Source organism: Flavobacterium ichthyis (assembly GCF_009915155.1).
GTDB lineage: Bacteria > Bacteroidota > Bacteroidia > Flavobacteriales > Flavobacteriaceae > Flavobacterium > Flavobacterium ichthyis.
Genome location: NZ_JAABLM010000010.1, coordinates 1 through 57,671 on the forward strand (window position 1 = coordinate 1; position 57,671 = coordinate 57,671).

59 protein-coding genes and 1 pseudogene (1 of these 60 running past the window's edge) are annotated in these 57,671 nt (G+C 35.9%); 34 read left to right on the forward strand and 26 right to left on the reverse strand.

The window, feature by feature from the left end; genetic code table 11:
* The 17 genes and pseudogenes from GV828_RS09165 to GV828_RS09245 form a co-directional block, all read left to right on the forward strand.
* Positions 1-1,334 (forward strand): annotated as a pseudogene (locus GV828_RS09165) (hypothetical protein); the annotation flags it as partial.
* 7 nt (positions 1,335-1,341) lie between these two features.
* On the forward strand, positions 1,342-1,740 hold the full coding sequence (locus GV828_RS09170; protein ID WP_166537192.1) for a hypothetical protein: 399 nt from the start codon (positions 1,342-1,344) through the stop codon (positions 1,738-1,740).
* Positions 1,741-1,768: 28 nt separating this feature from the next.
* Positions 1,769-2,617 (forward strand): hypothetical protein, encoded by an 849-nt coding sequence (locus GV828_RS09175; RefSeq protein WP_166537193.1) that lies wholly within the window; start codon positions 1,769-1,771, stop codon positions 2,615-2,617.
* 542 nt (positions 2,618-3,159) lie between these two features.
* The gene (gene porW, locus GV828_RS09180) at positions 3,160-5,835 is read left to right on the forward strand and encodes a type IX secretion system periplasmic lipoprotein PorW/SprE (protein ID WP_166537194.1); all 2,676 of its coding nucleotides are present in this window, start codon (positions 3,160-3,162) and stop codon (positions 5,833-5,835) included.
* Positions 5,836-5,839: 4 nt separating this feature from the next.
* Entirely contained in the window at positions 5,840-6,061 is a 222-nt protein-coding gene (locus tag GV828_RS09185; protein WP_317163821.1) for an AtpZ/AtpI family protein, read from the forward strand.
* A gap of 514 nt (positions 6,062-6,575) precedes the next feature.
* Positions 6,576-7,721, forward strand: a complete 1,146-nt coding sequence (gene atpB / locus GV828_RS09190; RefSeq protein WP_166537195.1) for a F0F1 ATP synthase subunit A — start codon at positions 6,576-6,578, stop codon at positions 7,719-7,721.
* 41 nt (positions 7,722-7,762) lie between these two features.
* On the forward strand, positions 7,763-7,963 hold the full coding sequence (atpE, locus tag GV828_RS09195; protein WP_166537196.1) for an ATP synthase F0 subunit C: 201 nt from the start codon (positions 7,763-7,765) through the stop codon (positions 7,961-7,963).
* An 80-nt stretch (positions 7,964-8,043) separates the two neighbouring features.
* On the forward strand, positions 8,044-8,535 hold the full coding sequence (locus GV828_RS09200; protein WP_166537197.1) for a F0F1 ATP synthase subunit B: 492 nt from the start codon (positions 8,044-8,046) through the stop codon (positions 8,533-8,535).
* Positions 8,536-8,539: 4 nt separating this feature from the next.
* Positions 8,540-9,076: an ATP synthase F1 subunit delta gene (atpH, locus tag GV828_RS09205; protein ID WP_166537198.1), complete on the forward strand. Its 537-nt coding sequence runs from the start codon at positions 8,540-8,542 to the stop codon at positions 9,074-9,076.
* A gap of 39 nt (positions 9,077-9,115) precedes the next feature.
* Positions 9,116-10,693, forward strand: a complete 1,578-nt coding sequence (atpA, locus tag GV828_RS09210; RefSeq protein ID WP_166537199.1) for a F0F1 ATP synthase subunit alpha — start codon at positions 9,116-9,118, stop codon at positions 10,691-10,693.
* Positions 10,694-10,768: 75 nt separating this feature from the next.
* Complete coding sequence (gene atpG, locus GV828_RS09215) at positions 10,769-11,626, forward strand: ATP synthase F1 subunit gamma (protein WP_166537200.1); 858 nt, start codon at positions 10,769-10,771, stop codon at positions 11,624-11,626.
* Between the two features lie 135 nt (positions 11,627-11,761).
* On the forward strand, positions 11,762-13,243 hold the full coding sequence (locus GV828_RS09220) for a lipopolysaccharide biosynthesis protein (protein WP_166537201.1): 1,482 nt from the start codon (positions 11,762-11,764) through the stop codon (positions 13,241-13,243).
* Positions 13,244-13,246: 3 nt separating this feature from the next.
* Positions 13,247-13,681, forward strand: coding sequence for a dUTP diphosphatase (gene dut, locus GV828_RS09225; protein ID WP_166537202.1), 435 nt, complete (start codon positions 13,247-13,249; stop codon positions 13,679-13,681).
* A gap of 116 nt (positions 13,682-13,797) precedes the next feature.
* The gene (locus tag GV828_RS09230; RefSeq protein WP_166537203.1) at positions 13,798-14,808 is read left to right on the forward strand and encodes a sugar nucleotidyltransferase; all 1,011 of its coding nucleotides are present in this window, start codon (positions 13,798-13,800) and stop codon (positions 14,806-14,808) included.
* A gap of 22 nt (positions 14,809-14,830) precedes the next feature.
* Positions 14,831-16,183: a tetratricopeptide repeat protein gene (locus GV828_RS09235; RefSeq protein ID WP_166537204.1), complete on the forward strand. Its 1,353-nt coding sequence runs from the start codon at positions 14,831-14,833 to the stop codon at positions 16,181-16,183.
* A complete protein-coding gene (locus GV828_RS09240) occupies positions 16,183-16,953 on the forward strand; it encodes a DUF4292 domain-containing protein (RefSeq protein ID WP_166537205.1) in 771 nt (256 codons plus the stop codon). The genes GV828_RS09235 and GV828_RS09240 overlap by 1 nt, the downstream gene beginning before the upstream one ends.
* A 22-nt stretch (positions 16,954-16,975) precedes the next feature.
* Positions 16,976-18,226, forward strand: a complete 1,251-nt coding sequence (locus GV828_RS09245; RefSeq protein ID WP_166537206.1) for a murein hydrolase activator EnvC family protein — start codon at positions 16,976-16,978, stop codon at positions 18,224-18,226.
* A 29-nt stretch (positions 18,227-18,255) separates the two neighbouring features.
* On the opposite strand, the gene GV828_RS09250 is transcribed toward GV828_RS09245, so the two are convergent.
* The 3 genes from GV828_RS09250 to GV828_RS09260 all read right to left on the reverse strand — a co-directional run bounded on the left by GV828_RS09250 (position 18,256) and on the right by GV828_RS09260 (position 20,583).
* Positions 18,256-18,765, reverse strand: coding sequence for an acyl-CoA thioesterase (locus GV828_RS09250; protein ID WP_166537294.1), 510 nt, complete (start codon positions 18,763-18,765; stop codon positions 18,256-18,258).
* A 552-nt stretch (positions 18,766-19,317) separates the two neighbouring features.
* Positions 19,318-19,803 (reverse strand): DUF6646 family protein, encoded by a 486-nt coding sequence (locus GV828_RS09255; protein WP_166537207.1) that lies wholly within the window; start codon positions 19,801-19,803, stop codon positions 19,318-19,320.
* A 51-nt stretch (positions 19,804-19,854) separates the two neighbouring features.
* On the reverse strand, positions 19,855-20,583 hold the full coding sequence (locus GV828_RS09260; RefSeq protein ID WP_166537208.1) for a metallophosphoesterase: 729 nt from the start codon (positions 20,581-20,583) through the stop codon (positions 19,855-19,857).
* Between the two features lie 433 nt (positions 20,584-21,016).
* Between GV828_RS09260 and GV828_RS09265 the strand changes: the two genes are divergently transcribed.
* Positions 21,017-21,277 (forward strand): hypothetical protein, encoded by a 261-nt coding sequence (locus tag GV828_RS09265; RefSeq protein ID WP_166537209.1) that lies wholly within the window; start codon positions 21,017-21,019, stop codon positions 21,275-21,277.
* Positions 21,278-21,288: 11 nt separating this feature from the next.
* On the opposite strand, the gene GV828_RS09270 is transcribed toward GV828_RS09265, so the two are convergent.
* From GV828_RS09270 to GV828_RS09280, 3 genes are read right to left on the reverse strand one after another with little or no spacing between them, the layout of a single operon-like run.
* Entirely contained in the window at positions 21,289-21,936 is a 648-nt protein-coding gene (locus GV828_RS09270) for an HD domain-containing protein (RefSeq protein ID WP_166537210.1), read from the reverse strand.
* Positions 21,937-21,993: 57 nt separating this feature from the next.
* Positions 21,994-22,989 (reverse strand): acyl-ACP desaturase, encoded by a 996-nt coding sequence (locus GV828_RS09275; protein WP_166537211.1) that lies wholly within the window; start codon positions 22,987-22,989, stop codon positions 21,994-21,996.
* Between the two features lie 5 nt (positions 22,990-22,994).
* Positions 22,995-23,729: a lysophospholipid acyltransferase family protein gene (locus GV828_RS09280; protein WP_166537212.1), complete on the reverse strand. Its 735-nt coding sequence runs from the start codon at positions 23,727-23,729 to the stop codon at positions 22,995-22,997.
* Between the two features lie 149 nt (positions 23,730-23,878).
* On the opposite strand from GV828_RS09280, the gene recA reads away from it, so the two are divergent.
* The 4 genes from recA (at position 23,879) to GV828_RS09300 (ending at position 27,483) form a co-directional block, all read left to right on the forward strand.
* Entirely contained in the window at positions 23,879-24,880 is a 1,002-nt protein-coding gene (gene recA / locus GV828_RS09285) for a recombinase RecA (RefSeq protein WP_166537213.1), read from the forward strand.
* Between the two features lie 96 nt (positions 24,881-24,976).
* Entirely contained in the window at positions 24,977-25,405 is a 429-nt protein-coding gene (locus GV828_RS09290) for a hypothetical protein (RefSeq protein ID WP_166537214.1), read from the forward strand.
* A 12-nt stretch (positions 25,406-25,417) separates the two neighbouring features.
* Positions 25,418-25,963 carry an RNA polymerase sigma factor gene (locus tag GV828_RS09295; RefSeq protein ID WP_166537215.1) on the forward strand — a complete coding sequence of 182 codons (546 nt, stop codon included), beginning with the start codon at positions 25,418-25,420 and terminating at the stop codon, positions 25,961-25,963.
* A complete protein-coding gene (locus tag GV828_RS09300) occupies positions 25,960-27,483 on the forward strand; it encodes a porin family protein (protein WP_166537216.1) in 1,524 nt (507 codons plus the stop codon). Before GV828_RS09295 ends, GV828_RS09300 begins: the two co-directional genes overlap by 4 nt.
* A gap of 64 nt (positions 27,484-27,547) precedes the next feature.
* Here the strand turns inward: GV828_RS09300 and GV828_RS09305 are convergent, their stop codons facing one another.
* Positions 27,548-28,309, reverse strand: coding sequence for a lysophospholipid acyltransferase family protein (locus GV828_RS09305; RefSeq protein WP_166537217.1), 762 nt, complete (start codon positions 28,307-28,309; stop codon positions 27,548-27,550).
* Between the two features lie 252 nt (positions 28,310-28,561).
* Between GV828_RS09305 and trpS the strand changes: the two genes are divergently transcribed.
* On the forward strand, positions 28,562-29,536 hold the full coding sequence (trpS, locus tag GV828_RS09310) for a tryptophan--tRNA ligase (RefSeq protein ID WP_166537218.1): 975 nt from the start codon (positions 28,562-28,564) through the stop codon (positions 29,534-29,536).
* A 585-nt stretch (positions 29,537-30,121) separates the two neighbouring features.
* Here trpS and GV828_RS09315 read toward each other — a convergent pair.
* From GV828_RS09315 to dprA, 7 genes are all read right to left on the reverse strand, one after another.
* Entirely contained in the window at positions 30,122-30,751 is a 630-nt protein-coding gene (locus GV828_RS09315) for a hypothetical protein (protein WP_166537219.1), read from the reverse strand.
* Between the two features lie 430 nt (positions 30,752-31,181).
* Entirely contained in the window at positions 31,182-31,685 is a 504-nt protein-coding gene (locus tag GV828_RS09320; protein WP_166537220.1) for a hypothetical protein, read from the reverse strand.
* Positions 31,686-31,782: 97 nt separating this feature from the next.
* Positions 31,783-32,094, reverse strand: coding sequence for a hypothetical protein (locus GV828_RS09325; RefSeq protein WP_166537221.1), 312 nt, complete (start codon positions 32,092-32,094; stop codon positions 31,783-31,785).
* Between the two features lie 118 nt (positions 32,095-32,212).
* Positions 32,213-32,506: a hypothetical protein gene (locus GV828_RS09330; RefSeq protein ID WP_166537222.1), complete on the reverse strand. Its 294-nt coding sequence runs from the start codon at positions 32,504-32,506 to the stop codon at positions 32,213-32,215.
* Positions 32,507-32,942: 436 nt separating this feature from the next.
* A complete protein-coding gene (locus tag GV828_RS09335) occupies positions 32,943-33,542 on the reverse strand; it encodes an REP-associated tyrosine transposase (RefSeq protein WP_166537223.1) in 600 nt (199 codons plus the stop codon).
* Between the two features lie 209 nt (positions 33,543-33,751).
* Positions 33,752-34,456, reverse strand: coding sequence for a hypothetical protein (locus GV828_RS09340; RefSeq protein WP_166537224.1), 705 nt, complete (start codon positions 34,454-34,456; stop codon positions 33,752-33,754).
* Positions 34,457-34,742: 286 nt separating this feature from the next.
* The gene (gene dprA, locus GV828_RS09345) at positions 34,743-35,846 is read right to left on the reverse strand and encodes a DNA-processing protein DprA (protein WP_166537225.1); all 1,104 of its coding nucleotides are present in this window, start codon (positions 35,844-35,846) and stop codon (positions 34,743-34,745) included.
* Positions 35,847-35,948: 102 nt separating this feature from the next.
* Between dprA and GV828_RS09350 the strand changes: the two genes are divergently transcribed.
* The gene (locus tag GV828_RS09350) at positions 35,949-36,890 is read left to right on the forward strand and encodes an HU domain-containing protein (protein WP_166537226.1); all 942 of its coding nucleotides are present in this window, start codon (positions 35,949-35,951) and stop codon (positions 36,888-36,890) included.
* 302 nt (positions 36,891-37,192) lie between these two features.
* On the opposite strand, the gene GV828_RS09355 is transcribed toward GV828_RS09350, so the two are convergent.
* Positions 37,193-38,338 (reverse strand): cystathionine gamma-synthase, encoded by a 1,146-nt coding sequence (locus GV828_RS09355; RefSeq protein WP_166537227.1) that lies wholly within the window; start codon positions 38,336-38,338, stop codon positions 37,193-37,195.
* Positions 38,339-38,434: 96 nt separating this feature from the next.
* Here GV828_RS09355 and GV828_RS09360 point away from each other — a divergent pair, with 96 nt between their 5' ends.
* The 8 genes from GV828_RS09360 to GV828_RS09395 all read left to right on the forward strand — a co-directional run bounded on the left by GV828_RS09360 (position 38,435) and on the right by GV828_RS09395 (position 45,606).
* Complete coding sequence (locus GV828_RS09360; protein WP_166537228.1) at positions 38,435-39,211, forward strand: DUF3298 and DUF4163 domain-containing protein; 777 nt, start codon at positions 38,435-38,437, stop codon at positions 39,209-39,211.
* Positions 39,212-39,244: 33 nt separating this feature from the next.
* Entirely contained in the window at positions 39,245-39,595 is a 351-nt protein-coding gene (locus GV828_RS09365; protein WP_166537229.1) for an arsenate reductase family protein, read from the forward strand.
* 74 nt (positions 39,596-39,669) lie between these two features.
* Positions 39,670-40,527 (forward strand): YicC/YloC family endoribonuclease, encoded by an 858-nt coding sequence (locus tag GV828_RS09370; protein ID WP_166537230.1) that lies wholly within the window; start codon positions 39,670-39,672, stop codon positions 40,525-40,527.
* Positions 40,528-40,601: 74 nt separating this feature from the next.
* The gene (gene gmk / locus GV828_RS09375) at positions 40,602-41,177 is read left to right on the forward strand and encodes a guanylate kinase (RefSeq protein ID WP_166537231.1); all 576 of its coding nucleotides are present in this window, start codon (positions 40,602-40,604) and stop codon (positions 41,175-41,177) included.
* Positions 41,178-41,285: 108 nt separating this feature from the next.
* The gene (nadD, locus tag GV828_RS09380) at positions 41,286-41,867 is read left to right on the forward strand and encodes a nicotinate (nicotinamide) nucleotide adenylyltransferase (RefSeq protein WP_166537232.1); all 582 of its coding nucleotides are present in this window, start codon (positions 41,286-41,288) and stop codon (positions 41,865-41,867) included.
* A gap of 64 nt (positions 41,868-41,931) precedes the next feature.
* On the forward strand, positions 41,932-43,098 hold the full coding sequence (locus GV828_RS09385) for an iron-containing alcohol dehydrogenase (RefSeq protein ID WP_166537233.1): 1,167 nt from the start codon (positions 41,932-41,934) through the stop codon (positions 43,096-43,098).
* Between the two features lie 498 nt (positions 43,099-43,596).
* Positions 43,597-44,592, forward strand: a complete 996-nt coding sequence (locus tag GV828_RS09390; protein ID WP_166537234.1) for an NAD(P)H-dependent glycerol-3-phosphate dehydrogenase — start codon at positions 43,597-43,599, stop codon at positions 44,590-44,592.
* A 21-nt stretch (positions 44,593-44,613) separates the two neighbouring features.
* Positions 44,614-45,606: a TerC/Alx family metal homeostasis membrane protein gene (locus GV828_RS09395; RefSeq protein ID WP_166537235.1), complete on the forward strand. Its 993-nt coding sequence runs from the start codon at positions 44,614-44,616 to the stop codon at positions 45,604-45,606.
* 104 nt (positions 45,607-45,710) lie between these two features.
* On the opposite strand, the gene GV828_RS09400 is transcribed toward GV828_RS09395, so the two are convergent.
* The 3 genes from GV828_RS09400 to GV828_RS09410 all read right to left on the reverse strand — a co-directional run bounded on the left by GV828_RS09400 (position 45,711) and on the right by GV828_RS09410 (position 47,872).
* The gene (locus GV828_RS09400) at positions 45,711-46,118 is read right to left on the reverse strand and encodes a hypothetical protein (RefSeq protein WP_166537236.1); all 408 of its coding nucleotides are present in this window, start codon (positions 46,116-46,118) and stop codon (positions 45,711-45,713) included.
* Positions 46,119-46,436: 318 nt separating this feature from the next.
* The gene (gene pheS / locus GV828_RS09405; RefSeq protein ID WP_166537237.1) at positions 46,437-47,456 is read right to left on the reverse strand and encodes a phenylalanine--tRNA ligase subunit alpha; all 1,020 of its coding nucleotides are present in this window, start codon (positions 47,454-47,456) and stop codon (positions 46,437-46,439) included.
* A gap of 59 nt (positions 47,457-47,515) precedes the next feature.
* Positions 47,516-47,872 (reverse strand): hypothetical protein, encoded by a 357-nt coding sequence (locus tag GV828_RS09410; RefSeq protein WP_166537238.1) that lies wholly within the window; start codon positions 47,870-47,872, stop codon positions 47,516-47,518.
* 95 nt (positions 47,873-47,967) lie between these two features.
* Here GV828_RS09410 and GV828_RS09415 point away from each other — a divergent pair, with 95 nt between their 5' ends.
* A complete protein-coding gene (locus GV828_RS09415) occupies positions 47,968-48,483 on the forward strand; it encodes a CvpA family protein (RefSeq protein ID WP_166537239.1) in 516 nt (171 codons plus the stop codon).
* On the opposite strand, the gene GV828_RS09420 is transcribed toward GV828_RS09415, so the two are convergent.
* The 8 genes from GV828_RS09420 to GV828_RS09455 all read right to left on the reverse strand — a co-directional run bounded on the left by GV828_RS09420 (position 48,476) and on the right by GV828_RS09455 (position 57,482).
* Positions 48,476-49,222, reverse strand: coding sequence for a tetratricopeptide repeat protein (locus GV828_RS09420; protein ID WP_235935443.1), 747 nt, complete (start codon positions 49,220-49,222; stop codon positions 48,476-48,478). The two genes, GV828_RS09415 and GV828_RS09420, sit on opposite strands and share 8 nt — an antisense overlap.
* A 13-nt stretch (positions 49,223-49,235) precedes the next feature.
* A complete protein-coding gene (locus tag GV828_RS09425) occupies positions 49,236-51,053 on the reverse strand; it encodes a BatD family protein (RefSeq protein ID WP_394350653.1) in 1,818 nt (605 codons plus the stop codon).
* 7 nt (positions 51,054-51,060) lie between these two features.
* Positions 51,061-51,858 (reverse strand): tetratricopeptide repeat protein, encoded by a 798-nt coding sequence (locus GV828_RS09430; protein ID WP_235935444.1) that lies wholly within the window; start codon positions 51,856-51,858, stop codon positions 51,061-51,063.
* Positions 51,845-52,885, reverse strand: a complete 1,041-nt coding sequence (locus GV828_RS09435) for a VWA domain-containing protein (protein ID WP_166537241.1) — start codon at positions 52,883-52,885, stop codon at positions 51,845-51,847. Before GV828_RS09435 ends, GV828_RS09430 begins: the two co-directional genes overlap by 14 nt.
* A 6-nt stretch (positions 52,886-52,891) precedes the next feature.
* Positions 52,892-53,890 carry a vWA domain-containing protein gene (locus tag GV828_RS09440; protein ID WP_166537242.1) on the reverse strand — a complete coding sequence of 333 codons (999 nt, stop codon included), beginning with the start codon at positions 53,888-53,890 and terminating at the stop codon, positions 52,892-52,894.
* 1 nt (position 53,891) lies between these two features.
* Positions 53,892-55,502, reverse strand: coding sequence for a cbb3-type cytochrome c oxidase N-terminal domain-containing protein (locus GV828_RS09445; RefSeq protein ID WP_166537243.1), 1,611 nt, complete (start codon positions 55,500-55,502; stop codon positions 53,892-53,894).
* Positions 55,503-55,526: 24 nt separating this feature from the next.
* Entirely contained in the window at positions 55,527-56,396 is an 870-nt protein-coding gene (locus GV828_RS09450) for a DUF58 domain-containing protein (protein WP_166537244.1), read from the reverse strand.
* Between the two features lie 81 nt (positions 56,397-56,477).
* Positions 56,478-57,482, reverse strand: coding sequence for an AAA family ATPase (locus GV828_RS09455; RefSeq protein ID WP_166537245.1), 1,005 nt, complete (start codon positions 57,480-57,482; stop codon positions 56,478-56,480).
* Between the two features lie 170 nt (positions 57,483-57,652).
* Between GV828_RS09455 and GV828_RS09460 the strand changes: the two genes are divergently transcribed.
* Positions 57,653-57,671: the 5' end (the start) of an aldo/keto reductase gene (locus GV828_RS09460; RefSeq protein WP_166537246.1), read on the forward strand. The gene runs 851 nt beyond the window's last position; the window shows 19 of its 870 coding nt (coding positions 1-19); its start codon is at positions 57,653-57,655; its stop codon lies off the right edge, out of view.

Below are 57,671 nucleotides of genomic sequence, written 5' to 3' on the forward strand. Positions count from 1 at the left end.
CGAATTTAGAAAACGACCAAGCCATAACTAATATTGTTTATTTTTCGCAAAATGGTAACGATTTTGATTACAAAGTAATCCGATATTTTCCTTCGGATAATTGGTTAGAAAGTTACCGTAATAATCCTAACACCTTATTTTCAGGAACTATTGAAGGATTTAATTCTACACAAGTGGAATTATCAGGTGTCACTTACGCTAAAGGCGGAAGTATGCAATGTCCGATTGCTCAAATTCCGGTTTGGATATGTGCCGCAAACAATGCTCATAGCTTTGACGATTACGTAAGTGGAGTATGTAGAGTTGGAGAAAATAGAATAGTCGCCTATAACACAGTTTGGGGTGATTGTCCTAACAGTGGTGGTGGCGAAGGTTCAGGTGGTGGAAACCCGGGCAACAATGGAAATCCAGGACAAGAGATTATAGAAATCCCTACAAAACCGGTTGTTTTTCAAAGCTTTTTTCAAACGTTTTATAATAACTCTTTAAATTTTGCTCAACAACAATACCTGAACGATTATCCTGATGTGAAAGCTGACATTGAAAATTACATTGATGCCCAAGGTACGATAAATGGAGTGGTTAGTAATGAGGCTATGGGGTTTACAAAAAGCGCTATCGATGCCTTGATAGAAGGCGGTGCGGTGGATTTTGCATTACAAGTTATTATCGATCCAAGTTTTTCAAACAATTCAATTTTAATGAATGTTTATAATTTGTTTGGTGGAATGCCAACATTTAAAAATTATTTACAAAATTTTGAAGGATCATTTTCCGTAGCGCATCTTAAATTAGCAGCAGCTTCTGATTTGCCTGATAATGCAAACGCTCAAACAAGCCTCCCGGAAAATTATGTCGTTACTATTACGTTTAATACTGACAATTTAAACAGACCTAACTTGTCGATCGCCCGAACTATGATACACGAGATCATTCATGCTGAAATTTTTAGAAAGCTACTTTCAAATTATAATCAACCCAGTCTTGACGGGCTGACATATAGTGATATAATTGCGATGAAAGATAATTTTCCTGGTATTTACGATTATTACATTCGCTGGCGCCAAAATATCCCAGCAGGAATGAATATAAATTCTGCGCAACATCAAATGATGGCACAACATTACAGAAATATTATAGTTCAGGCGATGAAAGAATTTGACAATTCGTATTCTGAAGAATTGTACCAAGCATTAGCTTGGGTGGGGTTAATGGGTAGTGGAACGATGGACGAAACTACAGGACTACCTGCGCAACCTACTTTGTCTTGGCAAAATGTACCTCAACAAGAAAGACTTCAAATTCGCCAAATAATTAGAGACTTTGAAAATTAACGTAATTATGAAAATAACTACCTTGTATATATTATTATTATTATTATTATTCTCTACCTGTTGTTTTTCACAACAGCGTAAAATATACATATTACATAGTAGGGAATCAAAACTTACTGAAAATGATAGAATTATTAATTTCTATTTTGACAATCAGAAATTGCTTTTTGGGTATATAAAGAAACAATATAGAAGCCAAAGAGTGAATTATAGGGATGTTCAAACACACATTGTAAATATCGATAAACTGAAAAAACTAATAGCTTTAAAAATTAAAGAGATAGGAGTTGAAAAATATTATACAGAAACATACTTTGACATAAAGGTTTTTGTACCTAATTCAGACTGTAAAAATTTAGGAACTTTATATGATGTAAATGAATTCGTATATATTCGACCAGAATAAAAGCTAAAAAAACTGTCTCATAAAATTTATGCAAATATCTAAAATACTATTTCTATTATTTTGCTGTTCAGTATTTGGACAGCAAAGTAATAATTTTGAAATTTCAAGATTCGAAAAGGAAAATGAACAAGTTGAAATTCTGAGAAATCAATTTAATTTTAAAGCCGATGATACATTGATTTGTTTGAATAATTCCAAATGTGTATTAATTGGAAAAGATTCAATCGTCTTATACAAAGTTAAATCTGGAAAAGTGGAATTTAAAGAAAGGATTTTAAAAGAAAAAATTCATTCAACAATGGATATCACTCCTATTTTTAGTTTAAATCCTTCAGAATTAAATGTGGATGAAATGGATGGGAAAAAAATTTCAATTAGTGACGGAGCAGAATATGTAATCGATATTTATAAAAAAGACAAACACTTAAAGTTGGTAAGCCATTCGCCTGAAACTTACATTGCAAATAAATACCCGTTTTATCAAGAACGAAAGGAATTTTTAAATTATTACAAAAGTCTTGAAAACTTATTTATTGATGAAAGGTTTTTGGAGCTGCAATCAGCAAAAGAAATTTACATTAAATATGATAAAAACAATAATTCTTCTAAAACATTAATTAACAGAAAAGATATTGTTGACGAAAGCGAAATTTTTTTCATTAACGAACTGATGTTTTACAATATTGGGAAAACGCATAAAGAGATCAAATTACAAAATATTAATCCAAAGCTAATTGTGGATTATAATTATCTGAACCAATATTTCACTGAAGAATTGAAAAAACTACTAAAAGAAAACCCAAAAAGAATATTTCTTATTGAAGAATCTTCGAAAGCAAAAAAAGTGATTATTCAACAAGTCAGACTTGTGAATTGATTTATCCCCACTCAAAAAAGAGGCTCCCGGTGAAGCTTCTTTTTCAAAACCCAAACCCGATTCCGCCGGAAAATCGCAAGCCGTCACTGGAATGAAAAAGTGAGATTTGTCCCGTGATTAAGTTAATGCCTTTGAACATCATGTTGCAGTGGTGTAAACCAGTTTTAATTTTGCCTAATTTCCAACCCCCGCTACCGCACAAATCCTTTCCCGTGGTTCAAAAAAAAATTATAATATGCAGGGGTTTGCGTTAGGGATGGAAGCGACATCCTTTTATCAATTACCCGGATTTTAATTCCGGGGTAATTGATAAAAGATACAGCGAACAGCCCGACCCGCAGGGGAACGCCCAAAAAAATAATTGTCCGTTCGCACTTTTGGAAAGTTTATTTATAAAAAATTCATTTCAATCTTTAGGTGGAAAACTGCAAATTCCCCAAAAAACCACCGAAATTTTTCTACATATTAAAAAGAAACGTATTTTTACCAGTTGATATACTAAAATGCACTTTTAGCAGTTAAAGGATTAAAACGTTTTTACTTTGAAAACCAATACATTAAAATACGCCATTTCCGGAGGAATTATTGTGGCTCTTGCCGCATGTTCTACCAAAAAAGATAATTTCGTTTCCCGAAGCTGGCATGCCGTAAATACTGAATATAACACGCTTTACAATGGTGGAATTGCACTGGAAACCGGAATTAACGAGCTGAAATCGCAATATGTAGATAATTTTTGGGAAACACTTCCGGTGGAACGTATGCAATCTTCTGAAGAAACGATGCTTCCGGGTGAACAAAAAAATCCAAACTTTGAACGGGCCGAAACTAAAGCGATCAAAGCGATTCAAAAACATTCCATGAACATTGATGGTTCTGAAAGAAATCCTCAGATGGACGAAGCGCACTTAATGCTTGGAATGTCAAGATATTATGAGAGAAGATACGTTCCGGCTTTGGAGGCTTTTAACTACGTTTTGTACAAATATCCTAAAAGCGATAAAATTCATTTGGCTAAAATTTGGCGTGAAAAAACCAATATGCGAATGGAAAATGATTTCCTTGCTGCCAAAAATTTGACCGAATTATTAAAACACATTGAGTTAAAAGACCAGGTTTATGCGGATGCCAATGCAACATTGGCGCAAGCTTTTTTGAATTTAAAAGAACAAGATAGTGCGATTGCCAAACTAAAATTGGCTGCCGAATTTACCAAAAGCAATGAAGAAAAAGCCCGTTACCATTTTATTTTAGGTCAATTGTACGATGCTGAAAAACACCAAGATAGCGCAAATTTGGAGTACCAAAAGGTAATCGACATGAAGCGTAAAAGTCCGAGACGATACGTGATTCAAGCTCATGCCCAACAGGCCAAATATTTTGATTTTGGCAAAAATGATACTTTAGCATTTTTAGAAAAATTCAACGATTTGTTGGAAGACCGCGAAAACCGTCCATACCTAGATGTGTTGAACCACCAAATGGCGCTTTTTTACGACAAGCAAGAAAAAGACAGCATGGCAACGGTGTATTACAACCGTTCGCTTCGCACCAATTCGCGCGATAATTATTTGGTGGCTTCAAACTACCGCAACATTGCCGAAATCAATTTTAACAAAGCAAAATATGCCGATGCCGGAAAATATTTCGACAGTACGTTGGTTCGATTAGACCAGCGAACCCGGGAATATCGTGCGGTTAAGAAAAAACGTGAAAATCTCGAAGACGTAATTAAATACGAAGCGATTGCGCAAACTAATGACAGTATTTTACACGTGGTGTCGCTTTCAGAGCCGAATCGGGTGGCGTTTTTCGAAAATGTAATTGAAAAATTAAAAAAAGCTGAAGAAGCCAGAAAAAAACGAGAAGAAATCGCAGCGCAACAAGCAGCAAATATTTCTAATTCTATCAATACTGCGAATGATAATGCTGAAGTGGCTAATGAAAGAGCAGCAGCTAAAATGGCGATGAGATCGTCAAAAGGAGAAGAATCAGCTGTTGAAACACTTGAAAAACCTGCGGGACCAAGACCTCCGGGAGGCAATTCTTCAGTGCAAACTAATTTTTATTTTTACAATCCGTCAACGGTGGCTTATGGTAAAAATGAATTTAGAAAACGTTGGGGAAATCGTACGTTGAAGGACAATTGGCGACTTTCGGAAATGAAAACAAAAATTGGTTTTGGCGATGATTTTGACGGAGAAGTAGCTTCAACCGAAGATGAAAAAGAGGAAGTAGAAGAAAAAATCAATCCGCGTTTTACAGTGGATTATTATTTGACCCAAATTCCTTCGGATAAAAAAGTGATTGACAGTTTGGCGAAAGACCGCAATTTTGCTTATTATCAATTAGGTTTGATTTACAAGGAAAAATTCAAAGAATACGAATTAGCGGCCCAACGTTTGGAAAAATTATTAGAAAACAATCCGGAAGAAAGATTGGTTTTACCAGCAAAATATAATTTGTTTAAAATTTACGAAATTTTACAAAACGGAAAAGCCGAAACCATCAAGCAAAATATTATTTCGCAATATCCCGATTCTCGTTATGCAACGATTTTAAAAGCAGGTTCAGGAGCTGATGCCGAAAGTTTGGACACGCCAGAAAATGCTTATAATAAATTGTTCCGATTGTATGAAGCTGAAAAATTTACGCAGGTTTTAATTGATGCCGATGAATTAATCGAATTGTATTCTGGCGAAGAAATTGTGCCAAAAATTGAATTGTTGAAAGCCAACACCATTGGGAAACTAAAAGGAATTGAGCAATACAAAGGCGCTTTAAATTATGTAGCCTTAAATTATCCGAACAATCCCGAAGGCAAACAAGCGGAAGAATTATTGCAAAAAAATGTACCGCAGTTAGAGCAAGTTCAGTTTGACAAGGAAATTCCGGTGAGTTACAAAATGTTGTTTAAAACCAATGCCGATGTAAATAATCCTGCTACGGTAAAACTTCAGGAAAAACTCAAAAAATTCATATCCGAAAGAGCTTCAACAAAACTTTCACAATCCTTTGATGTTTACACAATGGAAGAAAATTTTGTGGTAGTTCACGGCTTTGCAACCGAACAAGCAGCGAAAGATGCCGCAAGTATTTTAAAAGATTTTAAAGAATATAAAATTACCGAAACACCTGTAATTATTTCGAACGAAAATTACAAAGTGGTGCAAATCAAGAAAAATTACAGCGAATATTTATCGGTTAAAAAACCATAACATCGTGGGCAATTCGTCAGAAAATAATAACAGAAAATGGATGGCCTTGCTCGGGATTCCGCTACAAATGGGATTCATCATTTTTATTTTCACCTATGCTGGAATTTGGCTTGACGAAAAATATCCTAATGATCATTCTGTTTGGACAATTATATTGTCTATTTTCTCGGTTTTTGTGGCATTGTACAACGTGATCAGGCAGGTAAAAGAACTCAACAAAAAATAATTAATGAAATCATTTTTTCTATCGCTCGTTATCTTCACACTTTTGCTTTTTGGCTTGCATTTATTGTTGTTAGAAACGGTTTTAAGCAATCAGAAATTTTTCTATTCAATATATAGTATTTACATTTTTAATTTTTTGGCCTCGGTTTTTGTATTTGGCTTCTTATTTTTTGTACACAAAAGTTTCGCCGAAAAAACCGGTTTCGCTTTTATGGCGATTAGTTTGCTTAAAATGTTTGCCGCGGTTATATTTTTAATACCGTTTATAAAATCCGAAAGTTTAACACCCGTTGCCGACGTTGCGGCGTTTTTTATCCCTTATTTTTTGTATCTTACATTCGAAACGATTTTTGCTGTTCGGCTAATAAATAAGGCTTAAAACAACTGAATTTTAAAGAATTATCTTTATTTGATGCCAATGTTTAAAAATTCTATATAGAAATTTTAAAGAACGAATTAAATATGTACCTTTGCAAAAATTTTGGAACCTATTAATTAGCTACACTAATTTAACGATGATATTTTCAAAGAAACCACTTCAAACCTTAACCCTTGCCCTTGCAATGATTTTTTCATACGGATCATTTGCAAACACAACTATTGATAGTCTTTATGTAAAGGCAGAAGCGGTAGATCCGGTTCATGGAAATCATGTGGAAACCCATGGGGAAGTTGAGGAAGAATTTAATGCTTCGGATTTAATTAATTCTCATATTGGAGATTCTCACGAATTTCACATTGCAGATTGGAACGGACATCCCATTTCCTTCTACCTTCCAGTGATTTTGTGGACCAATGATGGTTTGAAAATATTTTCTTCAGAGAAATTTCATCACGACAATACCGGTCATCACCTTGTGGATGTTGACGGGCAAAAGTTTGTTCGTTACAACGAAGTGATTTTTTATGCTGATGCTTTCGAAAAACTTTCAGAAGAAGACAAAAGTGCTTTTAATTTTGAAGCGCGTCCGTTAGATTTTTCAATCACTAAAAACGTGTTTTCGATGTTAATGTCGGCAGTATTGCTGTTTGTACTTTTCTTTTTTGCAGCCAGAAGTTACAAAAAGAACGACAAAGCACCGAAAGGTTTGGCTGGATTTTTAGAGCCATTGGTAGTATTTGTTAGAGATGACATTGCTATTCCAAACATAGGACACAAAAAATATGCAAAGTACATGCCGTATTTGTTAACCATCTTTTTCTTCATTTGGATTAACAACTTAATCGGTTTGATTCCGTTTTTCCCATTCAGTTCAAACTTAACCGGAAATATTTACTTTACATTCGTAATGGCATTCATTACATTTTTAGTAACATCTTTCAGCGGAAACAAATATTATTGGAGTCACATTTTAACACCTCCAGTACCAAAAGCATTATATCCTATTATGGTTCCTGTGGAAATTATTGGGATGTTGACAAAACCGTTCGCATTGATGATTCGTCTTTTTGCTAACATTACAGCGGGACACATTATCATTTTGAGTTTAATTTCATTAATATTTATTTTCAAAACCGTTGCAGTCGGACCCGTTTCTGGAGCATTTGTTTTGTTCATGAGTGTTTTAGAAATGTTAGTTGCAGCGTTGCAAGCCTATGTATTTACATTGCTTTCAGCATTATTTATTGGTCAAGCTGTAGAAGAGCACGACCATCACTAAAATTGAGTTTTATTAATTATTAACTATATAAATTTATTATTATGGTATTAGCTGGAATCGGAGCTGGATTAGCTGTAATCGGTGCAGGTCTTGGAATTGGAAAAATTGGTGGTTCTGCAATGGACGCTATGGCTCGTCAACCAGAAGCTGCTGGAAAAATCCAAACTGCTATGATTATCGCTGCTGCACTTATCGAGGGTGTTGCTCTTTTCGCGGTAGTAGTTGCGTTAATCGCAAAATAATTAAAACTAAAACTTCCTGTTGCGGTTGGCTTCAGGAAGTTTTTTTAAAAATAAAAAATTAAAATTAATATACAAGGTTTATGAATTTTACTTCACCGGAAAGTTTAGTTTTTTGGACAACATTGATCTTCATCGTGTTTTTTATTCTTTTGGCAAAATTTGCATGGAAACCCATTTTGGGAGCTGTAAAAAGCCGTGAAGAATCAATCAACAACGCGTTGGCTTCTGCTGAAGCAGCCAGAAGAGAAATGCAAAACCTAACCGCAGATAATGAAAGAATTTTGCAAGAAGCCAGAATGGAACGTGATTCACTATTAAAAGAAGCACGTGAAATGAAAGAGAAAATGATTGCAGATTCTCGTCAAGAAGCACAAGCAGAAGGACAAAGAATGATTGAGCAAGCTAAAACGGCTATCGAAGCGGAGAAAAACGCAGCCATGGCAGAAATGAAATCTCAAGTTTCGGCACTTTCACTAGAAATCGCAGAAAAGTTATTGAAACAAGAACTTTCTTCAAAAGAATCTCAAACTGCTTTGGTTGAAAATATGTTGAACGACGTAAAATTAAACTAATCACATGTCAGGAAACAGAGCAGCATCAAGATACGCAAAAGCAATATTAGATTTGGCACTAAGCAAAGGTGTCGCTCAAGAAGTTTATAACGATATGACTCTTGTGGCACAAACCGTATCTGAAAACCAAGAATTGAGCAATTTTATTCAAAGTCCGAGCATTGCCGGAAACGTGAAAGAATCTGCACTTTTAGAAATTTTTGCAGGAACAGATACTGTAACAAAAGGACTTTTTCATTTGTTGAAAGAAAACAAACGTTTCGAAATTTTGGGTTTTATTGCTTCAAATTTCACGACTTTGTTTGATGAAATGAATGGTTTTGAAATTGCAAAAGTAACCACGGCAATCCCAATGGATGCTGATTTAGAAGCTAAAGTGGCTGCTAAAATCAGAGAGTTTTCTAACAAAAAAATTACCATCCAAAACATTGTTGATCCCTCAATAATTGGTGGATTTATCTTGAGAATCGGCGACAAGCAATACAATGCTTCCATCGCCAACAGATTGCAAGTTTTAAAAAGAGAATTTAGTAATAATTAAAATTTACCACACTTTTAAGTGTATAAACTATAAAACAAAATGGCGGAAATTAAAGCTGCTGAAATTTCAGCAATATTAAAAAAGCAATTGTCAGATTTCGAATCTGGTGCAACGCTGGAAGAAGTTGGAACGGTTTTAAATGTGGGTGACGGTATTGCTCGTGTTTACGGTCTTTCAAACGTTCAATACGGTGAATTAGTTGAGTTTGAAAATGGAATGGAAGGAATGGTTTTGAACCTTGAAGAAGACAACGTTGGGGTTGTACTTTTCGGTTCATCAACAGGAATCAAAGAAGGCTCAACTGCAAAAAGAACACAACGTATCGCTTCACTTAAAGTTGGAGAAGAAATGGTAGGTCGTGTTGTAAATACTTTAGGACAACCAATTGATGGTAAAGGACCAATCGGTGGAACTTTATACGAAATGCCGTTAGAAAGAAAAGCGCCTGGAGTTATTTTCCGTCAGCCGGTAACCGAACCATTACAAACAGGTATCAAAGCGGTTGATGCGATGATTCCAGTTGGTAGAGGTCAACGTGAGCTTGTAATTGGTGACCGTCAAACTGGTAAATCAACAGTTTGTATCGATACCATTATCAACCAAAAAGAATTTTATGATGCTGGTAAACCAGTATTTTGTATCTATGTTGCCATCGGGCAAAAAGCTTCAACTGTTGCTGGAATCGCTAAAACTTTAGAAGAAAAAGGAGCAATGGCTTACACAGTAATTGTGGCGGCAAATGCTTCTGATCCAGCTCCAATGCAAGTTTATGCGCCATTTGCTGGTGCTGCAATTGGAGAATATTTCCGTGATACAGGTCGTCCGGCTTTAATTGTTTATGATGATTTATCTAAACAAGCAGTAGCTTACCGTGAAGTTTCTCTGTTGTTGAGAAGACCACCAGGACGTGAGGCATACCCTGGAGACGTTTTCTACCTTCACTCAAGATTGTTAGAAAGAGCGGCAAAAGTAATCAACAACGATGAAATTGCTAGAACTATGAATGATCTTCCGGAATCTTTGAAACCAATTGTAAAGGGTGGTGGATCATTAACAGCTTTACCAATTATTGAAACACAAGCAGGAGACGTTTCAGCATATATCCCAACTAACGTAATTTCAATTACTGATGGACAAATTTTCTTGGAGTCGGACTTGTTCAACTCAGGGGTTCGTCCGGCAATTAACGTAGGTATTTCGGTATCACGTGTTGGTGGAAATGCTCAGATTAAGTCAATGAAAAAAGTTTCTGGTACTTTGAAATTAGATCAAGCTCAATTCCGTGAGTTAGAAGCTTTCGCAAAATTTGGATCTGATTTGGACGCTGTTACTTTAAACGTAATTGAAAAAGGAAAAAGAAACGTGGAAATCTTAAAGCAAGGTTTGAACGATCCTTATACCGTAGAAGACCAAGTAGCGATTATTTACGCAGGTTCTAAAAACTTGTTGAGAAACGTGCCGGTAAACAAAGTAAAAGAGTTTGAAAAAGATTTCTTAGAATTCTTGAACAACAAGCATAGAGATACCCTTGACGCTTTAAAAGCTGGTAAATTAGATGACAGCATCACTGATGTGATCGAAAATGTAGCGAAAGAAGTTTCAGCGAAATATAACTAATAAAAGTATTAAGTATTAAGTACAAAGTATCAAGATGAACTTTGTACTTAATACTAAAGTCTTAATACAAAATAGATGGCAAACTTAAAAGAAATCCGTAACAGAATTACCTCAGTTTCCTCGACGATGCAAATCACTTCGGCGATGAAAATGGTTTCTGCTGCCAAACTCAAAAAAGCGCAAGATGCTATTACAGCCATGCGTCCGTATGCCGAAAAATTAACCGAATTGTTGCAAAACGTAACCGCATCGTTAGAAGGCGATAGTGCAAGCGTTTATTCAGAACAACGTCCGGTAAACAAAATTTTGGTAGTAGCCATAACTTCTAACCGTGGTTTGAGTGGTGCGTTCAACTCAAATGTGGTGAAAGAAGTAAAAAATTTGCTTGTGGAATACAAAGACAAACAAGTAGATTTTGTTACAATCGGAAAAAAAGGTAATGACGCAATCAAAAAAGGAAACAATATCATCAACCACAACACTACGGTTTTTGACGAATTAACTTTTGCAAACGTTGCCGATATTGCCGAAAATTTAATGCAACTTTTCGTAGATGGTGCTTATGATAAAATTGAATTGGTTTATAATCAATTTAAAAATGCCGCTACGCAAATCATTATCACAGAACAATTTTTGCCAATTCTACCGGTAGAAAAGCAAGAAAACACTTCAGTTGATTATATTTTTGAACCTTCAAAAGAACAAATCATCGAAGAGTTGATCCCGCTTTCGCTCAAAACGCAGTTGTACAAAGCCATTCGTGATTCATTTGCTTCAGAACATGGAGCTCGTATGACCGCCATGCACAAAGCAACTGATAACGCGACAGAATTGCGCAATCAATTAAAATTAACTTACAACAAAGCCCGTCAAGCAGCCATTACCGGAGAAATCCTCGAAATTGTTGGTGGAGCAGAAGCTTTAAACAGTTAAGAAAAAAATATTCAATTTATAGAAAAGCGCTTTTACAAAAAGGCGCTTTTTTTTGTTTTGTGTTAAAAAGATAAAGCCGAACCAATTGTACCACAATAAAAGAAATCCTTATTTTTGTTACACTAAAACTAAATTTTGAGCTTTTACAAAAATCTTTTCAAACAAACCGCCATTTACGGTCTCGCCACGGTGATTCCGAGGATGTTTAGTTTTATTTTGGTGCCGCTTTACACTAAATTGCTTCCGGAAGAAGAATACGGTTCGGTAAATGTGATTTTTGCTTACCTCATTTTCTTCAATGTGTTGCTTTCCTACGGTATGGAAACCGCTTTTTTCCGGTTTTACAATTCCGAAACCGACAAGAAAAAAGTAATCGAAACTTCTACATTTGCTATTTTTTGGACTACGATTATTTTCCTCTCCATTGCATTAATTAACCGAATTTCTATCGCCAATTATTTAGAAATTGATGCCCAATACATCACCTACATGATTTGGATTTTGGCACTCGATGCTTTAGTGGTTATTCCTTTTTCTAAACTTCGAGCCAATCAAAAACCAATGATTTATGCAGCAATAAAAATTGGAAATGTGGCTGTCTATTTGGGTTTAAACCTTTTTTTCCTTATTGCATTACCCAAAATCGCCAAAGAAAATCCATCAGCATTTATCAGTACTTTTTATTATCAAGATTTTCAAATTGGCTATATTTTCGTATCGAACCTAATTGCCAGTTTCCTTACCTTTTTGGTGCTTTGCCGAAACTATTTGCATTTCCGTTGGCGTTTCGATTTTTCTTTATTAAAAAAAATGCTACGTTACGGATTTCCCATCATGATTGCCGGACTTGCATTTGCCATCAACGATCAGTTCGATAAAATTTTGTTAAAACATTTATTGCCGCCGGATATTGCCGAAGCGCAAGTAGGAATTTATTCCGCCTGTTATAAACTTGGATTGTTCATGGTTTTGTTCAGAACAGCTTACACTTTAGGAATCGAACCATTTTTTTTTAGTCATGCTGCTAATGACAATGCTTCGCAAACTTACGCCACCATTACTAAATATTTCGTCATCACGGGCTCAATGATGAGTTTGGCTGTTATCGTTTTTGCCGATGTTTTAAAAGTAGTGATGATTCAAGACAGTTCGTATTGGGCTGCAATGAATGTAGTGCCACTCATTATTTTTGCCAATTTTTTCTTGGGAATTTACACCAATCTTTCCGTTTGGTACAAACTCACCAATCAAACACACGTTGGCGCCATCATTTCCATCATTGGGGCGATTGTAACCTTGGGACTTAATTTTTATTTAATTCCTATTGCACAAGAAAAAGGAATTGGCGGTTACATGGGTTCGGCAATTGCTACTATTGCCGCATATGGAACCATGATGGTCATTTCGTATTGGCTCGGAAAAAATAAATATCCCATTCCGTACGACAAAAAGAAAATTGGTGGCTATCTTGGATTGTCTATATTGTTTTCGGTAGTTTATTTTTATGGCTTTCGCCAAAATTATTTTGTTGGTGTTCCACTCTTGCTCATCTTCGCCTATTTCATATATTACAACGAAAAAGAAACCATTTTACGAATCGCAAATCGCAGAAAATAATTTATGGAAATTAAAATCGTTAATCAATCTAATCACTCCTTACCGCATTACGAAACCATTGCTTCCGCTGGAATGGATTTACGTGCCAATATTTCGGAACCTATCATTTTAAAACCATTAGAAAGAACCATTGTAAAAACCGGACTTTTTATAGAGTTGCCTATTGGTTACGAAGCACAAGTTCGCCCGAGAAGTGGTTTGGCAGCAAAAAATGGCATCACTGTTTTAAACGCTCCCGGAACTGTAGATGCAGATTATCGTGGTGAAATAGGAGTAATTTTAGTAAATTTATCTAACCAAGATTTTACTATTGAAAACGGCGAAAGAATTGCCCAGCTCATTATTGCCAAACATGAAAGAGCCGAATGGGTTGAAGCCGAAAATTTATCGGAAACCTCACGTGGAGATGGCGGTTTTGGAAGTACGGGTTTAAAATAGCCCCCTAACCCCCAAAGGGGGAATTTGCAAAAAAAGAAAACAAAAAATTAAATTAATTAAAAGCCTATTCACCCCTAATAGGAATTCCCCGCCACGGCGGGTTAGGGGCAGAATTTATGAAAATAATAGTACCAATGGCAGGTCGAGGATCTCGCCTAAGACCACACACATTAACCGTTCCAAAACCACTAATTCCGGTTGCCGGAAAACCAATCGTTCACCGTTTGGTAGAAGATATAGCCGGGGTTTTAAATCAAAAAATTGACGAAGTAGCGTTTGTAATTCACGAAAGTTTTGGTGAAAAAGTAGAAAAAGAACTCATTGCCATTGCCGAAAAATTGGGGGCAAAGGGCACCATTTATTACCAAAATGAAGCTTTAGGAACCGGTCATGCTATTATGTGTGCCAAAGATTCTTTGAGTGGTCCGGCCGTAATTGCTTATGCGGATACATTAATTCGTGCAGATTTCGACTTAGATAAAACTGCCGATAGCGTAATTTGGGTAAAACAAGTAGACGAACCGGAAGCTTTTGGCGTTATTAATTTAAACGAACATAACGAAATCGTAGAATTAGTCGAAAAACCAAAAGAATTTGTATCGGATTTGGCCGTGATTGGCATTTATTATTTCAAAGATATTGCCGTTTTGAAAAACGAGTTGCAACTGGTTTTAGACAATAACATTATTCACGGTGGCGAATACCAAATTAATGACGGAATCAAACAAATGATGGCAAAAGGCATGAAATTTGTACCAGGAAAAGTTGATGAATGGATGGATTGTGGAAACAAGAATGTAACGGTTGAAACCAATTCGAGAATGCTGGGCTTTTTACAAAAAGACGGCGAAAATTTAGTTTCACCAGATGTGAAATTGGAAAATTCAACCATTATTCCGCCGTGTTACATTGGTGAAGATGTATATTTAATCAATGCAACTGTTGGACCAAACGTTTCCTTAGGAAAAGGTTGTCACGTCATCAATTCGACCATCAAAAATAGTTTGGTGCAAACCCATTCTAACATTAAAAATGCCAATTTAGACAATGCCATGATTGGAAATCACGCCACATTCGACGGCAATTTTACCAACATCAGCATTGGAGATTATTCGGTATTGGAATAATTTTTTTAAAATAAAATAAAAAATGCAACTGAAAAAAATCTTTTACTTTTCGATTTTAACCGGAACTTTCTGGCTTCCGGTAACCGGTTTTGCCCAGCAAGAGCCGGATTTAATTGCATTGGCGGAAGATAAATTTCAGGATGATTTCTACGAATCTTTGAAGCAAAAAGGCATTGAAAATTATGACAAAGCCATTCTTTCTCTAGAAAAGTGTTTGAAATTACAACCTCAAAACGCGGTCATTTTTAATGAATTAGGCATTAATTATTTTAAACTTAAAAATTACCAAAAAGCCCAAGAAAATTTTAATCAAGCGATAAAAATTGACGCATCGAATAAATGGTATTTGGTGGGTTTGTACGATGTTTTTTACGAAACAAAAGATTACAATCAAGCAATTACGGTGGTTCAAAAATTAATTGGTTTTGATGCCAAATATAAAGAAGATTTGACTTCGCTTTATATGTACACCAACCAGTTTGACAAGGCTTTGGTATTGATTAATGAATTAGATGAAACATCGGGGAAAACTGCACAAAGAAATGCATATCGCTCACAAATTGGCTTAACTTCTGGCGAAAATGCTTCGGAAAAAAATAATCTTTTGCAAGCCATCAAAAAAGACCCTAAAAATGAAGCAAATTACATTGAACTGATTTACCAATATGCCGAAAACAATCAGGAGGAAAAGGCATTCGAAATTGCCAAACAACTCGAAAAAGAAATTCCGGATTCGGAGTTTGCACAAATCGGACTTTTTAAATTTCATTTAAATAAAAATGATGGTCAAAAAGCGGTTTCGGCCATGAATAAAGTACTCGAGAGCAAAAAAATCAATTCGGATGTAAAAGCAAAAATTTTGAAAGAATTTTTAATTTTTGTAAAAACAAATCCCAGCTACACGGCTGATTTAGACACGGCTTTTGGAGCTCTGGAATCAGATAAACAAGCCGCACTTTCAAAAGAATTTGGGCAGCTGTTTTTTATAAATAAAAATTGGCCCCAAGCGATAAAATTTTTCGAAATTTATTCTAAAAACAATCCGCAAGACGCCGAAACCGGAATATTTTTGCTTCAATCATACACCGAAAATAAACAGTTTGACGAAGTCGCTTCCAAAAGTGCTTCGTATTTGGATTATTTCCCAATGCAACCTGAGTTTTATTATTTTTCCGGACTGGCTTTCAATCAATTAAAAAATCCTAAAAAAGCCAAAGAAATTTTACTTGCCGGAATAGATTATTTGGTAGAAAACCGAGATTTAGAAATTAATTTTAACATTCAATTAGGCGAAGCGGCTTCAGCTTTAGGAGATGCCAAAGCCAAACAAGAATATTTCACCAAAGCCGAAAGACTTTTAAAGCAAAAACAATAATGAAAAAAATACTTACAACACTTTTTGCAATGGTTTTAGTGGCTTGCGGTTCCAAAAAAAATATCGTTTCCGAGGAAAATGCAGCCGAAAGCATTTCGTCAAAATCTATCGTAGAAAATCATTACAAAATCAACCGTGATTTTAAAACGCTTTACATCAAATCTAACGTAAAATACAGCGACCCAAAATTGTCGCAAAGTGTTTCGGCCGAAATCCGGATGGATAAAGACAAGCAGATTTTGGTAAGCATCAGATTGCTTGGTATCACTTGGGCAAAAGCTTACATCACGCCAAAAGAAGTGAAATATTACGAAAAAATCAACGGCAAATTTTTTGAAGGAAATTACAATACGTTAAGCAAATGGTTGGGAACCGATTTAGATTTTTCTAAAGTGCAAAACATGCTCGTGGGTCAAGCCATGGACGATTTAGACCGTGGAAAATACAAAGCCACAATTGAAAATAGTTGGTACAAATTAGAAGATTTAGCCAAAACCGAAACCAATAAATCGTTTTTCTTCGAAGCCGGGAATTTTTTGATTAAAAAACAAGAAATCGTTCAAGCCGAGAAAAACCGCAGTTTAACGGTATTTTATCCGGCTCACAAAGAACATCCTAAGTTGGTTTTGCCTGCAAAAATCGACATTATGGCACAAGAAAGTAAAAAAACAACCGAAATCAACATCGAATACAACAGCGTAACTTTCGACGAAAATTTAAGTTTCCCTTATAGCGTTCCCGATGGTTATGAAAAGATTAATATTGACTAAATTTGCGCAAACCACTATCGATATGCAAAAGATCATTCTTACGCTTGTTTTGCTGCTTTCCACCTCATTGGCGTGGTCGCAAAGCGATGCACAAAGAAAATTAGAAGAACGAAAAGCCCAATTGCAAAAAGAAATTGCGGCCGCAAGAGCCGCTTTAAACTCCGAGAAGAAAAAGGAAAAATCGGTAATGACGCAAATTGTCCAGCAATCTGCCAAAATAAAATTACAAGAAAAATTAATCGCCACAACCGAAAAACAAGCCCGATTGTTAGGAGACGATATTTATACCAATCAATTGAAAATTAATGCTTTAAAAAAAGAATTAGAGGTTTTAAAAGCAGATTATGCCAAGATGATTGTCAAGTCTTACAAAAGCCGTTCTGAACAAAGTCGCGCCATGTTTATTTTATCTTCGGAAAATTTTCTTCAGGCGTATAAGCGTGCGCAATACATGAAGCAATACGCCAATTACAGAAAAAATCAAGGCGAAGAAATCAAAGTGAAATCGGCGGAATTAGCGGGTTTTAACGAAAAACTTTCGGCACAAAAAAAGGAAAAGCAAAAAGTAATTGTTGAAAACGAAAAAGAAAAACAAGAACTTGAGAAAGCCAAAACCGAGCAAGAAAAAGTAATGCAGTCTATCAAAAAAGACGTTAAAAAATATACGGCAGAAATCAACAAAAAGCAAAAAGAAGCCAAGGAAGCCGATCGCCAAATTCAGAAAATGATTCGCGAAGCCATTGCCGAAGCCAACCGTAAAGCCGCTGCAGCTGCGAAAAAAGCCAACCCTAAAGCGACCGCTGCCGAAACTAAAGCCATCGAAAATTCATCGAAAATTGTATTGACGCCAGAAGGAAAAATCGTATCCAACAATTTTAAAGCCAATCGCGGAAAATTATCTTGGCCGGTAAGCAAAGGATTTATTTCGCTTAAATATGGAGATCAACCGCATCCGCTTCAAAAATCGTTGATTGTGCATTGTTCTGGCGTGGAAATCAGTACCGAAGCCGGAGAATCTGCCAGAGCGGTTTTTGAAGGCGAAGTCACAAAAGTACACGTCATTTCAGGGAATATGATTGTGGTTTACGTACAACACGGGGAATTTTTCACCGTTTACCAAAACCTTTCTTCGGTAAATGTTTCTGCCGGAACCAAAGTATCGCGTTTGCAACCCATCGGGAAAATTGCAACCAGAGGTGGTGCCACAACCCTCAAATTTATGATCATGCAAAACGCCGATTTACTAAATCCAGAATCCTGGATTTCAAGATAAAAAAAAGAACCTTTCGAGGTTCTTTCTTTTTACATAAACAACGCTTTCAACTCCGTTGCATCCTGCGGATTCATTTTTCCGGCTAAAACCAGGCTTAGTTGTTTGCGTCGCAAAGCCGCATCAAATCGCTGTTTTTCCAATTCCGTTTCCGGTTCAATAGGCGGAATTTCCACCGGACGTCCCGTTTCATCCACCGCCACAAAAGTATAAATCGCTTCGTTCGCCTTATTTTTCAAGCCCGATTCGCGGTCTTCAATCCACACATCCAGAAAAATTTCCATAGAAGTTTTAAACGTTCGCGACACCTTCGCCTCAATCGTCACCACACTTCCCAGCGGAATCGCACGATTAAAAGCTACGTGATTCACCGAAGCCGTCACCGTAATCCTGCGCGAATGTCGTCTTGCCGCAATACTTGCCGCACGATCCATTCTCGCCAGCAATTCGCCACCAAATAAATTATTCAACGGGTTCGTTTCGCCCGGCAAAACCAAATCAGTTAAGATAGCTGCCGATTCCGAAGGTGTTTTCGCTTGCATCATTGTAATTTTTTTTGCAAAGGTAACAAGAATAAACCTTTTTTCTGTCGCTTTTTTAAGGAGCTAATCCTGCTTTCCGCTTCAAGTCCTCGTTTTTAGATAACATTTTTGTAAGCTAAAAAAGGAGCTTCTCCCGAAGGGTCGGGAGTCGCTCTTTTTTGGCAACAAAAATTGTTTCCCAAAAACTCCGGGCTTTCCGCTGCAATCAGGGCTATTGCAGTGCGAGTTTGGAGTGGGGAGTTTGGAGTGGAGAGTTTTTAATAAAAAGTAGTTATCAACCTAAAAGTTTTCAAAACCTGTTAGGAAATGAAAATAAATAACTTCGTTCAGTTCAATTGCGTTAGCGATTACTCTATCAGTTCCCTTCGCTCGTGTGAAGCGGCATCCTCTTATAGTAATTACCTCGGATTAAAAACCAAGGCAATAATAAAAGATACAGCGTCCCGAAGCTTCGGGAGCGATTCAATTTTGCAGAATGTTTTGCTTTGTAGCTGGTTTGTAAATTGGGAAATGCCCAAAAAAAATCCCGGAAAAAAATTCCGGGAAGTATTTTTAAAGGTTGAACGAAGCTCCAATGCTCCAAATGAATTGGTTGTTGAGATGTTCGTATCCAATAGGGTCACTTTCATAACGGGCGATTGGCAAAGTAAATTCAGTAAAAACACCGAAACCGCTGGTAAAAAAGTAGCGTCCGCCAAGATGTGCTCCAAAATTTCTGAGTCCTAAATTTAATCCTGGATAAATATCCACTTGTTCCGGAAGTCCTATTACGTCGCCAAGATGTGCAGAAAAACGGCCTTTGATGTCGAAACGATCGCCAAACTCCGAACCGTCACCATCTACTCCTAAAAGATAAGTGGTGTACAATCCGATGGACATGTTTTCGCCAATTCCATGATCGTAAGTAGCCATAATTCCGGTTGCGTGATCTTGGAAGTTAGCGCCAACTTGAAATTTTTCGTCACCTTTACCCGAAAAAGCTTGAGCGTTTCCAAGGTAAGCGGTTAACAACAATGCGAATGTGATAATTTTTTTCATGGTTTGTAAATTTTATACAAATATAACTTTATTGGTTTAGTTTGCAAGGTTTTAATTGCGTCCGTTTTCGTGCGGATACAAAGTATAAACGGGATCGCTTTGCCAGAAATTTTTGGTATTTACATCTAAAATAGAAAGCGGTCCTTTGAAAGCAGCACCGGTATCGATGTTCCAAACATTGGCTTTTTGTTGTGGCGTGGTTTGATTGATTTGTGTGGTTGGCGTGTGACCGATGTAAATTTCGGAATAAATCTTAAATCGTTTTGGATACAAAATATCGTTTGGCGAAAGGTTGGGATTTAGCGAAAGTGCGTTTTCCCATAGGGTTCTTTCCCAATAAAACATCTTGGGGAAATATTCGTGTTCTACTCCTTTTAGGTTTGTAAATCCAGCGTGAATAAAAAGCCGGTTTTGAGTATCAATAAAATAATTTTTGAGGGTTTTTAAAAATTTGATATGCTGGTTTTTGTAATGGTCATCGAGCATTTCGTATTTTTTCATGGTGATTTCACCTCCGTGTTGAAACCATTGCGGATTGTCTTTTTTGTGTTCGAGCCATTGCAAAAGCAAATCGTCGTGGTTACCGCGCATAAAAATACATTTATGGGTTTGGGAGAGTTGAATAAGCTTGTCCAAAACTTCGGGAGATTGGCCCCAACCGTCCACATAATCGCCTAAAAAAATAAGCGTATCGTTAGGTGAAACTTCGGCGCGTTCTAAAATTTGTTCCAATGCTTTAAATGCTCCATGGATGTCGCCGATAACAAGGGTTCTGCTCATTTTTTGGAATTGGGTTTTTTCAAATATCGGGAAAAGAACGGATTTTTACAAATTGCGATAAGACATTGAATTTATTTTTAAAGAAAATGCTACTTTAGTGTTCGACATTGCTTTTATATCTTGTAAGTCTATATGGAAAATAATGCCTCGAAATTGAAAATAGTAAACCATCGATTTTTTGGAAATGCTTAAACCGTTTCACAACTTCAGTTTGTTGGGATTTGGGCTTCCGTATTTTCTGGTAATTCCAATAGAGAGTTCTGAAATTTCCAGTTTGAAATCAATAGTGACACCGCTAATCTAATTCAGTTTCATCAGTTTAGCCCTTTTTTTGATTTTCTCGTGTTGTTACTTTTTCAAAAATATAATTGGCGAAGCTTTGATTGACCAAGAATATTTTTTCATAAATAATAAAAAATTTAAATTAGAAAACTTGAAATTTCAATTTAGAATTGAGCAATCTAACTTTGACAAACTAAAAAATGATCCCAAAAGATTAGCGAGGAAATTACCAACATGGGGAAACTATATAATTACTAAAGATATCAAGTACGAACTTTTACCAACGAAAGAAATTGTTGAAATCTCTCTGAAACATACTGCTTCCGGATGTTCGGAAATTTCATTTTTGAAATCTAGGATGTCAGATATTTTAACAGATTTAGCTTCGTTGATTGGTGGAGGATCTTCTTAAATTTGAACAAATCAAACATTTCCCTTACATTCTTCAAAAAATTGCTCCAAAAATTGTTCCATGAACTCATGGCGTTTCATTGCAATTTTTTTTCCGGAAACGGTATTCATTTTGTCTTTTAGCAATAATAATTTTTCATAAAAATGATTAATAGTAGGTGAAACCGAATTTTTGTATTCTTCCTTTGTCATGTTAAGATTTACCGGAATTTCCGGATTGTAAAGCGGTCGGTTTTTAAAACCTCCGTAATTAAAACACCTTGCAATTCCAATAGCTCCAATGGCATCTAACCTGTCGGCATCTTGCACCACATCGAGTTCTTTAGAAGTAAATTTTCGTTCAAAATTTCCGCCTTTAAAAGAAATGTTTTCAATAATCGCAATGACGTGAAGGATAATTGCTTCTTCTACATTTTCACTTTCTAAAAATTCCCGCGCCATTTTTGGTCCTACGGTTTCATCGCCATTGTGAAATTTACTATCAGCTATGTCGTGAAGCAACGCACCAAGAGCCACAATCGTTGTGTCGCAATTTTCTTCTTGCGCAATATTCATGGTGTTGTGATACACGCGTTCGATGTGGAACCAGTCGTGTCCGCCTTCGGCATCTTTGAGTTTTTCTTTTACAAAAATGATGGTGTTGTGGATTAAAGCATTCATTTTGAAAAAATTTTTATAAAGAAAAAATCCTCTCAAATTGAAAGGATTTTGGTGTTGTTATTTTAAAGTTGCAGGTTCAACCCACTTGAAGATGTGGCTTTCCGCCGGAATAACCAATCGCTCAGAAATTTTTGCCATTCTTGCCGGAAGTTTCATCAAATAATCTCTGGCTTTTTCGGCTTCATCCGTTAATCCTGAAATTTTTGAAATATCCCAACGGTCAATTAATTTTTGTAAAATATCTACATAATCATTTGCGGTATAAACGCCAATTCTTTGAGCCGAATCTGAAAATTGTTCGAAAGCAGTTCCAATTTTTTGTCCGGATTCTCTTAAAAAGTGAGCCGGCATTACAATTTTTTGCTTCATCATATACTGAAAAGCAAGCATCATTTCGCTTGGATCTACTTGAAATATTTTTTCGACAAAAGTAGAATAGGCTTGGTGATGGCGCATTTCGTCTCCCGCAATTAATTTGCAAAGTTTAGATAATTTTTTGTCGCCATATTTTTTTGCCAATTGTGAAACGCGGTTATGCGAAACGTAAGTTGCCAATTCCTGGAAACTAGTATACACAAAGTTTTTATAAGGATCCCGATCGGTTCCAATGTCAAAACCGTCGTTGATTAAATGTTGCGTGGTCATTTCAATTTCGCGCATGTTCACGCGACCAGAAAGATACAAGTATTTGTTAAGCAAATCGCCATGACGGTTTTCTTCACCGGTCCAGCTTCTTACCCATTTGCTCCAGCTATTTCCGCCGTTGTCCACTTGATTTACACCTTCAACATCCATTAACCAAGATTCGTAAGTTGGTAAAGCTTCCTCGGTAATGGTATCACCCACCAAAACTACCCAAAAATCATAGGGAAGTTCTTTGGCTAATTCTCGCAATTCTTTTACTTCTTCAAAAAAATTATCGTTTTGAGAATCGGGTAAAAGATCAGAAGGTTGCCAGATTTTTTCTACCGGAATCAGAAAATCATCCACGAACCTGTCGATGCTTTTTTCCAGAAACTGCATTACTTCTAACCTTACATTTTTAGTTGACATACTTTTTAATTTTTAATTCCACCCACAACCGCTTGCTCAGTTTTCAGCATTAATTCTTCAAAAGTAACTTGTGATACCGCGATTGGATTATGAACGGTAAAGGTAAGGCGATTTCCCAAACCACACGGAAAAAATCCATATTTAACAATTTTCCAAGAGTTATTAATCGTCACAGGAACCACCATTGCCGAAGGCGCGGTTTTGCATAAAATTTTAAGTCCAGTTTGTGCAAATTCTTTCGGAGTTCCATCTTTGCTTCTTGTTCCTTCCGGAAAAATTACTGCCGCACGATTGTGTTGCTGGATATATTTGCCTAAAGTAGAAATTGCCGGAATGGCTTGCTTTGGGTCTTTTCTGTCAATTAAAACTGAACCCCCGTGACGAAGATTGAACGACACACTTGGAATTCCTTTTCCTAATTCTTTTTTACTGACAAATTTTGGATGAGATTTTCTAAAAAACCAAATCATTGCTACGATGTCGTACATGCTTTGATGATTGGCTGCAAAAATCACGGGTACATTTTTTGGAATCAAATTACGGTTTTCTACCTTATAAGTGGTTCCTAAAAGATGTGTGGTTCTCAACAAAAAAAAATTTAAGTAATCCACGCTTTTTTTATGGGCTTGATACCCAAAAAGTTTCAGACTAACCCATTGAATAGGATGAAAAATCAACAACCATATTCCAAAAAGAAGGTAGTACACGATTGAAATTGGGTACGAAATAATTTTTTCCATATTTGTAAAAATTCTCGCCAAAATTATAAAATAAATTTGGCAAAGCATTCTTAAACCATTTTAATTATGGGAAAATTTATCTCACAAAATGTACAAAAAAAGGAGTACTTTTACGAAAAATAAGTGCCAAATTATTAATGAAAGAAAAAATGAGTTCAGAGAAAGAAGCAAAGCTAAAAGCGTTACAACTTACGCTCGATAAATTAGACAAAACATACGGAAAAGGAACCGTAATGAAATTAGGAGACCAAGCCGTTGAAGAAGTAGATACCATTTCCTCAGGTTCACTTGGGCTTGATTTGGCTTTAGGAGTAAATGGTTACCCAAAAGGAAGGATTATTGAAATTTATGGTCCGGAATCTTCTGGAAAAACCACTTTAACACTTCATGCCATCGCTGAAGCACAAAAAGCTGGAGGGATTGCCGCATTTATTGATGCAGAACACGCTTTTGACAGAGTTTATGCAGCAAAATTAGGCGTTGACATCGAAAATTTAATTATTTCCCAACCCGATAACGGTGAACAAGCTTTAGAAATTGCCGAAAATTTAATTCGCTCTGGAGCGATTGACATTGTGGTGATTGACTCAGTTGCGGCTTTAACGCCAAAAAGCGAAATTGAAGGCGAAATGGGTGATTCTAAAATGGGACTTCACGCCAGATTGATGTCGCAAGCCTTGAGAAAACTTACCGGAACAATCAGCAAAACAAATTGTACCGTGTTTTTCATCAACCAGTTGAGGGAAAAAATTGGAGTAATGTTCGGAAATCCGGAAACCACAACAGGAGGAAACGCTTTGAAATTTTACGCTTCGGTGAGATTAGACATTCGTAAATCTACTCAAATTAAAGATGGCGATAATGTGGTAGGAAACAGAACCAAAGTAAAAGTCATTAAAAATAAAGTAGCGCCACCGTTTAAAACCGCAGAATTCGACATTATGTACGGAGAAGGCGTTTCTAAGACTGGGGAAATTTTAGATTTAGCAGTAGAATTTGAAATTGTAAAAAAATCAGGTTCATGGTTTAGTTATGGCGATACTAAATTAGGACAAGGGCGTGATGCCGTGAAATCGCTCATTAAAGACAATCCGGAATTAGCCGACGAATTGGAACAAAAAATTAAAGACAGAATTAAGGAAGAAAATTAATTTCTTAAAAACCCGAAAAAAATTTCGGGTTTTTTTGTACCCCTCACGCAACCCTTGATTTATTTTTACATCTTATTAAAAAGATTATTATTTACAATGAAAAAAATTATTTCCCTATTAACTATTGCGCTTTTTGCAGGATTCACATTTATTTCATGCGAATTAGGAGATGACAATTATCAAAATTTCGGTTACGAATTATTACCAATCGAAACTGCCGTATTTCCGGACACTGTTAAAGTAAACAGGACCAACAATATTATGGTGACCTATTTAAGACCCAGTGACTGCCATTTTATCGAAGGATTTTATTATGATGATTCTAATGGAACTACTAGAACAGTTGCCATGCAATCACGAGTGCTTATTCAAGACGATTGTCAAGAATTAGAAGAAGCTCCAGTAGAAGCAACATTACGTTTTACGCCTATCAATACTGGTTTTTACCTTTTTAAATTTTACAAAGGAACCGACGCTAACGGTCAAAATTTATTTGAAGAACACCGAATTGAGGTAACACAATAATTGTAATTTATTTTGAAGATTGAGCAGCTCATACAACTCTGCAAAGACAGAAATGTTAAAGCCCAGGAACAATTGTACCGGCTGCTTGCTCCGAAATTATTTTCGGTTTGCCTGAAATATTCCAGGAATTATGCCGAAGCCGAAGACAATTTGCAAGACGGTTTTTTAATTATTTTTAATAAAATTGAACAATTCAACGCAAAAGGGTCATTTGAAGGTTGGGCAAAAAGAATAATGATAAACAATGTGCTGCAACAGTATAGGAAAACAACGGTTTTTGAAATTGTTTCAGAAAATATTCCGGATGAAGCCGAAATTGAAATTGATGACGAAAATGTTTCTTTTGAATTTTTATTAAAAATTATTCAAGAATTGCCGGATCGCTATCGATTGGTTTTTAATTTGTACGTTTTAGACGGATATTCGCACAAAGAAATTGCAGAAATGCTTAACATAACCACCGGAACCACCAAGTCTAATTTGGCTCGCGCCAAAGTAATTTTACAAGAAAAAATTGAAGCTCACGGCAAGCAGAACAATTTTACAGCGGCAAAATGAAAGAGAAAAAAAATATAGAAAGGCTTTTTCAGGAAAAGTTTAAAGACTTCGAAGTACAACCTTCGCCTGAGCTTTGGACAGCTATCGAAGCCAAGTTGCAAGGCAAAAAGAAAAAACGCAGAGTGATACCGTTTTGGTACCGCATTGCGGGTGTTGCAGCCATTTTTGTATTGGGGTTAACGGTTGGGAATTTTTTCCTGAACAATCCTTCCGGTAAAACGATAGAAGTGGTTGGTGGCGAAAAACCTGAAAACATTTTACCCAAACAAAAAAAATCGGGAGAAAAAATTGTTCCAAAAATAAATAACAAAGCCATTGTTGCAACAGAAGAATATTTGGAACAAAACAATCAACCTTCCGGCGATATTTCTTCTGAAAAAAACAAGGATAGAAATAATACTACAATCAAAGTTTTTAGAAATGATCAAAATTCAGGCATTGTAAAATCTTCCGAAACTAAAAATCAGAAAACGCAACCGAATAACAGATTGGTAAAAAACAACAATAATTCCAGCATTGCCAATGCTTCGGAAAAAAATAAAAGCCAAAATAATTTTGTTTCAAATAATACCGAGAACAACATTGCTGTTATTGAAAAAAATCAAAATAATTCGGCAGAAAAAAATAGTGAAAACATCCAAAAAGACAATCAGTACGTAAATACTCAAAAAACTGTTGAGAACCAAAAATTGCCGAAAAAGTTGGGCGAAGAAAACGATTTTCAAAACCCAAAAACCCAGGAGGAATCTGTTGTCAATGTCCCTAATGCGTTGGAAGAATTGCTAATTGAAAAAGAAAAACAACAAGTTGCAGCAACAGAAGAAAAAATAAACAGGTGGCAAATTACCTCTACGGTTGCTCCTGTTTATTTCAACTCCGCTTCTAACGGTTCGCCAATTAATGCCGAATTTGCCGATAACCCTAAAAATTTTGAAAATAATTTGACTTATGGCGTTGGGATGGCATATAATCTTAATAAACGTTGGGCTGTTCGGGCTGGAGTGAACAAGTTAACTTTGGGCTATAAAACGGGTGACATCGTTTATTATCCAGGTTTAGCGGCACGAAGTGAAAACATAAATGCAAACGCTTCTCACATTATAGTTGAAGATAATAGAGCCGCAAATGTACTTTCGTTTGAAGCTTCATCGGTAAAAACCCCCGGACAAATTAACCAAACGATGGGATTTATTGAAGTACCAATGGAAGTTTCGTATAAAGTTTTAGACAAAAAATTTGGCATCAACCTCATTGGCGGGATGAGTACTTTGTTCTTAAACGAAAATAATCTTTCCGTAATTTCACCCGGAATGTCCACCAGTTTAGGACAAGCTACCAACCTTAACGATGTATCATTTAGTTCAAATATTGGTTTAGGTTTTAATTACAGTTTTTGGAAAAATTTTCAAATCAATCTCGAGCCGCGATTTAAGTATCAGTTCAATACTTTTAACGCTAACGATGGCGGATTTAAGCCTTATTTCATTGGCATTTACACTGGTTTAAGTTACCAGTTTTAAATAAAATTTTTGTTATAGTTTTTAGTTAGAGGCCGTGTAAACATGGCAGAAAAAAGCGCTTTGGTTAGGCGCTTTTTTTGTTTTCAAAACCTTGCAACCCCTCTAAAATCACGGCACGAACTTGTCGTTTTAATTCCTGAATATCTGCTTTTCGCGTAGCCGAAAAACCTTCGGTTGAAACAAATGAATGTACTTTAGCCCTCATTTTTCCAGGACTTCCGCTTAGAAAAGTATAAGAAAAACGTTTTTTATTATCCGGAAAACTCATCGGCACAATCGGAATTTGATGTTCAATAGCCAATCGAAAAGCACCGTCTTTAAATTCGTCAAGCAACATATTTTCGTCATCAGGAACGCCACCTTCCGGAAAAATACAAATGCTCAAACCCTGCGAAAGCCTTTTTTGCGCACGCGTAAAAACTTCCATCCGGCTCTTCGAGCTGTTTCGATCCACCAAAATACACGTTCGTTTGTAGAAAAATCCAAAAAGCGGAATTTTTACCAGCTCCATTTTTCCTACAAAAACAAACGGATTTTTCACCAGCGAAAGCATCAGCATAATATCGGTCATCGAAGTATGATTGGCCACCAACATATAACTTTTACCTGGTTCTAATTGTTCTTCAAAGTCAGCTCTTACGCGGAATCCCATGAAAAATAAAATAAATTTTCCCCAAAAACGCGCCATCACAAAAAAGCCCGGATACCATTTTTCTCTCGAAATCGAAATCAGCAAAAAAGGCAACATTGCCAAAATTGGTAACGCCATCAGGATGTAAAACCAAATTCGCCACAAAATCCAGAAAACAATTTTAAAAATCCGCATTTATTTAATTTTTTAGAAACCCATCATTAGGCTTCTTTTAATCGTAATTCCCGCTTTCGCCTTTATCCACGCCAAATTTCACTTTGCCTTCAGGCGTGGGATATCGGCTCTATCGGGGTTAGAAGAAAAACTTTTCGCCTTTTTTAATCTTCCCAAAAATAACAATTTGCATCAGCTATTCCGAAAAAAAATGCAAAACCTCAAAATCAACCCACAAAACTGTATTTTTGCATCAGCATAAAAAATATAAGTATGTCCAAAATTTTAACCGGAATTCAAAGCACCGGAACGCCACATTTGGGAAACCTTCTCGGAGCCATCATTCCTGCTATTGAATTATCTAACAAACCCGAAAATCAAACCTATCTTTTCATTGCCGATTTGCACTCGATTACGCAAATAAAAAACGGCGAAACCCTGCGACAAAATACGTACAGTGTTGCCGCAACTTGGCTTGCTTTTGGCTTAGATATTAATCGTGTTACTTTTTATAGACAAAGCGATGTCCCGCAAACTGCGGAATTATCGTGGTATTTGAGTTGTTTTTTTCCGTACCAACGTTTGACGCTTGCCCATTCGTTTAAAGACAAATCCGACAGATTAGAAGACGTAAATGCCGGACTTTTCACGTACCCGATGTTGATGGCGGCCGATATTTTATTGTATGATGCCGAATTTGTGCCGGTTGGAAAAGACCAATTACAACACATAGAAATTACCCGCGATGTCGCTTCCCGCTTTAACTATCAAATGGGCGAAACTTTTGTATTACCCGAATCTTTTTTGCAAGAAGAAACCAAATATGTTCCCGGAACTAACGGAGGCAAAATGAGCAAATCTGCCAACAACATTATCAATATTTTCCTAGATGACAAGGCTTTGCGTAAGCAAGTAATGTCCATAGAAACCGATAGTACACCTTTAGAAGACCCAAAAGATCCGGAAACTTGTAAAATTTTTGCCATTTATAAATTATTGGCAACCGATGCTCAAATTGCAGAAATGTTGGAAAAATACAAAAATAAAAACCGTGATTTTGGTTGGGGTCACGCCAAACAAGCGCTGTTTGAATTAATCGTAGAAAAATTTAAAGTAGAACGAGAAAAATATAATTTTTACATCAACAACCTTGAAGAAGTAGATAAATTATTGCTTCAAGGCGCTGAAAAAGCCCGAGCCAAAGCCAATGAAGTTTTGGGACGTGTGAGACAAAAATTAGGTTATTAAAATTAGAATCCTGCTTGTAAACCGAGCAGGATTTTTTTTAAACTGCCTTTGCTCTGCGATGGTCTCTGGACCTCGCAGGCTTCCATTTTTATAATAAATCCTTCTTCCAAAATCTATTTTTATCAAATTTAAATTGTAACAGTTTAATTGCTGCGAGGTCGGGAGACCATCGCAGAGCTCCGTGTTAACTAGAAGAATCACACTTCGATGAGCGGGCGGCCGAATCACATGTTTGAGTTACATGCTCATCAATGTGTTTAATATCTCTCTATGAAATCTACCAATTCATAAAAAAATACCCTAAGAAGATTTAACTCTTTAGGGTATGATATAGTTTGCAAGTTTTTAATTTTAATTGGAAATCTGTTTACGGTTTTCGTAGTTATACTTGTCAACCGCTAGAAATATTAATATCCCAAGAAAGGGGAGTAGCCATATTACAGTACAAGAAACTAACTTATATACAGGCGGGCGATTTTTTCGTATAACAAAAATTGTGAATCCGACATGGATTAAGAAGAAAACGAAAGATATCAGAGCGATTTGTCCTTCAGATAAAGTAAAATTCATAGTGTTTAAATTTATTTAGTTACAAGTTGAACCAGAGCAAGCATAAGCTTGAGTACCTACACAAAAATGCTCGTCAAAAATACAGGAGGTGCTAACGCCGCCTCTCAATCTACAATCAGGATGTGCGGATAAATAATCTTGAGCTAATTTATCCAAATCAGCTTTAACAGTTTCTTTAGATAATCCGAATGAAACTGTAACCATATTGCAATCAGCACTAACTTCGTAAATAGGAGTCGGATATACAACTAGGTCAGGATTTGTAATTTCATCTCTTATGATTATCAAATTACTAACTTCCATATGCAGTCTTGGATTTAAACTTTTCATAACTGTTGGAGTTAGTGTCGTCTCAACGCCATTTATAATTATTTTAGAAGCATCATTACCCTTCTTTGTAATGTAAGTTGTTGAGTTAGTAAATTTAGTAAAAATTTCATCATTTTCAATATAGATTTCCAAGTTATTGTATTCAGATAGATCTATACCATTAATCTCAGAATAATCCCGTTTAATTAAATATTCGTACTTCGTAGCAGAACGATTAGAAACTTCAATTTTTCGTAAACCCAACGAAAGACCTAATTCGCCAAATTCTTCTTTTTCATTGTGAACTTGAATAACACTTTCCAAATCATGAATCATGACGCGTCTGTTGGCGCTTTTGGAGTCTTTCAATACAACACTTTGTGAGTCATTGATACTAGAACCATCTTCGCTACAACTTAAAAAACATTAGTGATGTGCAGAGAATTGCTGATAACCTTGAAATAATTTTCATAAAAATACTATAACGTCTTACTCTTAACGATTTTCAGACTTTAACTCGGTCTTATAATTAAGACATATTTAAATTAGTTAATAGGTCAAAACTATTATTTTTTTTAATAACTAAAACGATATAGTGTTAAAAAAATATTAATTGTTAACAGAGGTACTTTTTGTTTATTTCTACCGTTTTTTGTTACAAACAAGACGGCTCGCTCTCCCGCTCTCCGAGATCTTCCTTTAATAGCACTTTGCTCTGGCGGTTATTTACCAGCTATATTAATGAATGCTCAGAACTACAATTTTTTCATCTTAAATTTTTAATTTCATCTTCATTTAGTTCTTCAGACACTTCATTAATAATAAGGCCGTCATCATTTAAAAAATAAATAATTTTGTAATCTGGTCCGGAACCGCCTCTGTGTTTATAAGCAACGAGTTCATTTATTCCGTCATTATTTGTATCAAAAATTGAATCTTTAATGTAAAGCGACCCCTCGATACCGTCTTTATCTCGTTCATAAAATTTAACAAAGCCTTTATTTGTTTTTAAAAACCAGTTGTAGCCCGACCGCATCATGCTTTGCTCGTAAACGATTAAATATTTGTGATTATTTCTAAAGATATCCCCATAATTATCTATAATAAATCTTGTACAAAAAATAGTGTCTTTTCCTATTTCTGCAATTGTGTCTGCACCTATTTCGGTCAATTTTTCAGAAATATAGTTTTTTATGAGACTATCATTTTTGAATTGCACGACTTGCATTTTATTAATTATTTCATCAATATTGATGTTTTCATCATACATTATTGATTTGTTTTTTTCTTGATTTTTTTTTCATTGTAGAAACAACTTGAAAACATAAAAAAAAGAATCAAAAAATAGCAAGCTAGAGTTATTTTATTCATCCGTTTTCTTTTGAATAATTTCCTGCCTTGAACATGTTCATTTCATTATTAAACGCTCCAAAATTTATATCATCAACGTAAACCTCTCTCGTCACTAAGTATACTAAATTTGATTTTTCATCCTGATAATAATTGTTGTTTTCATGTCCAACATTCAATCTGTAATAAACACTATCAGTATTAAAATCTATTGTGGCCGTTTTTAAATTTGTATTCTTTTGCTTGCTATCAAAATTCTTTTTTTGATTACACGATATTTGTGTAAGAAATAGGAAAATAATTATAATATTTAAAATTTTCGTAATCATAGATTATTGTTAGTAAATTCTAAAATGTTCAATCCTTTATTTTCATCTATCATGTCTTTAAGCTTGTAATTTACTTTTTTACTTTTAATGTAAACACTGTCTGTAGAATTTAATACCCCTAAATTTGAATATAACTTTCTTTCAGGTTTAGCGAAATATCTATAAAAAAGCAATCCGGTTGCAAATCTGTATTTCTAACCTTTATCCTCAAGCTTTTATTATTTGTTTGAATATAATTTGCCTCTAAGTAAACCATTTCAATAGGTGGCATCGTCGTCAAAAATTCTTCTTTTATTAAAGGATAAAGTTTTATAATCGGATGAATTTTACCGTTTTTGAAAATGGAAATTTCTGTATTGTTTTTATTTTTCATTATTAAAGTATCTATTTTTGAATCGCCTATTACGTCCATAAGAATAAATTTCTCGGGTTTCTGCATTTTATTATTATTGTCACAACTGAAGATACCGATTATTATACAGAATATAAATGAATTAATCTTTGCATTCATCATAATTAAGGATTTGCTTAAGTAAATTGAAAAAAAGACGTCTATCTTTCATCCCATAAATTGGGTCATAATTTTTAGTAATTAATGCTTTAGGATAGTTTATAGATCCCCGCTCTCCGAGATCTTTAACAGCACTTTGCTCTGCGATGGTCTCCCGACCTCGCAGGCTTTTGAAACAATCACTAATACGAATCATATCTTTGTAAATTATTCAAATTCAGCACGTCAACAATTGGGAAATCGGCTTTTTCAATAAATACCCGCTCTCCGAGATCTTCCTTTAACAGCACTTTGCTCTGCGATGGTCTCCCGACCTCGCAGGCTTTTGGAACAATCACTAATACGAATCATATCTTTGTAAATTATTCAAATTCAGCACGTCAACAATAGGAAAATCTGCTTTTTCAATAAATACCAAGCCAGCATCATTCACATAGTTGGAAGCACTTGAATAAAGGTAATGTGAAGCTTTTTCAACTATTCCGGCACGTACAGGATTTAAATGAATATAATGTAGTTTCGACCACATAAACTGGCTTGTAAAAATTTCTTCCGGGTGATTACCATATTGCCAAAATTGGTAGTTTTTATTTCGGCTATGATTTTGAGTGGCTAATTTAAATCGCTCTAACATCCATTCTCTTCTACTTTCGGTTTCCGTTTGAATTTTACTCAATATTGTCTTGGCTATATATTTTTTGAAATCACGAATTAAATCTGATAATTTTCCGTCTTTTGATTGAACAACCATATGAATATGATTGCTCATAATTACGTAGCCATAAAGAACCATACCTTTGTTTTTGATACAATAATCAAAACAATTAATTACTTCGTCACGATAAACTTTTCTGGAAAATACATCAATCCAGTCTACTACTGTGGCAGTAATAAAATGCGGTAATGTTTGGTTTCTTATAACATATCCTTCTTCCAAAATCTATTTTTTTCAAATTTAATTATAATTGGAACAGTTTGTTTGCTGCGAGGTCGGGAGACCATCGCAGAGCTCCGTGTTAACTAGAGGAAAACACATCGAGGAGCGGCGTGTCCTACCTCTATCATTACTCTCATAAATGTTTCCTTTATCTTCAAATCACTTTGGATTTTTAGTTTAATCAAATATAACGCAAACAAAATAAAATATTAATTATTGCAACTGCAGTCCCCAGTAAAATTATCAAATGCTTGATGAAAAATTATTATATTCTCGGCATGCCCGTTGTTTAAATTTTTACTTATTGTGTCTATGCAATAGCCTTTATTTAATTGTAAAGTTGTGTTCAATTTTTCTTTTGAGATAAGTTCCCAAGTATTATCACTATTAATTCTAAAATTAAGACATTCAAAATCTTGGTACTCATCTCTTTTAAGTTTTATTCTTACAATATCCTTAACACTTGAATAAACGACTTTTTTTGAAATATCGTCAAAATGTTTATTTATTGTAGCTCCCTGTTCCAGTATGGGGTATTCGATATTTTCAGTATTTATCATATTAATTTCCCATAGCTTAATAATGTAATCGTTCCGTTTTAATGAAACAGTATATTTCAAATATAGCGGCGTCAAACTATTTTCTTTATGTAATTTTAAAGCTTCAATTTCTTTTTGAGAATTATAAGCTCCTAAATTTACACGCCCTGCGTAAAGATCTCTAACTGTATACAATGTAGATTTGGAATCCTCACCATTTAAATTTATTTTATATGTGATAGTATCCTGATTATGTTCAACTACTGATTGAGAAATTACAGTATCTGTAATAACATTTTTTTTACCACAAGAAGATAGAAATAACAACCCAATAATATTGGACAAGATAACATTATTTATTCTTACAGTTTTCATAATCCATTGCTAATTTAAAATAACTCGTGTAAAGTATCCGTTTGTCTAATTCCCGCTCTCCGAGATCTTCCTTTATAGCGCTTTGCTCTGCGATGGTCTCCCGACCTCGCAGCTGTTACTTCCAGTTCAACTCCGTGTCAATTTGGAAGTTATACTTTGATGATTAGGAGTATATCCTTTTTCCAAAATCTATTTTTTTACCAAATTTAACAATAATTGTAACAGTTTTATTGCTGCGAGGTCGGAAGACCATCGCAGAGTTTTTTCAAGAAGCAAAATTTTTCCATCATACTGCCTCAAACATTTTCCCTGGCAACGGCCGAATCACACCTTTGAGTTCCATATTTAACAAAATAGAAGAAATTCTGTAAACCGGGAAACCACATTCTATGGCGATGATGTCTAACAGTTCTTTGCCGTTTTTTTGGAGGAAATCGTAAATTAGTTTTTCGTCGTCATCGAGTTCTACGAAAAGTTGTTTTTGCACCGGTTTTGCGGTTTCTTGTTTTAAATCCCAATTCATCAAATAAATCACATCCGCGGCAGAAGTCATCAAATTTGCCTTTTGCGTTTTAATCAAAGTATTGCAACCTTGGCTGTATTTATCAGTAGCTCGTCCGGGAAGTGCAAAAACATCGCGGTTGTAATCGTTGGCAATATTTGCCGTAATGAGCGAACCACCTTTTTCCGCAGATTCAATCACAAGCGTCGCTTCTGCCATTCCAGCGACAATGCGGTTTCTGCGAATAAAATTTTCCCTGTCCGGATTTGAAGTGCTCCAAAAATCGGTGAGAAAACCACCGTTTTGCTCCATTTTTGCCACATATTTTTTATGAACTTTTGGGTAAATTTGGTTCAAACCATGAGCCAAAACACCAACGGTTTGCAACCCAAAATCCATTGCCGCTTGATGTGCCACAATATCCACGCCATAAGCAAAACCGCTTACAATCAACGGATTTAACGGCGCCAAATCTTCAATAATTTTTCGGCAAGATTCTGTTCCGTACGAAGTAATTTGGCGGGTTCCCACAATGCTAATCACTTTTCGGTCGTTAAAATTCATGTTTCCCGAACCAAACATTAAAATAGGACCATCAATGCAATGTTTTAATTTCTCCGGATATTTTTCGTCTAAAAAATAATAAGTATCAAGATTATTTTCGCGGATAAATTTCAGTTCGGCTTCGGCTTTTTCAAAAACGGTTTTGTTCTGCAGGTTTTTCACCAAAACCGTTCCTACATTATCAATCGACAAGATTTTCTGAGGTTTACTCTCGAAGATTTCCTTTGGGTTTGGAAAGTGATTGAGGAGTTTTTTGGCAACAACATCTCCTACCAATTCTACTTTTTGTAAGGCTAATATATAAAAAAGTGTTTCGTCGTTCATGGCAAATAATTGAAACTCAAAGAAAAGAAAAATCACTGAAATTGTTAATAAAATTTGTTGATAAAATTTTAAAAAACCACCCGAAACTGTAATTTTGTTTTTATGAAAATTGAGCACCACATATCGCAATTATTGTATCGCTACCAATGTGTAACCGTTCCCGGATTTGGGGCTTTTCTTACAGAAATGCAACCTGCACGACTGTTAGAAAGCAATTCGGCATTTTATCCGCCCAGAAAAATTATTTCTTTTAACGGAAATCTAAAAAACAACGACGGTCTTTTGGCAACGCATATTTCGCAAAACGAAAAAATTTCTTACGAAAATGCGGTGCAAGACATCAACAATGCGGTGGAATCTTGGAAAAATGAACTCCAGAATAACCAACCTTTAACCTTAAATAACATCGGTCAATTTTCATTAAACACCGAAGGAAATCTGCGTTTCGAACCCTCAGAAACCATTAATTATTTCACCGGATCTTTCGGGTTAAATAGTTTTGTTTCGCCGGCAATCACAAGAGAAATTTTTGCTGAAACCGAAACTGCTGCACAAGAAATTCCGGTATTGCAATTAGAACCCGAAAAAACTTCTCGACCTTACTTTAAATACGCTGCGATTTTCGTGTTAGGCTTAGGAACGGCAGGTTTTTTTGCCAATAATTTTTACAATAATTACCAAGACAATATTGCGGCCGAAAATTTGATGGTGCAAAAAGAAGTGCAGAAAAAAGTGCAGGATAAAATTCAGGAAGCCACGTTTTTTATCGAGACGCCACTTCCCGCTGTGACACTTTCGGTAAAAGAGCAAAAACTCAATTACCACATCGTTGCCGGCGCTTTTCGAAATGAAAATAACGCGCAGAAAATTTTTGAAAAATTGAGTGCCAAAGGTTTCAAAGCCCGCCGAATCGACAAAAACCGTCACGGATTACACCCTGTTTTGTACGGCAGTTTCACCACGCTTGCGGAAGCCCAAACGGAAATGAAAAAAATTCAAAAAACCGAAAACGCCGAAGCCTGGCTACTCATTCAAGAATTATAAAATACATTCCCGATTGTTTGCATCGGGATTTTTTTGGGCCTTCCTCGATTTATAACTTCACAATAAGCAAGAAAAATCCTGCAAAAAGGTGTCAATCCCGAAGCTTCGGGACGCTGTATCTTTTATTATCGCTTGTGATTGGAACCACAAGCAATTGATAAAAAGGATGCCGCTTCAACCGTTAACGCAACCCCAGTTCAGGTGAAAAATTTCGGTTATAGAAACATTTCTGACTTTGGCATAAAAAAAATCACCCCAAAAAATTATATTCTTGAGGTGATTGTATTTTGAATTAAAAAAATTTAAGCCAAAGCCTGCTTTAAATCTTCCAATAAATCGTCGATATCTTCAATTCCAACACTCAAACGAACCAAGTCGTCAGAAATTCCGATTTCTTGTCTCTTATCCTCCGGAATTGAAGCGTGAGTCATCAAAGCCGGATGATTGGCCAAAGATTCAACACCTCCCAAAGATTCTGCCAACGTGAAAATTTTTAATTTTTCTAAAAAAGAAATTGCATCTTCTTTTTTCCCAGATTTAAAAGTAAACGAAACCATTCCCCCGAAACCATTTTGCATTTGTTTTTTGGCAATTTCATGAAACGGATGATTTTTCAATCCCGGATAAAAAACAGTTTCAATAGCTGGATGTTCGCTTAAGAAAGCCGCTACTTTTTCACCGTTTTCGCAATGTCTTTGCACACGCAAATGCAACGTTTTGATTCCTCTCAAAACCAAAAAAGAATCCATTGGTCCTAAAGTCGCGCCAGTGGCAAACTGCTGAAAATGCAATTGTTCTGCCAAATCTTTGTCTTTAATAATCAAAGCTCCGGCAATCACATCAGAATGCCCGCCTAAATATTTTGTTGCAGAATGCATCACCACATCAGCTCCTAAATCAAGCGGTTTTTGTAAATATGGCGTTGCAAAAGTATTGTCAACTGCAAAAAGTAATTTTTTTTCTTTGGTAATTTTGGCAATGGCTTCAATATCAGCTAATTTCATCAAAGGATTCGTTGGCGTTTCTACCCAAACCAACTTTGTATTTTCATTAATCAACGAACGAAATTTCTCTAAATCGTTCATGTCCACGAAGTGAAATTTAATTCCAGAATCTTTGTAAATTTTAGTAAACATTCGGTACGTTCCGCCGTATAAATCGTCCATTGCAATCACTTCATCACCTGCTTTTAACGAACGCAACAAACAATCTGTTGCTGCCAAACCAGACGAAAAAGCCAAGCCTTTTGCCCCGTTTTCAATACTTGCCAAAGCGTCTTCAAGAGCCGTTCTGGTTGGGTTTGCTGCACGACTGTATTCATAATCTCCCAAAGGTTTCCCTGGACTGGATTGCACATAAGTTGAGGTTTGATAAACTGGCGGCATCACAGCTCCAGTTGAAGGATCGTGGTGCTGGTTTCCGTGTATGGTTTTAGTGTTAAATTTCATATAAATGATTATTTAAATTTCAATATTTTGGGCAAATTTACTGTTTAATTTTTGGACAAAACCCCTAACTTTATAAATAATTAACACACCACAGCCATGAAAAATCTTTGTTTGATTTCCCTAATCGCCTTATCGTTTGTAGGTTGCAAAAAAGATCCGAAAGAAAATCCGGAAACTGCAGGAACACTTTCTTTTAAAACAGAAAATTTTGAAAAGAAAACCACATTGCCGTGTGATCAAGACGTTTGTGCGACCGTAAAAATTTCGGTTCCAACGGCTGAAAATGTTCCAGTTGCGGCCGATAGCATCAATAATAAAATTTTCAATACCGTGAGAAGCATTGTTTATTTTGGTGAAAAACCCACCAACAGCAAGACTTACCAAGAAATCATGGACAAGTTTATTGCTTCGTACGAAAATTTGAAACAAAAATATCCAGACGAAAGAGCGGGTTGGGAAGCCAAAATTGATGCGAAAATTACCTACGAAACTGAAAATGTAATCAATGTTTCCGTTGAAAATTATATGTTTACCGGTGGAGCTCACGGTTATCAAGGCATTCGCTCGCTTTTGTTTGATGCCAAAACCGGGAAAGAGTTGAAATTAAAAGATTACATCAAAGACGAAGCTTCTTTGTTGGCCATGGCCGAAAAATTATTCAGAGAAAAATATAAAATTGGTGCTAACGACCCCATCAACAAAACAGGATTAATGTTTGAAGGCGAGAAATTTGCGTTGCCGCAAAATATTTTTTTCACCAAAGACGGTTTGCTTTTGTACTACAATACTTACGAAGTTGCCGCTTATGTAGAAGGTGCCAAAGAAGTTTTAATTCCGTACAATCAGTTGGAAGGAAACCTTCTATTGAAATAAAGTTTTGTTTCTTTGCTTAAATTCTAACAAATAATGAACAAAATTTATTACCTCGCCTCTTGCGATACCTGCCGGAAAATAATCAAAAACCTGCCAGAAAATGATTTGCAATATCATGACATTCGTCAAAATCCTTTAACCGAAAAAGAAGTGGATGAGTTGAAAGATTTAGGAGGAAGTTACGAAGCACTTTTCAGCCGAAAGGCACAATTGTATAAATCCTTAAATCTTAAAGACCAAAAACTTACCGAAGCAGATTTTAAAAAATATTTGCTCAAACATTACACTTTTTTGAGTCGGCCGGTTTTTGTCATTGAGGGTAAAATTTACATTGGCAACAGCCAAAAAAATATTTTAGAAGTACACAAAGCATTACAAGGCTAACAATCTCGGGTGTAAATACCGCTTGGCAAGCACAATTTCATTATCTTTGTAGCTATTTATTTTTTTTCGAAAATATGATACAGTCAATGACCGGTTTTGGAAAAGCAACGCTTCAATTGCCAACCAAAAAAATAACCGTTGAAATAAAATCCTTGAACAGCAAAGGTTTGGACCTAAATGTTCGTACGCCATCAGTTTACCGCGAAATGGAACTTGGACTTCGCAACAAAATTGCTTCGGCTTTAGAACGTGGCAAGATTGATTTTTCGCTTTATATTGAAATTACTGGAGAAGAAACTTCGTCAAAAATTAATGTTCCCATTGTTAAATCCTACATTAGCCAATTGCAAGAAGTGGTTAACGGCGATGCTACCGAACTGCTTAAAATGGCGGTGAGAATGCCCGATGCTTTAAAAACTGAACGCGAAGAAATTGACGAAAACGAGTGGAAAACCATTGAAGGCGTTGTGGAAAAAGCTTTGGAAAACATTATCAATTTCCGCACCACCGAAGGTGTGGCGCTCGAAAGAGAATTTTTGCTTCGCATTGCTAATATATTAAAGTTAATGAACGAAACTGTAGCTTTAGACGGCGAACGCATTGCCACGGTAAAAACCCGATTAAAAACCGCCATTGAAGAGTTAAGCGTAAATGTTGACGAAAATAGATTTGAGCAAGAATTGATTTTTTACCTCGAAAAATACGATATTACCGAAGAAAAAGTTCGGCTTGAAAACCACCTAAATTATTTCATAGAAACCCTTGCGGGAAAAGAAGCCAATGGTAGAAAACTGGGATTTATCACACAAGAAATTGGTCGCGAAATTAACACTATGGGTTCGAAATCTAATCATGCTCAAATGCAGAAATTGGTGGTTCAAATGAAAGACGAACTCGAAAAAATAAAAGAGCAAGTGCTCAACGTGCTGTAAAAAAAACCATAAAAACCGATAATTAGAACCCACTTAGCCTAAAGCTATATGGCTTAAGCTTAAAGCAAAACACAATGAATAACGGAAAATTACTGGTATTTTCAGCTCCATCAGGTTCCGGAAAAACCACAATTGTTAGATACCTTCTTGATCAAAAAGAACTACACCTTGATTTTTCAATCTCGGCGACTTCGCGCGAAAAAAGGGGAGAAGAAGTACATGGTCGTGACTATTATTTTTTATCAAACGAAGAATTTCAGCAGAAAATTAAGGAAAATGCCTTTGTAGAATATGAAGAAGTGTACAAAGATAATTTCTACGGCACGTTAAAAAGTGAACTTGAACGCATTTGGGCAACGGGAAAACACGTGATTTTCGACATCGATGTTATAGGAGGATTAAAAATAAAGGAACAATTTCCGAAACAAACCTTGGCTATTTTCGTAAGTCCACCTTCGGTTGAAGAATTGGAAAGAAGGTTGCGTTACCGTCAAACCGAAAGCGATGAAAAAATTGCAATGCGATTGGCAAAAGCCGAAAAAGAAATCGCCAAAGCGCAAAATTTTGATGTGATTTTGAAAAACTACGACCTTGAAATCGCTAAAACGGATGCATATAAACTGGTGCATGATTATTTGAAAATGATTTGAGAAGTAGCAAAGTAGCATAGTGACAGAGTTGCAAAGTTTTTTTTGGCTCGAATTTTTGCTCTGAAACTTTGAGACTCTGCAACTTGAAACTCTTCAACTCTGAAAAAAATGAAAATAGGCTTATATTTCGGAACGTTTAACCCCATTCATGTTGGGCATTTGATTATCGCCAACCACATGGCAGAATTTTCGGATTTAGACCAAATTTGGATGGTAGTAACGCCACATAATCCGCATAAAAAGAAAAGCACATTGCTGGATGATCATCATCGGTTGCAAATGGTTTTTTTAGCAACAGAAGATTATCATAAAATCAAACCTTCGGATATCGAATTTAAGTTGCCTCAACCCAATTATACTGTGAATACTTTGGTACATTTGGAGGAAAAATTCCCCGAATATGAATTTTCCTTAATTATGGGCGAAGACAACCTTAATTCACTTCATAAGTGGAAAAATTACCAAGTAATATTAGCGCGACACAACATTTTCGTCTATCCACGTATCAATACCGAAACCATTGATAAAGAACTGATTAATCATCCAAGAATAAAAAAGGTAAAAGCGCCAATCGTAGAAATTTCTTCTACAGATATTCGCGAAAATATTAAAGCCGACAAAAACGTAAAGCCGTTACTTTCTTCGAAAGTTTGGGAATATATCGACCATAATTTGTTTTACAAAAAATAGACCTTAACAAAGCTTTACCAGATTTAAGCGAGTGGTTTTGTAAATTTGTTCAAAATTTATAAATATGCTTAACTTCGAATTATATAACCCGACAAATCTTGTATTCGGGAAAAACCAAATCGCAAAACTTTCAGAATTAATTCCTCTAAATGCCAAGATTCTCATCACTTATGGCGGGGGAAGCATCTTTAAGAATGATGTTTATAATCAGGTAATTACAGCTTTAAAGGATTATAACCTAACCGAATTTGGAGGAATTGAACCCAATCCGCGTTACGAAACCTTAATGAAAGCAGTGGAAATTATTCGCGAACAAAACATTGATTTCATTCTTGCTGTTGGTGGAGGTTCTGTTATTGACGGTACTAAATTCATTTCTGCAGCCGTAAAATTCTCCGGAAACCCAATGGATATTCTTCACAAACGACTTCTAATAAAAAATATGGATGAAGTGGTGCCTTTCGGAACTGTCCTCACTTTGCCTGCAACTGCAAGTGAAATGAATTCTGGCGCTGTTATTACCATTAATGAAACGCAGGAAAAATTGTCGTTTGGAGGTTCGGCATTGTTCCCAAAATTTTCAATTTGCGATCCGAAGGTGGTGGCTTCTTTACCAAAACGTCAGATTCAAAATGGAATTGTTGACGCTTTTACGCACGTGTTTGAACAATACCTTACGTATCCTCACGATGCCATGTTGCAAGACCGAATTTCGGAAGGAATTTTACAAACACTTATAGAAATTGGTCCAGATGTTGTGGAAAATCCTACGGATTATAAATTGGCATCAAATTATATGTGGAGTTGCACAATGGCGCTAAATGGGCTTATCCAAAAAGGCGTCCCAACCGATTGGGCAACACACATGATTGGCCACGAACTTACCGCACTTTTTGAAATTGACCATGCAAGAACTTTGGCCATCATCGGACCTAATTTATACCGCGTAATGTTTGAATCAAAAAAAGAAAAACTAGCACAATATGGCGAGAGAGTTTGGAATATTCAAAACAAAACTATAGAGGAAACTGCAAAAGAAGCCATAGAAAAAACCGTAACTTTTTTCCACAAAATGGGGATGCAAACCAGGCTTTCAGAATATACACAAAACTACTCATCAACGGCTGAATTTGTAGTAAATCGCTTTGAGAAACGAGGTTGGAAAGCCATGGGTGAACGCCAAAATATTACGCTTGAAAAAGTAAAAGAAATCGTGGAAATGAGTTATTAAAAGCTTTCCCAGTACTTAGAGACTATGCATTTTTTATACGTTTGTCGGCACGCAAAGTGGCGAGCGTTTAAAGAAAGCTCTTATGCCCCGATAGCAGCGAAAACCCGATTTTTCTTCGGGTTGAAGCGAATAGCGGGATTTACAATTAAAATACAAAACCAAGTGTTGCTCCAAAAAAAAAACACGAAAAAATCAAAAGGCACTCCCGAAAAAAATTTTCAGAGAGTGCCTTTATCAAAACACCAAAAACAAATTTTAACTCTTGCAATAACCATTCAAAAAATTGCAAGCTTTAACGTATGCGTTGTAACCAACTCAATATTGAAAACGCAAAAACTGGTATTGCATTGTGTTGAAAATCATAATATTAAGTTAAAAGTGAATTGGAGCAATATTTTAAGAAGTGGTTTCTGATAAAATTTGACTAAAGACTTGTTTTTTGTTGCGATGTTCGTGGGAATTTGAGTATTTTTGAGCGAACAAACCCAAACTTAAGAAATGGATCATCCCGTTAAATTTGCTGTAATTGGTGGCGGAAGCTGGGCAACCGCAATTGCAAAAATGCTATGCGTAAATCTTGCTGAAATTGCTTGGTACATGCGAAATGAAGTGGCAATTAATCATATTAAGGAATATAAACATAATCCAAATTACCTGAGTTCGGTAGAATTTGATACTTCAAAAATAAGGTTAACCAGCAATCTTGATGATGCAATTGCTTATGCGGATTATGTGATTTTTGCGATTCCGTCGGCGTTTCTGAGCAAAGAGTTAGAAAAACTAACAGTTAATTTAAGCGATAAAATTATTTTTTCGGCCATCAAAGGAATTGTTCCTGAAACGAGTTTGATTGTTGGCGAACATTTTCACGAAATTTATAATATTCCGTACGATAATATTGGGGTAATTACGGGGCCTTGTCATGCAGAAGAAGTAGCAATGGAGCGACTTTCTTATCTTACAATTGCATGTGGAGATGCGGAAAAAGCCGAAATCATGGCTGAAAATTTAAGCGGAAATTATATTAAAACTAAAATTTCTGATGATATTGTAGGAACAGAATATGCGGCAATGCTCAAAAATATTTATGCAATTGCTGCGGGAATGGCTCATGGATTGGGGTACGGCGATAATTTTCAGGCATTGTTGATGAGCAACGCGATTCGCGAAATGAAAAAGTTTATTCGCAAAGTGCACAAAATGAAGCGTAACATCAACGATTCGGCATATTTAGGAGATTTATTAGTAACCGGTTATTCAATTTTTTCACGAAATAGAATGTTTGGAAATATGATTGGTAAAGGTTATACTGTAAAATCTGCCATGATGGAAATGAGTATGGTAGCCGAGGGTTATTATGCTACCAAAAGCGCGTATAAATTAAATGAAAACTTAGGAGCAAAAACACCCATTATCAATGCAGTTTACGGAATCTTATACGAAGGTAAAGAACCCAAAAATGTATTTAAAAAACTGACCGATAAACTTGATTAATCTCCACTTAAACTAATGTATATGCAAACAGGTCAACACGATCACCTTATTAATCATCCCGGAATTTTAACTGGTTTTGGTATTGCAATTTTCGTAATGCTTTTATTAGACTTGGGTGTTTTTAACAAAAAAAGCCACGTGGTTTCTAATCGCGAAGCGTTGATTTGGTCCATCGTTTGGATTTCCATGGCAATGGGTTTTAGCGCTATTATTTATTACTTGATGGGAGTTGACCGTTTTACACAATTTCAATCGGCATATTGGATTGAAAAAGCGCTTTCGGTTGATAATTTGTTCGTGTTTATCTTGGTTTTCGGATATTTTAATGTGCCAAAACATTTACATCACAAGGTGTTGTTTTGGGGAATTATTGGGGCTTTGGTTTTTAGGGCAATCTTTATTTTCACGGGCGTCAAACTCATCAACCTCACTTATTTGCCAGAAATGGAGATTTTTGGTCAAATGGTGAAAATCAATGTGATTCTTTCAATTTTTGGGATATTTTTAGTAATTGCCGGAATCAAATCTTGGTTTGCCAGCGATGACGATGATGGCGACAAAGATTTTTCTAAAAGTCCGGGAGCCAGAATTGTACATAAATTTTTTAAAGTGAGTGACAACTATGATGGCGATAAATTTTTTACCGTAAAAAATGGTGTAAGAATGGCAACGCCTTTGTTAGTAGTGGTTGCAGTTATTGAATTCACCGATTTAATTTTTGCGGTAGATTCCATTCCGGCTATTTTTGCGATTGCTCCAGATGACCCATTTATCCTTTACACCTCTAATATTTTTGCGATTTTAGGTTTAAGAGCTTTGTATTTTTTATTGGCAAACTTTATGCACATGTTTAGTCGATTGAAATATGGCTTAGCAATTATCTTAGCTTTTATTGGGGTAAAAATGTTGATCAATCCGTTTTTTCACGTGCCATCGCCAGTTTCTTTAATGGTTGTGGGAGGCGTTTTGATTTTATCGGTTGTGGCGTCTTTGGTATTTCCGGTCAAGGAATAATAATTTAAACCCATACTTTTCTTCATAGGTGAAAAATGGAAATATCTGCTTAAAGAATTGAAGGGAAAAATAAAGAATAAAAAACGCAAGCAGCCGCTATATATTTACCTCACAATAACTCCAGGAACAAACAAAATTGGCACTTCTTCCGTAGCGCGTTCGTTGATGGTGTTGGTACGGAAAATAAATTTTTTGTCGTATAAAGTGTTTCCAATGAAATAAGTAATCATAAATTCGTTGTTGAGTGCCAAAACGCTTTTTTCGACCATCTCAACTTTTACTACGGAAACCGAAGGAATTTGCACAAATGCATGACGAAGCAACGACGTTTTTTTCATTTCACCATCAATTGTTCCAAAAGCTTTTGAAACCACCATCACGCTATCGAGGTCAAAATCTGAGTCGTTGATGAGGTAAACGTTCCAAACTTTTTCCATGAAATCGTCGTTCCATTCCTGAACTGCAGCAAGGAATACATTTTCTACTTTTGGGATGATGATGTCTTTTTTCATTTTTTTAGTTTCAAGTTTAACGTTCAAAGTTTAAGGTTGATGCCAAAGAAATTAAAGTTATGGTTTGACGGTCTCGTTTTTAAGGATAATTTTTTAGCCCCGATTGCAGCAAAGTAATCTTTTTCTCTCCCTGAAAACAAAGCTTTTTTTAGAGAAAAGCTAGTGTAGAAAGCGGGAAAATGTTCCTATGCTTCGGGAGCTGAAAATGCCTGTCCCGATGCGTTGGGATCGCTCCGAAAAAATCTTTTGGTAATCAGTTTTCAGTACGAAGTTTTCCCAAAACTTTGATTATTGCCTTCTGCTTAAAGCTTATCGCCTTTAAATGCTGGTTTTAAATTGCTCTAAAAAGCGGATATCATTTTCGTAAAACATGCGGATGTCGCCAATTTGGTATAACAACATGGCAATTCTTTCGATTCCCATTCCGAAGGCGAAACCTGTAAATTCTTCAGGGTTGATGCCGCAATTTTTAAGCACGTTTGGATCTACCATTCCGCAACCGCCAATTTCGAGCCAGCCGGTTCCTTTGGTAATTCGATAATCGGTTTCAGTTTTTAGACCCCAATAAATGTCGATTTCGGCACTTGGTTCGGTAAATGGAAAGTAGGACGGACGAAGGCGGATTTTAGATTTTCCGAACATTTCCTTAGTGAAATAGAGCAAAGTTTGCTTCAAATCGGCAAATGAAACGTCTTTATCGATGTACAAGCCTTCGACTTGGTGAAAAATGCAATGCGAACGCGAGGAAACGGCTTCGTTACGAAAAACGCGACCTGGCGAAATGGTTCGGATTGGCGGCTTGTTATTTTCCATGTAGCGAACCTGAACTGATGAGGTATGTGTTCTTAACAACACATCTGGATTAGTTTGAATGAAAAAAGTGTCTTGCATATCTCTTGCCGGATGGTATTCCGGAAGGTTTAACGCGGTGAAATTGTGCCAATCGTCTTCAATTTCGGGACCTTCGGAAACGTTGAAACCAATTTGCGAAAAAATATCAATCATTTGATTTTTTACGATAGAAATTGGGTGGCGCGAACCAATAGCGAATGGTTCTCCCGGACGGGAAAGATCGCCATAAATTCCGGCGGATTCTTGCTGGTTTTCAAAGGTTTCTTGAAGGGTTTTTATCTTTTCTTCGGCGGCAGATTTTAATGCATTGATGACTTGACCGAACTCTTTTTTTTGCTCGTTTGGAACATTTTTAAATTCGGTAAAAAAATCTTTCAAAAGGCCTTTGCTTCCGAGAAATTTAATTCGAAAAGCTTCAAGTTCTTCTTTTGAAGTGGTTTGGAAAGCTTCTGCTTCGGCAATATAATTTTTTATTTTGTCAATCATTGGTACATTTTGTAAGAGTGCAAATTTACTATTTTTAAACGAAATGGAAAGCCAAGTTTTTAATCAATAAAATGTCGTTCTAAAAAATAATTAACTATAGCTTCTTTCATTAAAACCGTTTGTTCACCGGCTTTTAGTGATGGCAATTCTTCCTTTACTTTGTAATGTGGCCAACCGTCGCGGTCAAAAAAATCAAATTCGTAAAAACCATAAGGTTCGAGTAAACGGCAAATGGCAATGTGCATTAAATTAACTTTTTCGTCTTTCTTAAATTTTTGATGAACTTTTCCAAGTTCTTGAACGCCAATTAAATAGATGATTGAATCTAAGTCAAGTTCATCACCATCAGCAAATTGAGCCGAAAGTTTTTGCACCAGATTCTCCCAGCGTTCTTTAAGTTGTATATCTCGAGACATTTTTGTCAGCTTTTTTAAAGTGTCAGGGCAAAGATACGCTTGTTTTTGTTTTTGTTGAGAAAGACTTTTATCTTGCCACACATTTATACCGCAATATGGGATTTTTAGATATTGTTCTCGGAATTATTTTGGCCTATGGAGCAATTCGTGGGCTTTTCAACGGCTTTTTTGTGGAAGTCGCTTCTTTTTTTTCGCTGCTTTTGGGCTTGTACGTTGCTATTAAATTTTCATTTTTTACCGCCGAAATTTTAAGTGATTGGTTTTCCTGGAATCCGAAAAACATTGCGATTTGGGCATTTATCATCACTTTTATTTTGGTGGTTTTGGGTGTTTCTTTGCTCGGAAAATTTTTTACTTCCATTGCAAGTCTGGCTTCTTTGGGACTGGTAAATAAAATTGCCGGAGCCATTTTTGGGGTACTTAAAATGTGCGTAATTTTAAGTTTCGTATTGACGCTTTTTGCAAAAATAAATTCAACAAATGTAATTGCCAAACAAGAAACGCTGGACAATTCGTTATTTTACAATCCTATTTTAAAAGTTTCCGAAATTGTCTATCCGGTTTTTCAAGAATGGTTTGATGCGTTGAAAAACGAAGAAATAACTACTTAATTTCTTTTACTGCATTTTTTAAAACCCAACCTTCTTTTTCGTCTGCCAACTGAATTTTTTGCCAATTGTTTAATTCTTCCAAAACTTGAACACGTGTTCCTTCGTGAATGATGAAAGCGTCAGTGGCATTTTCTTTTGGTTCGGCTTTTACCACTAAAACAGATTGGAATACAATGGCCGGACGATCATTTTCAAAACGAGATTTTTCGGCGAAAGCCAAACTAACCATCACAATCATCGCCACAAAAGACAGCAATAAAAGCGTGAAGAAAGTTCGCTTTAACCAGGTTTTTGAGGTAAAATAATAACCGATAAAAAAGAGTAAAAATAAAATGGAGAAAGCTACCGCAATCGTCGCCCAACCGTTATGAGTATGCGAGGCTAAAAATTGGTTAAACCAATTGTTAAACCCTGTTTTTTCTACAGGTTTGATGGCATCGATGGTTCGGTTTTGGGCAAATTGCAAATTATTTTTGGCATCGGAAAAACCGGGATTCAACAACAAAGCTTTTTCAAAATTATAAATCGCAGGAGCCGTTTTATTGAGTTTGTAATAGGCGTTTCCGAGATTGAAATACAATTCTGCCGAATGTTTTTTTTCCTTTAAAACCAACTCATATTGCTGGATAGCTTGCTCATAATTTTCTTTTTCATAGAAATTATTTCCTTTAACGAAAGCATCTTGTGCCCAAGAAAATTGCGATATCAATAATAATATGTAGGCTAAATTCTTCATCATAATTTTTTTTGACTTAAGAAATTTGCTTTTCGAGTTCAGAAATGATGCTTCCGGCACGTTCATAATCTTCCTGAATAGCGGTGGAAGATGATGGTGCATAACGGGCAAATTCGCAACTTTCGCTGAGGTTGATAAAATCCTCAATCGTTTCGGGTTTGGCATTTTTTTCTAGCAAAATTTCACGGATTTTTTCTTTGCTCATTTCCGAAGTTTCAATGTGTAATTTTGCTTTCAAGAAGTTATGTAACGCTTTTTCCAGCGCGATGTAAAATGCTTCTTTGTTAGCAATTTGTTTTCTGGCTTCCGCCAAATATTTTTTTGCTAATCTACTCGACAATCTACGTTTGTTGCCCACGATGTCACTGTCGATGGCTTCTTTTTTCTTTCTGGCAAGAATGATAATCGGAATCAACAAAAATGGCACTATCATCAATCCATAAAATAATGGCGAACCTAAAAAATCTTCTGATGTTATGTTTATCAAATTGGTTTTTAAGGCGATAAATTTAAACTGATTTACAGTTTTAACTGCTTTTTTTTCTGCTGATTCTGAAGTATTTGCCACATCATTTCCGGCAATTGGACCGTCTAAAACTTTTACATTGACATCGTTAGAAGTAATGGTTTTATAAGAATTTGAACTTAAATCAAAATAAGAAAAAGTTAAACCTTTGATGGTGTAATCACCTTGAAATTGTGGTACGATGGTATATTTGTCAGAAATTTTTCCTTGCATTCCCGAAAGTGGCGTTGAAACCTGCTCATTATGAACCGGATCATACATCTCAAAGGCACTTGGCACAATTGGTTTTGGCAAATTAAATAATTTTAAATTTCCATTCCCAGAAACCGAAACTTCCAGTTCTAATGTTTCTCCGTGTTTCAACTCCGTTTTTGAAGGTTTTACCACAAAATTAAATTTGCCTACAGCTCCTCCAAAATCTTCTGGTTTTCCATTTTCGGGAAGGCTTCTCACGTTGATGGATCTTTTTCCAGCCGAAACCGTTTTGTTCGTTGGTACAAAATGTGGTCGTCCGAAGATGTCACGTTTTCCGGTTGGTTGGTCTATGGCAATGTCAAGCGAAAGTGGTTCGATGGTTAATTTACCTGACTTTTGTGGGTACAAAACCGTTTTACGCAACACGACATAACGGTAATTTTCGCCTTTAAATTTTCCTTCCTCAACCACTAAATTTTTGATGTCGATATTTTGGCTCCAAAAATCATTAAACTTCGGACTTTGCAACTCGCGCCAGTTTCTAACACTAGAATTGTGGCTCACGTACAATTTATAAACCACGGTAATGGGTTGGTTTACGTAAGGATTTTCGTTCGAAATTTCGGCTACCAAATGAATTCCTCCGTCTGCTGGAGGTTGATACTGCTGCTGTTGTTGCTGTTGATATGGATTTCCATATGGATTTCCGTAAGGATTGGCATAAGGATCTTGCGGTTGTTCTACTGCGTTAGTAACGTTGATTTTTACAGGCGAAGTTTTATAAATTTGCCCATGAATTTCAATTGAAGCTTGTTTAATGGTAAGATTTCCTTTTTGTGTGGGAAGTAAAATATAGATGTACGATTTTTGAAATGAGGCTTTCCCGTTAATCCACGATTGGCTAACCTGCTGACTTGGACCGCCAACAATTCTGAAGCCTTCGAAGCTTGGTGGCACAAAATTGTCACCATCTTCGTTCATGGCAAATTCAATTCTGAAACGCTCGTTTTGTGCCACACTTTGTTTGTTCACTCTCGCTTCAAACTGTACTTGTGCCGAAAGCGTGGCGAAAAAAGTTATAAAAAGTGCTGTAAAAAAATTTCTCATTTTCATTTTGCTATTACCAATCTTTTTCGGTTGGAACTGGTCGTCCCTTGGTTTTTTTTGCGTTTATCTTATCCTGAATTTTTTTCTCTTCGTTATTTACTGCATCAAGTAAATTCTCCATTCTTTGTTTTGAAGGACTGTTGCCTGGTTGCGGTTTTGGTTGTCCGTTATTGTCTTTTTCTTCTGGTTTTTGGTTTTGATTTTGGTCTTTGTTTCCGTCTTTTTTGTCGTTTTTATCCTTGCCTTTATCTTGATCTTGGTTCTGATTTTTGTCTTGCTGATCGTTTCCTTGATTTTTATCTTTTTGGTCTTTGTTCTGATCTTTATTTTGGTCTTTTTTGTCCTTGTCTTTATCTTTTGGAGGTTCTGGATTATTTTTTAAATATTCTTTTGCTAAAGCATAATTATATCGTGTTTCTTCATCTGCGGGATTATTTCGCAAGGCATTTTTGTAGGCTTCTACCGCTTCACTATATTTTTTTTCGGTCATGAAAATATTTCCCAAGTTGTGAAAAGCCTTGTGTTTTTGAACTTTATCAGTAGTTTTTTCTATTGTGGTTAAGTAAGCCCGTTTGGCTTCGGCATGTTGCTTTTGTTTGTAAATCGAATTGCCTAAGTTGTAATTAGCCATGGCATTTTCCGGATTTTTTGAAGCCGAAATTCTGTATTCTGCTTCCGCTTCCGCAAATTTTTTATTAGCAAAATCGTCGTTTCCTTTTGGCAAATTTTTATCCTTTTCTTGCGATTGAAGCAACCCAGGAACCATCATCAAAAAAAGTACAATCAACTGCTTCATTTTATTCTTTTTCATTAAATAAATTCAACTTTTTCACCCAGCTTGTTTTCTTTTCCAATAAAAAAATATCTAAGAATAATAGCAAAAATCCCAACGCTAATAACCACTGAAATTGTGATTGGTAAGTGGCAAATTGTTTGGCTTCAAATTCAGTTTTTTCAATGTTTTCTAAAGCATTTTTCACATAATCCACCACTTGTTTCGTATTGTTGCCCAAAACGTAACCACCTTTTGTAGCAGAAGCAATTTCTTTCAACGTTTCTTCATTGAGTTTCGTAACGACCACTTCATCATTTTGATCACGCTGAAAACGTTCTACAACGCCATTTCTCCGGAATGGAATTGGTCCTCCTTTTTCAGTTCCTATTCCAATTGTAATAATTTTCAATCCATTTTTTACTGCTTCAGAAACGGCATCGCCAACACCTTCTTCGTGGTCTTCTCCGTCCGAAACCATGATAACCAATTTGCTGGTTTTAGTATTTTCATCAAAAAATGTACCCGAAAGCTGCAAGGCTTCGCCAAGAGACGTTCCTTGTGAGGAAACCATTCCGGGATTCATATTTTGCAAAAACATTTTGGCAACGCTATAATCTGTGGTGATGGGCAAAACCGGGAAAGCGCTTCCGGCATACGCCACAATTCCAATACGGTCGCTTCCTAATTGATTGATAATTTGCGAGACAATTTGTTTGGTTTTTTCCAAGCGATTTGGTGCTACATCTTCGGCTAACATTGATTTTGAAACGTCAATGGCAAAAACAATATCAATTCCTTCGCGTTTTACAGTTTCGGTTTTTGCACCAATTTTTGGGTTAACCAAAGCTAAAACAATACACGCAAAACCCAACAACGCAATCACAATTTTCACGGTTGATTTAAAAACCGAATGTTCGGGAGCGAGTTTTTTGACTAAATTTAAATCCCCAAATTCGCGCTGTTTTTTCTTTTTCCAATACAAATTGAAAAGATAAATCAGCACCACGATAGGGATGATAATCAGCAGGTATAAATATTTTTTTTCGTCTAATTCGTCGTACATAATTTTTTAGATAAAACTTCTGTAAACAGTGTTTTTCAATAATATTTCAAGTAAAAGCAGCAATCCGGCAGCAATGGCTAACGGTCGAAATTTTTCATCATAATTGTAGAATTTTTGTTCTTCAATTTCGGTGGTTTCGAGTTTGTTGATTTCTTCGTAAATCTGTTTGAGGCTTTGGTTGTTTTTGGCTCTAAAATATTTTCCATCAGTATTTCTTGCAATTTCTCGCATCAATTGTTCGTCAATTTCCACTGGCATCATGCGGTAAATAAAATCGCCATTTGGAGCGATGGCGTAAGGAGATTCGGCCATTCCGGTCGTTCCAATCCCTATTGTGTACACTTTTATTCCATATTCTTTTGCAATTTCCGAAGCCATTCTTGGGTCAATAAATCCAGAATTATTGACACCATCAGTCAGCAAAATAATGACTTTACTTTTGGCTTTGCTGTCTTTTAATCGGTTTACAGCAGTTGCCAATCCCATACCAATTCCGGTTCCATCTTGTAAAACCTGATCATATTTAGTGTTTTCCAAAGCTTCTAAAACTACGGCTTTATCGCTGGTTACAGGTGTTTTGGTATAACTTTCAGCAGCGTAAACGACCAAGCCAATTCTATCATTTGGTCTTGCTTCCACAAATTCCGAAGCTACTCTTTTCAAAGCTTCCAAACGGTTTGGTTTTAAATCTCTCGTTAACATCGAACCCGAAACGTCAATGGACATGACGATGTCAATTCCATTAGTGATATTAGTTTTGTTGCTAATGTCAACGCTTTGTGGTCTTGCTAACGCTAAAATCAAAAATGATAAAGCCAAAATTCTGAGGACAAATAAAAACGGATAAATTTTTCCCCAGAAAGAGGGTTTCGCCTGGAAACCTTTTAGCGAACTTACTTTTAAAGTTGCACGTTCTCTACCTCTCCAGATATACCAAGCAATTGCTGCTGGAATCAGGAGAAATAGCCAGAAAAATTCGGGATTTAAAAAACTGAAATTTTTCATGTTAAAGTGCTTTTTTGAGTTCTACAGAATTGATAATTCTTTCTGCAATTTCGGGAGCATATTTATCGGTTGCATCGTAAATTACGGTAATCTGGCTGGAGCCTATTCCGTCTGCAACCACAGTATATACTTCGTATTTGAATTCTTTGGCTTCGTCGCCATCGGGTTTTAATCGCATCGAGCCATAACTTTTTACGCCTTTGATGCCATCTTTCTCAAATGCTGAATTTTTGAATAAAATATCAGTGGCTTTTAGTTTTTTTTCAAAATCTTGCGGAATCGCATCAACCAATAAATTCAGTAAATTTTCTATTTTATTTTCTTCGGTAAAACTAGCAGAAGTGAGAGTTATCGATAGATTTTCTGCAGGACTTCCAAACGAAAAAGTTTGGGAGTTGACACCAACGGTTTTTTTAATTTCTTTTTGACGTTTCAATACTTTTGGCGTTTCAATCGAAATTGCTGGATTTCCATAATCGCTTTTAATCCATTCGCCTTCCGCTAATTGCTTGGTTTCGTAACCGAAAACATTTTCTCTCAAATAATCCATTCCCGAAGTTGAAAGCCAAATTCCTAACCCGATGAAAACTACAAAAATGCTTGAAGCGATAATAATGGCACGTTTTCTTTTGCGTTTTTGTTTTAAAAGTAATTCGTGTTTTTTGGCGTCAAGTAATGCTTCTTCGTCAATTTCTTCCACCTCTGGAATGGCCTTGTGAAGCGTGAAAATGGTTTTTTCTATTTTATTTCGGTCTTCGGCGATTTCAAAATCGAGTGGTTTTACTTTGGCGAATTTTACCAAATCCGCTTGTCGCAAAACGCGTTCGAGGTTTTCAACGGTTTCTTGCGAAAGATTCATTTTTTTCCGAATTACCGCGTTGCGAAGTCCCGCAATTACTTCTGAAGTGGTGCTTTCCATCGCCGGAATTTCGATTTCTTCTTCAATGTAAGTTCTGGCAATATCTGTCAATTCTGAATAATAATTTTTCACTTCTCCTTTTTGCCATAACTGCTTGTTTTCTAATGATTTAAGAAGTGTTACGGCTTTTTCGATTGGCGTTGCAAAAACAATTTCTTCCGGCTTTTCTTTGCGTTTGTATTTTTTTGCAAAATAATAAATCACATAACCAATTGCTGCTAAAATTATAATTGCTAAAACATAAATCCACCATTTTCCCGAAGGACTTTCCACTTCAGAAATGCCTTTGATGTCGTACATTTTTTGCTTCAACGTATCGACTTTTACTGGAGTAATTTCCACTTTAAGCGAATCGGTTTCAAAACGTTTGTCGTTGATTAAAACGTACAATGTTGGGATGGTATATTTTCCGGAATCAAATTGCGTAAGACCGTATTTTTTGGTCAATAAATACCTATCGTTTTCTTTAACGGTATCAGTTGGATAAATTTCTAAAACTTCCAAAGCGCCAAAATTGGTACTTTCCGGAAAGACCACGTTCGACAATGTATCGACGGAAGTTTTTAGCGTAAGGTTTATTTGGGCACCAATTTTTACTTTAACCGAATCAATATTTGCCGTGACGCGTTTTTGTTGGGCAAATCCGCCGGCGAAAAAAAAGAGGATTAGTATGTAAGAAAAAAAGTTTTTCATGTTAGTTTGTCCTTTCGGAAAAAATCAAATTCTTGCTTTAAAGTAGCCGAGTAGCTTGGTTACATAACTTTCATCAACCCTAGTATTTACGGTTCCGGAACCACAACGACTGAAAGTTTCTTTAAAAAATTTTAGTTTCTCGTGGTAATTTTTTTCGTAAGCAACCCTAACTGTTTTCGAGTTGGTATTGATGAGCATTTTTTCACCACTTTCTGCATCAATCATCGGAACCATTCCAATGTTTGGCAATTTTTCTTCTCGAATATCGTACACGCGAATGCCTGTGAGATCATGTTTTTTTCCAGCAATTTTCAAAGTTTGCTCATAATTGTCATCTGCCATAAAATCAGAAATTACAAATACAATAGCTTTTTTTTTCATCACTCCCGATAAAAATTTTAGGGCTTGTGAAATATTTGTTTTTCTGCTCTTGGGTTGAAATTCAATTAATTCGCGAATGATTCGGAGTACGTGAGATCGGCCTTTTTTCGGGGGTATGTAAAGTTCGATTTGGTCTGAAAATAGCACCAGACCAATCTTGTCATTATTTTGCGTAGCGGAAAAAGCAAGCGTTGCCGCAATTTCCGTGACGATGTCTTTTTTGAAACTATTTTGTGTACCAAAACTTTCAGAACCCGAAACATCTACCATAAGCATCATGGTTAGTTCTCGTTCTTCTTCGAAAACTTTTACATAAGGTTCGTTATATCTGGCGGTAACATTCCAATCAATAGCTCTTACATCATCACCAAATTGATACTGCCGAACTTCGCTAAAAGTCATACCTCGGCCTTTGAACGAAGTATGGTATTCTCCGGAGAAAATATGATCGCTCAACCGACGGGTTTTAATTTCTATTTTGCGTACTTTTTTGAGTAATTCTTTGGTATCCATATAATTTGTTTAAAAGTTGGAGGTTTATCGTTTAACGTTGCTTTCACAACAACTTTAAACTTTAAACATTAAACAAATTTTTTAAGGCACTTCAACCTCGTTTACAATTTTATTGATGATGTCCACCGAAGTTACATTTTCTGCCTCGGCTTCATATGTAATGCCAATTCTGTGGCGAAGCACATCGTGAACAACCGCACGAACGTCTTCTGGAATTACATAACCTCTTCGTTTGATAAACGCATAACATTTTGCCGCAACAGCTAAATTGATACTTCCACGAGGTGAAGCTCCAAAACTGATTAATGGTTTTAAACTTTCGAGTTTGTATTTTTCAGGGAAACGCGTGGCGAAAATAATATCGAGTATGTATTTTTCGATTTTTTCGTCCATATAAACCTCGCGAACTACTTGTTGCGCACGAAGAATTTGATCGGTAGAAACCACTTGATTTACCTTGTCAAACGCACCTTTTAAATTTTGACGAATTACCATGCGTTCTTCATCAATTTTTGGATATTCGATTACGGTTTTCAACATAAATCGATCCACTTGTGCTTCAGGAAGCGGGTAAGTTCCTTCTTGTTCCACGGGATTTTGCGTAGCCAATACCAAAAAAGGTTTTTCTAATTTAAAAGTGGTATCGCCAATGGTAACCTGTTTTTCTTGCATGGCTTCGAGCAAAGCCGATTGCACTTTTGCAGGGGCACGATTGATCTCATCCGCCAAGACGAAATTGGCAAAAATCGGTCCTTTTTTTATCGAAAAATTATTGTCTTTAATATTGTAAATCATTGTTCCTACAACATCCGCAGGAAGCAAATCTGGAGTAAACTGAATTCTGCTAAAAGTACCGTGAACTGCTTGTGAAAGTGTGTTGATGGCCAGAGTTTTAGCTAATCCCGGAACACCTTCAAGCAAGATGTGTCCTTGACCTAATAATCCAATCAGCAATCGTTCTACCATGTGTTTTTGGCCTACGATTACTTTGTTCATCTCCATCATCAGGAGGTCAATAAAAGCACTTTCTCTCTCAATTTTTTCATTGATTGTCCTAATGTCTAATGCTGTTGCATTTTCTTCCATAATTTAAGTTTTAAGGGCTTTTGTAAAATACATTTTGAATAGGGGTGCAAATTGAAAATTTAATTACACGTATCTTGTTAAGAATTAGTTAAAAAATTTCTGAATTCCTTGTCTTTAAGGATGATTTATGATTTTGTTTTCATAATTTTAGGTTCTAAAATATTTCTTGCGTGAAAACTAAACTATCGC

Bases quoted from the DNA above. Each gene is read 5' to 3' on its own strand.
- GV828_RS09170 (WP_166537192.1), top strand. From the start codon at position 1,342: ATGAAAATAACTACCTTGTATATATTATTATTATTATTATTATTCTCT.
- GV828_RS09175 (WP_166537193.1), top strand. From the start codon at position 1,769: ATGCAAATATCTAAAATACTATTTCTATTATTTTGCTGTTCAGTATTT.
- atpB (WP_166537195.1), top strand. From the start codon at position 6,576: ATGATATTTTCAAAGAAACCACTTCAAACCTTAACCCTTGCCCTTGCA.
- atpE (WP_166537196.1), top strand. From the start codon at position 7,763: ATGGTATTAGCTGGAATCGGAGCTGGATTAGCTGTAATCGGTGCAGGT.
- GV828_RS09200 (WP_166537197.1), top strand. From the start codon at position 8,044: ATGAATTTTACTTCACCGGAAAGTTTAGTTTTTTGGACAACATTGATC.
- atpH (WP_166537198.1), top strand. From the start codon at position 8,540: ATGTCAGGAAACAGAGCAGCATCAAGATACGCAAAAGCAATATTAGAT.
- atpA (WP_166537199.1), top strand. From the start codon at position 9,116: ATGGCGGAAATTAAAGCTGCTGAAATTTCAGCAATATTAAAAAAGCAA.
- atpG (WP_166537200.1), top strand. From the start codon at position 10,769: ATGGCAAACTTAAAAGAAATCCGTAACAGAATTACCTCAGTTTCCTCG.
- dut (WP_166537202.1), top strand. From the start codon at position 13,247: ATGGAAATTAAAATCGTTAATCAATCTAATCACTCCTTACCGCATTAC.
- GV828_RS09230 (WP_166537203.1), top strand. From the start codon at position 13,798: ATGAAAATAATAGTACCAATGGCAGGTCGAGGATCTCGCCTAAGACCA.
- GV828_RS09235 (WP_166537204.1), top strand. From the start codon at position 14,831: ATGCAACTGAAAAAAATCTTTTACTTTTCGATTTTAACCGGAACTTTC.
- GV828_RS09240 (WP_166537205.1), top strand. From the start codon at position 16,183: ATGAAAAAAATACTTACAACACTTTTTGCAATGGTTTTAGTGGCTTGC.
- GV828_RS09245 (WP_166537206.1), top strand. From the start codon at position 16,976: ATGCAAAAGATCATTCTTACGCTTGTTTTGCTGCTTTCCACCTCATTG.
- GV828_RS09250 (WP_166537294.1), bottom strand. From the start codon at position 18,765: ATGCAAGCGAAAACACCTTCGGAATCGGCAGCTATCTTAACTGATTTG.
- GV828_RS09255 (WP_166537207.1), bottom strand. From the start codon at position 19,803: ATGAAAAAAATTATCACATTCGCATTGTTGTTAACCGCTTACCTTGGA.
- GV828_RS09260 (WP_166537208.1), bottom strand. From the start codon at position 20,583: ATGAGCAGAACCCTTGTTATCGGCGACATCCATGGAGCATTTAAAGCA.
- GV828_RS09270 (WP_166537210.1), bottom strand. From the start codon at position 21,936: ATGAATGCTTTAATCCACAACACCATCATTTTTGTAAAAGAAAAACTC.
- GV828_RS09275 (WP_166537211.1), bottom strand. From the start codon at position 22,989: ATGTCAACTAAAAATGTAAGGTTAGAAGTAATGCAGTTTCTGGAAAAA.
- GV828_RS09280 (WP_166537212.1), bottom strand. From the start codon at position 23,729: ATGGAAAAAATTATTTCGTACCCAATTTCAATCGTGTACTACCTTCTT.
- recA (WP_166537213.1), top strand. From the start codon at position 23,879: ATGAGTTCAGAGAAAGAAGCAAAGCTAAAAGCGTTACAACTTACGCTC.
- GV828_RS09290 (WP_166537214.1), top strand. From the start codon at position 24,977: ATGAAAAAAATTATTTCCCTATTAACTATTGCGCTTTTTGCAGGATTC.
- GV828_RS09300 (WP_166537216.1), top strand. From the start codon at position 25,960: ATGAAAGAGAAAAAAAATATAGAAAGGCTTTTTCAGGAAAAGTTTAAA.
- GV828_RS09305 (WP_166537217.1), bottom strand. From the start codon at position 28,309: ATGCGGATTTTTAAAATTGTTTTCTGGATTTTGTGGCGAATTTGGTTT.
- trpS (WP_166537218.1), top strand. From the start codon at position 28,562: ATGTCCAAAATTTTAACCGGAATTCAAAGCACCGGAACGCCACATTTG.
- GV828_RS09315 (WP_166537219.1), bottom strand. From the start codon at position 30,751: ATGATTCATGATTTGGAAAGTGTTATTCAAGTTCACAATGAAAAAGAA.
- GV828_RS09320 (WP_166537220.1), bottom strand. From the start codon at position 31,685: ATGTATGATGAAAACATCAATATTGATGAAATAATTAATAAAATGCAA.
- GV828_RS09325 (WP_166537221.1), bottom strand. From the start codon at position 32,094: ATGATTACGAAAATTTTAAATATTATAATTATTTTCCTATTTCTTACA.
- GV828_RS09330 (WP_166537222.1), bottom strand. From the start codon at position 32,506: ATGGACGTAATAGGCGATTCAAAAATAGATACTTTAATAATGAAAAAT.
- GV828_RS09340 (WP_166537224.1), bottom strand. From the start codon at position 34,456: ATGAAAACTGTAAGAATAAATAATGTTATCTTGTCCAATATTATTGGG.
- dprA (WP_166537225.1), bottom strand. From the start codon at position 35,846: ATGAACGACGAAACACTTTTTTATATATTAGCCTTACAAAAAGTAGAA.
- GV828_RS09350 (WP_166537226.1), top strand. From the start codon at position 35,949: ATGAAAATTGAGCACCACATATCGCAATTATTGTATCGCTACCAATGT.
- GV828_RS09355 (WP_166537227.1), bottom strand. From the start codon at position 38,338: ATGAAATTTAACACTAAAACCATACACGGAAACCAGCACCACGATCCT.
- GV828_RS09360 (WP_166537228.1), top strand. From the start codon at position 38,435: ATGAAAAATCTTTGTTTGATTTCCCTAATCGCCTTATCGTTTGTAGGT.
- GV828_RS09365 (WP_166537229.1), top strand. From the start codon at position 39,245: ATGAACAAAATTTATTACCTCGCCTCTTGCGATACCTGCCGGAAAATA.
- GV828_RS09370 (WP_166537230.1), top strand. From the start codon at position 39,670: ATGATACAGTCAATGACCGGTTTTGGAAAAGCAACGCTTCAATTGCCA.
- gmk (WP_166537231.1), top strand. From the start codon at position 40,602: ATGAATAACGGAAAATTACTGGTATTTTCAGCTCCATCAGGTTCCGGA.
- nadD (WP_166537232.1), top strand. From the start codon at position 41,286: ATGAAAATAGGCTTATATTTCGGAACGTTTAACCCCATTCATGTTGGG.
- GV828_RS09385 (WP_166537233.1), top strand. From the start codon at position 41,932: ATGCTTAACTTCGAATTATATAACCCGACAAATCTTGTATTCGGGAAA.
- GV828_RS09390 (WP_166537234.1), top strand. From the start codon at position 43,597: ATGGATCATCCCGTTAAATTTGCTGTAATTGGTGGCGGAAGCTGGGCA.
- GV828_RS09395 (WP_166537235.1), top strand. From the start codon at position 44,614: ATGCAAACAGGTCAACACGATCACCTTATTAATCATCCCGGAATTTTA.
- GV828_RS09400 (WP_166537236.1), bottom strand. From the start codon at position 46,118: ATGAAAAAAGACATCATCATCCCAAAAGTAGAAAATGTATTCCTTGCT.
- pheS (WP_166537237.1), bottom strand. From the start codon at position 47,456: ATGATTGACAAAATAAAAAATTATATTGCCGAAGCAGAAGCTTTCCAA.
- GV828_RS09410 (WP_166537238.1), bottom strand. From the start codon at position 47,872: ATGTCTCGAGATATACAACTTAAAGAACGCTGGGAGAATCTGGTGCAA.
- GV828_RS09415 (WP_166537239.1), top strand. From the start codon at position 47,968: ATGGGATTTTTAGATATTGTTCTCGGAATTATTTTGGCCTATGGAGCA.
- GV828_RS09420 (WP_235935443.1), bottom strand. From the start codon at position 49,222: ATGATGAAGAATTTAGCCTACATATTATTATTGATATCGCAATTTTCT.
- GV828_RS09425 (WP_394350653.1), bottom strand. From the start codon at position 51,053: ATGAAAATGAGAAATTTTTTTACAGCACTTTTTATAACTTTTTTCGCC.
- GV828_RS09430 (WP_235935444.1), bottom strand. From the start codon at position 51,858: ATGAAAAAGAATAAAATGAAGCAGTTGATTGTACTTTTTTTGATGATG.
- GV828_RS09435 (WP_166537241.1), bottom strand. From the start codon at position 52,885: ATGTACGACGAATTAGACGAAAAAAAATATTTATACCTGCTGATTATC.
- GV828_RS09440 (WP_166537242.1), bottom strand. From the start codon at position 53,890: ATGAAAAATTTCAGTTTTTTAAATCCCGAATTTTTCTGGCTATTTCTC.
- GV828_RS09445 (WP_166537243.1), bottom strand. From the start codon at position 55,502: ATGAAAAACTTTTTTTCTTACATACTAATCCTCTTTTTTTTCGCCGGC.
- GV828_RS09450 (WP_166537244.1), bottom strand. From the start codon at position 56,396: ATGGATACCAAAGAATTACTCAAAAAAGTACGCAAAATAGAAATTAAA.
- GV828_RS09455 (WP_166537245.1), bottom strand. From the start codon at position 57,482: ATGGAAGAAAATGCAACAGCATTAGACATTAGGACAATCAATGAAAAA.